Source organism: Collinsella aerofaciens (assembly GCF_040915545.1).
In the GTDB taxonomy this organism is placed as follows: Bacteria; Actinomycetota; Coriobacteriia; order Coriobacteriales; family Coriobacteriaceae; genus Collinsella; species Collinsella aerofaciens_BE.
The window spans coordinates 1-57,671 of sequence record NZ_JBCPDH010000009.1 but is presented as its reverse complement, the minus strand read 5'-3'; the positions used below and the strand labels follow the sequence as shown (position 1 = coordinate 57,671).

Below are 57,671 nucleotides of genomic sequence, written 5' to 3'. Positions count from 1 at the left end.
TCACGGCACGGGCGCACGAAAGCACAAACGGCAGGACTTCGCGCCAGGTATGGGCGCAAAACAGTCGCCAGCCCCGCACGCCATGCAGGCGAAACATCTGCTCCAGTGGCTTATCCGCTTGCGCCAAACCCTCGACCAGCGAGAAACACACGCCCGGCAGCGCCATCAAAAAGACCGCCGCAATGCTCACGCGCGCCGACCCCAGCCAAATGAGCAGCAGGACCACCACGCAGGCGACCGGCGTCGCCTTTACAAACGACAGCGCCGGAGCCACCAAGTGCGCGAACGCCCGCGACCGTGATGAAATCCCGGCAAGCACGCCACCACACACCGCGGCAAGCGCCAGCCCGCCCAGTATCCGCGCGCCCGAGCCCGCCAAAATCGCCCAGGTACCGCCATCGCACACCAGGCGCAGCAGCGCCAGGGCAACAGCACCCGGCCCCGGCAAGATCAGCGGCTGCGCCACCAGCGCCGCCACCAGCATCCACGCGGCAAGCCAAAAGGCGGCGACGGCACCTGCTGCCGCCACCGCCTTCATACGCTCTGTCATGTGTCGAGCAAACGCACGCACGGGCTACTCCATGTAGTAGAAATCGTCAGCCGGAAGTTTACCACCCACGGCGCTCGCGTCCGCGTCGGACAGCACCTGCAGATACCCGCTAAGCGCCGCCTTCATATCCTTGCCCGTCTGGCACACAAGCATGCACCCGGGAATCGCCTTCTCGGCGATCTTGGCGTTGTCCACGATGCCGGCATCGACTACGGCCTGCGCCCAATCTGCCGGCGCCGCATTGACAGCCTTAACGCTCGCCGCATGGCAGCTCAAGAACTCCGCCACGGCCTCGGGATGTTCCTCGGCAAACGCGCGGCGCACCACGGTCACGCCCGTCAGCAAGCGCGAGCCTGTGTCACCTGCCAGCTCGTCCCACACATCGGTCAGGCTTACCGGAGCCGACAGCTTGCCTTCGCTCTTTGCGATGGCAGCGGTCTTGAACGGCTCCGGCAGCACGCCCACGGCGGACGGGTCGGCAAGCAGGGCCGACAGCACCTCGGTGGGCTCGCTCTTAAACTCAAGCGTCACCTGACCGGTCAGGCCCGCGCGCTCCAGCAGGTAGTTCATGACGTACTCCGGCGTGGCGCCCTTGCCCGTCATATAGACGGTATGGCCCGCCAGATCGCCAAACGAGGTCACACTCGCGTCGCCCGCCACCACGTTCAGCACGCCCAGCGTGTTGATGTCGATGACCTGCACCGCGCCCTCGGTCTTGTTGTAGAGCACACTCGCCACGTTGGCCGGCACCAGGGTAATGTCGATATCGCCCTGAATGACCTTGGGCACAATCTCGTCGGCGGCGGTGTTGATCGCAAAGTCGAACTCATTGTCCGTCTCGCCATCGCCCGCCCGGTCCATAAACTGCACCAGGCCAATCGAGGTCGGCCCCTTGAGCGAGGCGACGTGCACCTCGACCGGCTCTGCAGCAGCACCGGCGCCGTCCGTGGCAGCCGAGCCCGCGGCGGACCCGGCACCGGCAGCCCCGCCGCCACAGCCCGCGAGCGCAAGTGACAGGGCGCCCGCGGCGAGCGCCGAGGCAAACCCCCGGCGCGACATCTCAACATTAAACGCGCGCATCGCTAGCACGTCCCCTCGTTAGGCATCGTCCATGCGTGATGGTCGGTATGCAGCAGCTCCTCGGCCAGCGGCGAGAGCGGCTCGCCCAAGAACTCGCGATAGCACGCCTGGACATCGGGATTCTCATGCGAGAAGCGAATGTCCGCAGCGGCATCCAGGCCCCACAGCACCTGACCGCGCTCGGCTGCCAGCTCGCAGCCGTCGTGGATGGGCTGACCGCCGCCACCGACGCAGCCGCCCGGGCATGCCATGACCTCAACGAAGTCATAGCTCACACGGCCGTCGCGAATTGCATCGAGCAGGCGGGCGGCGTTGCCCAGCCCGTGTGCCACGGCGACGCGCACCTTGGTGCCATCGATATCGGCCACGGCCTCCTTCCAGCCGTCAAGTCCGCGCACATCGGTAAAGAAGTCGGCGTCGGGGTTCTTGCCCGTCACCAGGTAATAGGCCGAACGCACGGCGGCCTCCATCACGCCGCCCGTGGCGCCAAAGATCACACCCGCGCCCGTGCCAAAGCCCAGCGGTGTGTCGAGCGGCTCCTCGGTAAGCGTGTCTACGCTCACGTGGTTCGCGCGGATCATGCGCACCATCTCGCGCACCGTCAGCGCAACGTCCACATCGGGCGTGCCGTCCTCGCCCACCATGCTCGGCAGCGCGCACTCGGCCTTCTTGGCCGTGCACGGCATCACGGACACCACAAACAGACGCTCGGGCTCCACGCCCAGCACCTTGGCGTAGTAGGTCTTGGCGATGGCGCCAAACATCTGCTGCGGCGACTTTGACGTAGACAGGCTGTCGACAAACTCGGGGTAACGCGCCTTCACAAAGCGCACCCAGCCCGGGCAGCAGCTCGTGAACATGGGCCAGCCACGGCTGTCGCCCTCGCCCTTGGCGGCCTTACCCAGGCGCTCGAGCAGCTCGGAGCCCTCCTCCATAATGGTAAGGTCGGCCGAGAAATCGGTGTCGAACACGTACTCAAAGCCCACGCGGCGCAGCGCACAGGCCAGGCGCTCGACAGTAGCCTCCTCGCGCGGAATGCCGAGCTCCTCGCCCCAGGCGCTACGCACGGCCGGCGCAATCTGCACCAGCACGATCTTGTCGGGATCGGCGATGGCATCGAACACGGTCTCGGTATCGTCACGCTCGCGCAGGGCGCCCGTCGGGCAATGCGTGATGCACTGGCCGCACGCGACGCAATCGGTCTTGCCGATCGGCGCACGCCCGCGGGTGCCCACGGCGGTATGCGTGGCGCGGTTGGTCAGATCCCAAATCCCTAAGCCCTGCACGCTCTCGCACACCTTGATGCAGCGCATGCATTTGATGCACTTGTCGTTATCGCGGATGATGGGGAAATCGAAATCCCAGCCCTCGCGCGCCAGGTGCTGCTCGTACGGCAGATAGAAGATGCCCAGGTCGTTGGCGATGGTCTGCAGGTTGCAGTTGCCGCTGCGCACGCAGCTCGTGCACTGCGAATCGTGCTGGGACAGCAGCAGCTGCACGTTGGTGCGACGGGCCTCGCGGGCCTTGGGGCTGTTGGTGTGGACCACCATGCCGTCGAGCACGTAGTTGTTGCAGGCGGCAACCAGCTGGTCGCAGCCCTCAACCTCGACCACGCACACGCGGCAGCCGCCGATCTCGTTTAGATCGCGCAGATAGCACAGGGTGGGAATCTGAATGCCGACGGACTTGGCCGCATCCAGGATCGTGGTGTGCTCGGGCACCACGACTTCGCAGTTATCGATAATGAGCCTGACCATGTTGTGCGCTCCGTTTTCGCTGTTGTCGCCGACGGTGGTTTTGTTGAGCTCTACCATTCCAGGTTCCTCCCTCCGCGGAACGCACCAAAGCCAAAGTGGTCGCAACGCAGGCAGCGACTCGCCTCTTGGCGTGCCTCTTCCTCGGTAAGGCCCTGTTCGACCAGATTCCAATCGTGAATGCGCTCGCCGGCCTCGCGCTCGCCCAGCTCGCGGCGGCCGCACTCGTGCTTGCCCTTAAACTGAACGGTCGGCAGCTCCACGTCGAGCTTAATCTTGTGGTCGAAGCCCAGGTAGCGGTCGATATTTGCCGAAGCCACGCGGCCGGCGTTGATGGCACGGATGACGGTGGCGGGACCGGTCTGACAGTCGCCGCCGCTAAAGAGACCGTCGAAGTTAGGCACGGCGCCATCCGAATCGGTGACCACGCAGCCCCACTTACAGGCGACGCCCATGTCCTCAAACGGCTTGGAATCGATGTCCTGGCCAATGGCCACAAACACGCGCTCGCAGGGAATGACGCGCTCGGGCGTGGCGGCGGCACGCGGGGCCGGACGCCCACGACGGGGCTCGCCGATAATCTGCGGCTGCACGCGCAGGCCGCTCACGCGACCGTCCTCGCCCGTCTCGATAGCGAGCGGTGCGGTGAGTTCCAGGACCTCGCAGCCCTCGGCCTGGGCGCCGGCAATCTCGGCATCCTGGGCCGTCATATCGCAGATGCGACGGCGATAGACGATGCTCACCTTTTCGGCACCGCAGCGTACGGCAGAGCGTGCCACGTCCATGGCCACATTACCGCCGCCGATGACGCACACGCGCTGGCCGCTCAGGTCGGGCAGCTCGTCGTCGCCGATGGCACGCAGCATCTTGACGGCCGACTCCACGCCGGGCGCCTCTTCGCCCGGAAGGCCGAGCTTCTTATCGCTGTGGGCACCGATGGCCAGGTAGACGGCATCGAACTCGTCGCGCAGGCGGGCAAGCTCCTCGCCGTTCACGGAGTGATCGAGCTCAACGTCGATGCCGGCGCTCAAGATCCAGTCGATCTCGGCCTGTAGGCGCTCGCGCGGCAGACGGTAGCTGGGAATGCCATAGCGCAGCATGCCGCCCAGGTGGTGGCGCTGCTCATAGATGGTCACCTTATGGCCCATCACGGCCAGGTAGTAGGCGCAGGAAAGGCCGGCCGGGCCGCCGCCGATCACGGCAACGCGCTTACCGGCGTTGTCGGCCACGCTGGGCTTGTAATCGTTAAGGTCGCTGTGCTCAACGGCAAAACGCTTGAGGGCGAGGATGTTCATGGGATCATCGACCATGCCGCGACGGCAGTGCATCTCGCAGGGATGCTCGCACACCAGGCCGCAAACGAGCGGCAGCGGGTTGTTCTTGCGGATGACCTTGACGGCATCGGCATAGCGGCCGGCCTCGACGAGCGAAATGTACCCGGGAATGTCGACGTGCGCCGGGCAACCCGAGACGCACGGGACGCGGGCCTCGCGATCAAAGCCGCAGGAGTGCTCGCGGATGTGGTGCTCAAAATCGTCGCGGAAGCCGCGAATGGCCGTGAGTGCCATGGCGCCAGCTTCGTAGCCGATGGCGCAGTCGCTCGAAAGATAGATGGTGCGGGCCGTGCGCTCGATCAAATTGAGCGTGGACTCGTCGGCGCGGCCCTCGAGCACATCGGAGAGCAGATCGCTCAGCGCGCTCAGGCCCACGCGGCAGGGCGTGCACTTGCCGCAGCTCTGGGTGGAGCACAGGTTGACGAGCGCTGCCGTAAACTCAACGGGACACGGGGCGAGCGAACTCACCGCCAGACGGCGCCCAAGCGCATCATGTAGGTCGTCCATGACGGCCTGAGCGTGGCTGCGTTCCATTACGTGCAGTCGTGCCATAAGATCCCCTCTCATGCGGCAGCCCGGAGGCGAGGCCGGGCGAAGTTGCTACACGCACAACACTGACCTAAAAAGTTGTTAGGTCTCCACGCAGTTCGGCAGGCGGTATGAAATGTCACCCTCGGCGGTGAAATAGAACATTACCGCAGATAAATGCCATATTTGATAAAACGCGTTACCAAATGACAATGCCCCGCCCACGCAATCACGTGGACGGGGCATTGCTCCAGGTATGCGGTCAGCGACCCTGTTGTTTTTACTTAAGCTCGGGCCAGTAACCCTTGTTGGCCTCGATCATGTCGTCGAGAACCTCCTTGGCGACCTTCATCGACGGCACGGTCTTGTTGAGTGTAAAGGCCTTGAGCGCCTTCTCGTACGAACCCTCGATCGTAGCCTCGACCACGAGCTTCTCGGAGTTCAGCTGCTGCATCATGAGGCCCTGCTGGAACAGAGGAATGTTGTCGCGGCTGATGACCTCGGGGCCGTTCTTGCCAATGTAGGCAGGCAGCTCGACCATGGCGTCGTAGGGCATGTTGGGGATAGCGCCCTTGTTCTCGCAAATGACCAGGAAACGCTGCTTGGTGTCGTTCTTCAGAGCGATGGCCAGGTCGGCAATCCAGTCGCCGTGGCTGCCCGCATAGAACGTGCTCTCGTCGATCTCGCCCGTCTTCTCGTAATGGTCGATGCCGTCGAAGAGGTTCTTCTCGCGCGTCTCCTCAACCTCGTTAGCACGGGTACGCTCGGGGTTGGAGTGCTCGACGAACTCCTTCTGCTGCAGGTAGTAGTTCAGATACGTGTTGGGCAGGTACTCCGGGAAGCACTCCATGATCTCGTACTCGCCCTTCCAGACGTAGTACCAGCTGCCCTTGGTGTGGCGGTTCTGCTCGGGGTGCTCGTCGGTGGCCTCCTCGGGCTTCTTTGCCATGAGCGAGCCCATGCCCTTGAGGTAGGAGTCGGGCAGCAGAATCTCATGCTCCTTGATGTACTCGCGCAGCTGCGGCAGAACCTCCTCGCCCTTGTGGCGGATCGAGGTGAACCAACCAAAGTGGTTGAGACCAAAGTAATCGTACTCGACATCCTTCTTGTCGATATCGAGAGCGGCGCAAACCACGTCGATGATCGCGATCGGCATGTCGCAGATGTTGATGATGCGAGCGTTGGGACGCAGCACACGGCAGCCCTCGGAGACGATGGCGGCAGGGTTGGAGTAGTTGAGAATCCAGTAGTCCTTCTTGGCGTACTTCTCAACGTCATCGATCAGCTCGACCATGGGGAAGATGGTGCGCATGCCGTAGGCAAGGCCGCCGCAACCGCAAGTCTCCTGACCCACGCAGCCGTGACGCAGCGGAATCTTCTCGTCCTGCTCGCGCATGGCGTAGCCGCCCACGCGCATCTGGGCAAACACGAAGCTCGCGTCGGTAAAAGCCGTCTTTTTGTCGGTAGTCACCGTGAGCTTGATGTCCAGGCCGAGGTCCTCGTGCAAAATCCAGTCCACGAGCACGCCGATCTTGCGCTGGCGCTCCTCGTTGATGTCGTACAGACGAATCTCGTCAACGTCGAGCTCGTCCTTGCGCAGAGCGATGGACTTGACGATGCCGGGGGTAAAGGTGGATCCGCCACCACACAGAGTAATGATCATTGTTTACTGCTCCTTCTCAATTGCGTTTTCGACCTTGTCGCGCATCTCGGCGACCTTCATGCCAAAGATGATCTGGATATTATTGCCGTTGCGGTTGATGCCGCTGTTGGGCACGTGGTTGATGAGGTCCTCATTGATGAGGTCCGGGTTCTTAACGTTCACGCGGAGACGCGTAAAGCAGTTCTCGAGCTCCTCGATGTTGTCCTTGCCACCAAGACCTGCGACCAGGTCGGCAATACCTGCATCGACGCCCTCTGCGGGAGCTGCGGCAACAGCGCCCTGCTTCACCGCGACAGACGCGGCGGCCTCGCCCTCGGCAACGGACTCGGCGAGCTCGGAGTCCTCCTCGCGACCGGGGGTGTGAAGGTTGAGCTTCTTGATAAGGAAGGTGAAGAGGAAGAAGTACAGCGCGGCGTTGACGACTCCAAGCACGAGCATCATCGGCCAGTTGGTCTTATCGACACCCAGGACCAGGTTGGAGACCACAATGTTGATGATGCCGCCTGCAGTCGAAGCGGGCACGGAGAGGACCTTGAGCAGGACCAGGAAGATGCCGGAAAGAACCGAGTGAACGACAAAGAGCACGGGAGCGGCAAAGACAAAGAGGAAGTCCATGGGCTCGGTCACGCAGGAGAGCACGGCGGTGATGATCAGCGGGATGATAACGGCTTTGGTCTTATCCTTGTTCCCCTTGTAAGCGGTGACGATAAAGGCGAGACCGATACCGATGTAGGGCCACAGGTTGTTGAAGGTGTAGCTGTTGAAGTAGGTGCTATCGGAGAAGGGCTGGCCCGTCATTGCCATCTCGGCGACACGGATGGGGTAGGCACCGGCGATAACCTGATCACCCAGCGTAAGGGTGCCGCCCACATCGGAGAACTGGAACGGAGTGTAGATGAGGTGGTGCAGACCGGTGGGAACGAGCAGCTTGTTGAGCATGCCGTAGATAAACAGACCGATGTTGCCCGACTCCTTAATGATGCCGGCAACGGAGGAGATGGCACCCTGAACCGGAGGCCAAATGATGCAGAAGCCAGCGCCCATGATCCAGGAGATGATGATCATGATCAGGAACGGAAAGCGAACGCCCGAGAACATCGAAAGGGCAATGGGGAACTGCTTGTTCGAGTACTTGTTAAACACGGCACCGGTGATGCAACCGAGAATAATGCCGCCGAACACGCCGGTATCGAGCACCTGAATGCCCATAACGGTGGCCTGGCCGGTTCCGGTAAGACCGAGCATGCCGCTCGCATCGGCAAGAGAGCCGGTGGCGTTGAGCACGATGTTGTTAGCCTGCAGGAACAGGAAGAACGACATCAGGGCAATCAGCGAAGCATGGCCCTTGTTCTTCTTTGCCATGGCGCCGGCGATGCCCACGCAGAACAGAATCGAGAGGTTGTTGATGATAAACATCAGCGACTGATAGACAACGGCGCCCACAAGCTGGAACGGACCGGAGCCCAGTACGGGGACCAAAGCGCAGATGGTCTTGTTGGTCAGAATGATGCCCACGATGAGCAGGATGCCGGCAACCGAGAGATACATCATCGGCTGAACGATCGACTTCGCGAACACCTCCAACGGCGCTTTGAAATTGAACTTCTTTTTTGCGGTCATAGCGGTACTCCCCTTCCTTTTCCGCAAATTAAGACAGATGTGCCCTGGACAAGACCGTGAGCCTTGCCTTATATCAATCGATGTGTGGGCACGTTATGCCTAGAGACCAGGTTCTCCAAGCAGGTTAACAATGTGATATGCGAGATAACTCTTCTCAGCATCGGTAACGACAACGTTATAGGTAGACGACAAGTGGGCGGCTATGGCGTCCGCGCACGAGAATGCGCAGGGATACGCCGTTTCATCGATTCGGAACAGCGCGTCTCCGTTGATTTGCCCTGCCGTAGGATCGAGCGCTCGCTGTGCGAAAAACTGCAGGTGACGAACGAAACGTTCGTAAGGCAGCGAGGTGTCATCGAGGGTCGTAGCATAGCGCTTGGAAACAATCGCGAGCACGTCGCGAACAAGCTGGACCGAAACAATCAAACGATCGGAGCGTTGCGGCATGGTGGCGTTGACGATATGCAGCGTAATGAAACCCTGCTCTTCTTCGCTCATCTGAATGCCCATATACTCCTTGATAATCTGCAGCGCACGGCCCGCAAGTGCATACTCCTTGCGATAGAACTGCTGGATCTCGAGCAGCAACGGATTCTCACAGGAGACGCCCTTGCGCTCGCGCTCCAAAGCAAGGCTGATATGGTCTGCGAGAGCAATGAGAATCTTGTCGTTGATATCAACATTGAGCTCTCGACGGAGCATCTGAACGATGTCCTCGGAAATCACGAGGTTGACGGTGGGGATGGACTCCAAAAGATGTGCCAAGCGGTCAATCGTACGCGAATCCTGAGAAGTTCCCTCCTGCAACGCGTAGGTCTTTTCGACCGACGTCTCATCGATGGCATCGCCGGCATGGCGACCAAAGCAGAGGCCTCGACCGATGACGATGAGCTCGGAGCCATCGTCCGAAGTGACCATTGCGACGTTGTTGTTAAAAACTCGCTTGATAACCACGGTACCCACCACAAGAATTTACTCGGAAAGCCAGACGACAGGCTCTTTAACAGCAACAGGGCCGGAAGCATGCTCGCGAAGAGTCGAGTTCTCCGAACGCTCGCACACGATAACGAAGACCGTGGGATCAAAGCCGGCAGCGCGAACCACGTCGAAATCGACCTCGACGAGGGGCTGGCCCGCGTCGACATGGTCACCCTGGGCAACAAGCGCATGGAAGCCCTTGCCCTCAAGTTTAACAGTGTCGATTCCGATATGCAGCATCACCTGAGCAGAGCTGTCGTCGGACATGATGCCCAGCGCGTGCTCAGTCGGAAACAGCGCCGCGACGGTGCCGGAAACAGGAGCGCACACCGTTCCCTCTTGGGGAACCACGGCAACGCCATCGCCCACCGCACGGCTGCTAAAAGCGGGGTCATTGGTATTTTCTAGATGAACAAGCTCGCCGGAAACGGGAGCGAGGATTTCGAACTCGGAAGCCGCAGTCGTCTGCTTATCCGAGCCACCCATTAGGCGAGAAAAGAAACCCATGGTGACATGTCCCTTCATAAATATAGCCCAACCAAAATCAATCGAATGCGCCCATTGAGACGCTCGCGATCAAAGACTTTGGTTAGGCCCACGTCCGAGGGGACTCGGAAACCTTCCGCATTTCTTTTACGGGGGTTATTGTAGACAAGCCCAAAGCCGGAACAATCATTATGACCGGCGAACGGTATTTTTTCTCCGATAAACGGTATTTATGCGGTACTTAGGGACGTTCCTTTTCTGCCGGCACTCGGGGACACTCCTCACTCTGGTGCATTGGGGACAGGTTTGTTTGCACCAGGTTGGTGCAGATTAACCTGGTCCCATTGCACCAATTTCGTATGCGCTAGATAAAGAGCTCGCATTCCTTCCGCACGACGCAAACCTTGCTCAGCATCTGGGAAACAGCGGATAGCTTGTTGGGATCAGCCTTACGAGCACCTCGCGGACATACGGCAATGCAGCGCATGCAGGAGATGCACGCCTCGCCAGCTGCTCGTTTGGGGTCACCCTTGTCGATAGCACAAACGGGGCACGCCGCGGCGCATGCACCGCAGGAAACGCAATCCTCTGTTGCCTCGGGTGCCATGCGGTGACCTCCAGCTTGTTTATAAGGACGATTGCCGGGGATAGAGGGCTCGGACGCATCCTCAGCCAACAGCTTTTGCTGAATTTGCTGAGCAAACTCAGCAAGCTGCGCCGCATCCTGCGCATCCGGACGACCGGCAGCAAACTGTCGCGCAATGGAATGTTCTGCAATGGCTGCAACTGCCGCGATCACCCGGAATCCCGCATGCTTCGCAACGTCCTCCAGCTCTACGAGCGTGTCCTCAAACGCGCGGTTTCCGTATACACAAACCAAAACAGCCCGAGCCCCGTTGCCGCGCACCATGCCCAACCGGTCAGCCACCACAGCCGGGATTCTACCGGCATACGCCGGCACAGAGATTACGGCCACGTCGTCCTCGGTCATCGAGACAGCGCTGAAATCTAGCCCGCTATCGGTCAGATCGACGGTAACGGTATTCTTGTCCAGTGCCCCGGCCACAAGGCCAGACACCTTCTGCGTTCCACCCGTCGGACTAAACACAATTTCGAATACGCTCATCGAGGCACCCTCCCCTACGCCTGGCAACGCGTCAAGCCGCTTTCACATCCAGCCAGAGTATACGGCACGTGGGGTCCCCGTTTTGATGCACCAAGCACCCCAATGCACCCACCCTACGCTGTCTGCCTCTTCGTTTTGTATAAATTACGGTACAAATTGTATATATTTACGGGATACCGCTGTGTTCTCCTGAGGTACCCCATCCTAGCCCGTGCAAAAAACGGAGTATTCTGCAACGTAACCACGCCAGCACCGCCGCGGGTGGGCAAAACTGTAGGGCGCCGTATCATTCTAAGTCCCGATATGGCGAGAATGACGCGCCCCTGCTCCGGAAAACGGCGAAATCTGACTCAGAACGCTCGCCAGGGATATCCGAAGGCCACCGTTGGCGACGTCGGATCATATGCAGACAACTCGAACTGCAGAATACTCCAAAAAATGCACGGCGCACCCCATGGGACCCATTGCCGCATGGCAGAAAACAGGTCCACGGCATCCTCTAGATGCATTCCCGAGGAAATCACATTTGAACTAGCGATCGGATACGACAAACAAAAAGGGCCCCGAGCGTAGTTGCTCGGGACCCTTGGTTCACCTCGCTCTAGCGGGCGATGCGTATGTTACTTGCGCTTGCCGCCGCCGTCACCGGGACGACGGGAGCTGCTACCACGCTTGCCGCCACGGCTGTTGCCATAGCTGCCGCGGTTATCGCGACCGCCGGCGCGGCCGCCACGGGAACCGGCCTGGTTGCCGCCGCGACCACCACGGTAGCCGCCGCGACGCTCTTCGCGGGTATCGTCGTAGTTGCGCCAGTCATCGCGACGATCGCGGCTGGCACGCGGATCACGACGGTCGCGCAACTCGTTAGAACGACCAGCGCCGCCGCGGCCGCCATTGCCGCGAGCACCCTCGCGACGCTCGCCGCCGCGGCTACCGCGCTCTTCAAAGCGCTTGCCGCCACGGGACTCACCGCCACGGGCAGCACGCTCACCACGACCCTCGCCGCCGCGACGCTCGTCACGGCCGCCGCGCTCGTCATCACGACCGGAACGACGGCGGTCGCCCGAACCGCGCTTGCCACCGCGCGAACCGCGGCCCTCGTCCTCGCGCTCGACACGACGACGGCCACCGCGATCCTCGTCCTCGCGGCGGCGGCGATGTGCCTCGCCCTGGAACTGCTTGGCACGACGCTCGGCACGGTTGCCACGCGGGGCCTGCTCGACAGCACCGCCGCGCTCCTCGGCAGCCACCTCGCGGGCCACGCTCTCCACAGCCTCGTCCACGCGAGCCTGAACGCCCTCGCGCACGCGGGTCTTGCCGCCGCGCTTGGGACGGCTCGGACGCTCACCGTCGCCGCGACGCTCGTCGCGACCGCGGTTGGAACGACCGGCCACATCGCCGTAGTCATCGCCGTTGCGCTTGCCGTCGCGACGTGCCTGCTCAAGCTTCTTCTTGCTCTTGGACTTGCCGCGCTTGGTCTTCTTCTTCACCTTAAAGGCGGCAGGATCGCGCTCGGGGTCAACGGCGGGCGGGTTGGGACCCACGTGCAGGTCGCCGGCTTCGTAAATATCGGCCGTCTTGTCCATGAGCTTCTCGATCTCGTAGAACTCGTCGACGTCCTGCTCGGTCACAAACGTGATGGCCCAGCCCAGCTCACCGGCACGGCCCGTACGGCCAATACGGTGGATGTAGTCGGTCGGCTCGGCCGGCACGTCAAAGTTCACGACGTAGCGCACGTCGCTAATGTCGATGCCGCGGGCGAGAACATCGGTTGCCACCAGCACGTCGACGGTGCCGTCGCGGAAGGCAGAAAGCGCGCGCTCGCGCTGGGCCTGGCTGCGGTTGCCGTGAATCGCGGCGGCCTTGATGCCCTTACGCTCCAGACGACGGCAGCAGCTGTCGGCGCGATGCTTGGTGCGCATAAAGACAATGGTGCGCTCCGGGCCCTCCTTCTTGAGAAACTCGGGCAACAGGTTATTCTTGGCCTCGATGGACACCGGGAACACAAACTGGTCGACGGTGTCGGCGGTCGACGTGGCGGGCGCGATCTCCACGCGGGCCGGGTCGCTCACCAGGTCGGTGATCTCGCCCACGGCCTCCTCGTCGAGCGTCGCCGAGAACAGCAGCGTCTGGCGCTCGGCCGGCGTCTCGCGCACAATACGGCGGACGGCGGGCAAAAAGCCCATGTCGAGCATGCGATCGGCCTCGTCGAGCACCAGCACCTTGACCTCGTTCAGGTGGCAGGCGCCCTGCTCGATCAGGTCGACCAGACGGCCCGGCGTGGCGACCAGGATATCGCAGCCGTACTTGAGTGCCGCGGTCTGCGGCTTGTAGCTCACGCCACCCACGACGGTCACGGCGACATGGCCGGTGACGTCGGCGATCTTGCTCGCGACCTCGTCGATCTGCTGGGCGAGCTCGCGCGTGGGGGTGATGACGAGCATCACGGGGCCACGGCCGTTGCCCTCGGGCTTTTTAGCACCGCGACGACGGTTGCGGCCGCCGCGCTCACGCACGGGCTTGGGCGGAGCGATGTGCTCCAGATTGTTCATGGTCGGCAGCAAAAAGGCGGCCGTCTTGCCGGTGCCGGTCTGGGCGGCGGCAAGCAGGTCGCGGCCCTCGAGCACCACGGGGATCGAGCCGGCCTGCACGGGCGTCGGCGCCGTGTAGCCCAGGCTCTCGATAGCACGAAGCATCTCGTCGGAAAGCCCCAGCTCGTCAAAGGCGGGCAGGCTCTCGGTAGCGGACTCGACGGCCTGGGCAGCATTTGCCTCGTCGGCGGCATCGAAGGCAGCCTGGGTCATGGCCTCGCGGGTCTCGTCCAGAATCTCGGCGTCGGTGACGTCGGATACAGAATTACGCATATGTTGTTGTTCCTTATCTGCACGCGCTATGGGCACGGCATGCGGCCGCGCTGGCGTGCTTGGTAGTGCGCTAATACATACAAAAACGGGTGCGCACAGAGAGGACGTTGCTCAGCACGCTGGCGATCGCTTTGGCAGCCCTATCACGCGCCGTCCAGACGCAGCAGCTCTAAGCGATGGAGCAGATTCGCCGCCGGTTAGTATACCCGCACTCCGTATGCCCCCACGTAAACCACAGATGACGAGGCGGACGGGGCGGGTCTGGCTGATTGTCTCAATCTGTAACATCTACAGGGCAAATCTTCCTCTACGTGTTACGGATCGAGACAAACGGTCGACACAGTTCACAAACGTCTCAATCTGTAACAGTTAACGAGTAAAATCGGCCCTAATTGTTATAGATCAAGACAGAGGGGGATTTCCGTTCAATCCAAACCAAATCTCTCGGTCTTCCTGCAATTTCGAACATGTGGCCTATAATGTTGCTTTGGTTACGCTATATATTGCGCAACCATTTAATACGTCGCCCACCGGGGGCCATTAATTCCTATCGCCATATTGGCTAGGAAGCAATCAAAGGAGGTATCCGTGGCAGCAGAGACGCCTTGCTCGGTCCTCTATAACGATATTCGCTCGTTCGGCGGTCTTAAACATCTCGAGATCGCCCGAATGCTCATCAATGGAAACTCCTATCTCGGCAGTACCCTGCTCGAGAAATGCTCTTCCAACCGCTCGTATCTCACCCGTTACATCGTCCATCGCAAGCCTGACCAGTGCGCGCCCGCCATCTACAGCGACTTTACCGTCACCACGCTCAACCTTTCCGCGGCAATCTGCAGCAAGCTCGGCGGCGGCGAGTCCGCCTATCAGGCAATCGCCGAGCACTATCGCGGTCCGGCCGCCAACGAAATGATGTCGGCTCTCGCCAGCTACAAGCTGGACAGCCGCCTATATGCAAATGCCCTCAATCGCATCGACAACTTTGACGGCAATGCCGTGCGCGAGAAAAGCACGCTTTACCTTATGCTCTTTGTGGCAACGGGGGCGCTCGCCGATCCCGTTCAGGGCGTGGCCACCGTCGAGCGCTTTTGCGACAGCAAGACGGGCGGGCACTTTGGCACCACCGAAACTACCGTCGGACGTGGCTTTATGAGCAGCCTGGAGCAGCCGCACACCGTCGCTCCCAACCTCGGTCTGCTCAGAACCCATGCCGACAACTGCGCCGACATGCAAATCCATCCCCTCACACGCGATCCGCGCGGCACCGTGATTGGTTCTTTGCCCAAAACCTCGCCCAGCATCACCGATGTAGGCGCCGACGCCTCGCGCGAGCATCTTCGTATTTGGCTCGAGGGTGAGCACTGGTACGCCCAGGGCCTTGGATCGACCAACGGCACAGTGCTCGAATCGGGCGCGGGCGACGGCGATATTGTGATTGAGCCGCCGCGCGACCAACGCGAACCCGGCAAAGTCTATCCCCCCGTGGAAATCGCCAACAGCGACAGGCTCCATCTGGGTCTCTACACGACATTCCTTGTCATTGTGGACTAGCACGGACAGCGATCGGAAGACGGTCGCCGTCCGTCTTTCGTCTTCTACCTTCTGCGTCGTAAACGACAATACTCAGCGGTACACGTGAGCAGTGCGGCTATCATGGTACTTTACCGATATCCGCACTGCTCACGTGTACGCGCGGCAACCCATGCCAGACAAAGGAACGCCATGGATACTACCGATAGCGCCTATGGCGACAAACTCATCCGTCTCGATACGTTCGACACCGCCGTGGCGGTCGACCCCAGTGCCGAGGACGACGCCAAGCGTCGGTTTATGACGCTTATTCTCCAGACGGCCCACCGCAACAACGGCAACATCGGGCACGTGCTTCGCGCGACCAACACAAGCGGCGAGGTCTTTGCCGTCAAGCTACTCAAGGACAACGCCTTTCTCTCTGGCCAAGCCCCCGACCGCTCCGCCGAGCAATCGGCAGCGCACCTGGCCAACACCGCTGCGCTGTTCGAGGAGTACCGTCATCTGTGTACCGTCTCGCACCTGCGCGGATTTCCGCGCGTCTATGGCTACGGATCGTGCGAGGACGACCCGCTCATCCTCATGGAGTGGGTCGAGGGCACCTCACTCAAGCAGGCGCTGCCCCTGCTTCCTCACGACGCCTCGGGCGGGCTGACCACCCAGATGGTCGCCGCCGTCGGAAACGCCGTGCTTCGTGCGCTCTTGATGACCCAAGGCCTCGTGAATCCGGTCATCCATCGCGACCTTTCGCCTGCCAATATCATGTTCCGCACCACCAGCCGAACGCTCGAGCAGCAGATTGCCGATTGCTCCTTTGACCCCTGCCTCATCGACATGGGCTCCGCGACCATGGCTCTCGGCGACGACACGATCACCCGGCGCGCCGACATCTGGCGCTTTGCCACGCCCGCATACGCCGCGCCCGAGATGCTCACGCAGGATATCGAAGGCATCGCGGCCCTTCGCCGTTCGCCGGCAATCGACGTCTATGCGCTTTCGAGCATTCTGTACCAGCTCTACAGCGGTCGCAAACCGTTTGACTTTGAGTCGACGGACGCCGCTGCAACCGGCTCGTTCTATCTCGTAAAGACCAAGACCAAGCCGGCACCGCTCGAGCCGCGCTGCGAGGGCGATGAAGCGCTCGTCAAAATCATCATGAAGGGTCTCTCAGTCGAGCAGTGCGATCGTCCCACCGAGCAGCAGATGCTCGAGGTGCTCTCGGCATACCTCACCGATGCCGAATCCGAGGGCCGCGAAGGCGCGGGCAGTGACGCCGCAATCGACATCGACTCCGGTACACACCTTAAGGTCGACGTCGCCGGCGAGCGCGCGCGAGAGATCCTGGAGCAGGCCCGGCACGATGCCATGACCCGCCGCCGCTTTATTATCGGTGGCGTTGTCGCAGCCGTTGCGGGGCTCGGCGTTATCGGGGCGGCAACCCATGGCTTTGGCATCCCCGACTACCTGGACGGCATCCGCAGCTCACTTGACGACTACACTTGGGATCAGCTGCAGGAGATTTCGCTCAAGATTAAGGCCACCGAGACCCGTAGCGAGGCACGCGAGATTGCCAGGCGCTATCATCTGCTCGATGCCGATGGGCATATCCCCTATCCGTGTACCAAGCGCGTCACGCTCACCAACGGGCTGCAGGTTGGCGCGCAGCTTGTGGGCATTCGCCACGATGAGCTTCTGGACGGGACGGGCAAGGCCGGACTGACGTTTATGTTCGACGCGGGTATTGCCGAGCGCAACGCTGCGGCTGAACCGCCGAGCGCCGGCTGGGCAGATTGCGAGCTGCGGGAATGGCTCAACGGCGACGGCCTTAAGCTGCTGCCCAACGAGTTGCGCGCACTCATTAAAGGGGTCAAGAAGGTCTCGAACAATGTGGGCGCCGCCAACAGCGCATCGTGCCTGAGCGAGTTGCCCGCAACCCTTTGGCTGCCCGCCATGGTCGAGCTGTGCGGTACGCAACCGCCCGATTCGTTTGCCGAGGACTATCACTACCTGGCAGACATCTACAACGGCGAGGGCAAGGAGTATCAGCTCTTCCGCGAGCTCAAGGTGAGCCCGTATTCCACGAACGAGACGATGGTCCGCCAGTGGAAGGGCAAGGACACCTGCTGGTGGGAGCGCACGGTGAGCCCCGACTCATCGAAGACCGAAAGCACGCTCTACATAAACCGTGTGGGCCACGACGGCGACGTCTTTATGTACGCCACCCCTGCGGAAAAGCCAAACAAGCGAACCTGCGTGATTCCCGGGTTCTGTATCTAGGCGGCGGGCGTCTTGCCATGACGGGACCCCTCCCCGGCAATTGTCTCGATCTGTAACTGTTAGAGGTCATTTTCCCTGCTAGTTGTTACAGATTGAGATGATTGGTTGGGACGGTCCATCGGCCAACCAACCACCCTCATCTGTAACGAAATGTCATACATTTCTTTCTGTACTGGACACCCCCAGGGGGTATGGGTGTATAGTATCGGATGGTTAACATTTCCGACACTACGTCACAGAAAGGAGAAGCCATGGCTCAAGATAAGTTCGACGTGGGCGGCATGACATGCGCCGCTTGCCAGGCGCATGTGGATCGCGCCGTGAGCAAACTCGACGGCGTCCAAAGCGTCGCGGTCAATCTGCTCGCCGGTTCCATGATGGTGGACTATGACCCCGTGCAGGTCACCCCCGACGATATCTGCACCGCCGTCGACCGCGCGGGCTACTCGGCCTCGCCCATCAGCACGGGCGCCGACGCTGTCCAAAGCGGAAGTGCGCAAGCCAGGTCCGGCGCCGCCCATATGGAGTCGCCGACCAAAAAGTTGGAGGCCGCCGCCTCTGCCATGCGCACCCGCCTCATCGTCTCAATCGTATTCCTCATCCCGCTGTTCTACATAGGCATGGGGCACATGCTCGGCTGGCCGCTGCCCGGCATCTTCACCGACCACACCCACAGCATGACGCTCGCGCTCACCGAGCTCGTCCTGCTCATCCCCATCGTCTATGTCAACGACGCGTACTTTATCAACGGGTTTAAATCGCTCGCGCACGGCGCGCCCACCATGGACGCCCTTATTGCCGTGGGCGCCACCGCGTCCATTGCCTGGTCGCTCTACGCCATGTTTATCATGGCCGACCAGCTGGCCGCGGGCCAGGTCCACGAGGCCATGATGACGGGCATGGACAATCTGTATTATGAGAGCGCCGGCACCATCCTGTCGCTCGTCACCGTGGGCAAATACCTCGAGACGCGCAGCAAGTCCAAGACCGGCGGCGCTATCGAGGCGCTCATCGACTTGGCACCCAAGACCGCGACCGTCGTTGCCGACGACGGCACCGAAACCACCGTCGACGTCGACAGCATCCTTCCCGGCCAGGTACTGCGTGTGCGCCCCGGCGAGTCCATCCCTGTCGACGGCGTCGTACTCGAGGGCGCTTCGGCCGTGGACGAAAGTGCGCTGACCGGCGAATCCATCCCCGTGGAGAAGACCGCCGGCGACACCGTCAACGCCGCCACCGTCAACCGCACCGGATCGTTTACCTTCCGCGCTACGCGTGTGGGCGCCGACACGTCGCTTGCCAAGATTATCCAGCTCGTCGAGGACGCCAACGCCACCAAGGCGCCCATCGCCCGCATGGCCGATAAGGTCGCCGGCGTGTTTGTGCCCGTGGTGTTTGCGATCTCGGCCGTGACCTTTGTTGCGTGGATGGCGCTGACCGGCAGCGTGAACGAGGCGCTCACCTCCGCCGTAGCCGTGTTGGTGATCAGCTGCCCGTGCGCGCTGGGTCTGGCCACGCCCGTCGCCATTATGGTTGGCACCGGCAAGGGCGCCGAGATGGGCATTCTGTTTAAGAGCGCCGAGGCGCTGGAGAATCTGCGCAACGTGGGCACCGTGGTGCTCGATAAGACCGGCACCGTCACCCGCGGCAAACCGGCTGTGACCGATATCGTGGTGGCCACGCGCGCCGACGGCTCGCCTGTTATGGGCGAAAAGGCGCTGCTCAAGCTTGCCGCCGCACTAGAGCGCCAGAGCGAGCACCCACTGGCCGAGGCGATTATGGCCGAGTGCGAGACGCGCGGAATCGTCGCACGCATGGTCGAGGACTTTGCCGCCGTGCCCGGTCGCGGCGTCACGGCACGCGAGGGGCAAAACGCCATCGCCGCCGGCAACGTTCGTCTGATGAGCGAGTTGGGTATCACCGTGCCCGCAGGACTTGCGGAGCGATTTGCCGCCGAGGGCAAGACGCCGCTGTTCTTTGCCAAAAACGGTGAGCTTGCCGGTATCGTCGCCGTGGCCGACGAGGTTAAGGAGACGAGTGCCGAGGCCGTTACCGCGCTGCGCTCGCTCGGCGTCGATGTGCGCATGCTCACCGGCGACAACCGCGTGACGGCCGAGGCCATCGCCCGCCGCGTGGGACTCACCAGCGAGCAGGTTATCGCCGACGTTCTTCCCGCCGACAAGGAACGCCACGTGCGCGAACTGCAGGATGCGGGCCTCGAGGTCGCCATGGTGGGCGACGGCATCAATGACTCCCCCGCCCTGGCGCGCGCCGATGTGGGCCTTGCCATCGGCACCGGCGCCGATATCGCCAAGGAGGGTGCCGACGTGGTGCTCATGCGCAGCGACCTCATGGACGTCTCCCGCGCCATCGAGCTATCGCGCGCCACGATCCGTAACATCAAGCAGGATCTGTTCTGGGCGCTGTTCTACAACGGGATCGGCATTCCGCTCGCCGCGGGTGTGTTCTTCCCCCTCACCGGCTGGCAGCTCTCGCCGATGTTCGGCGCCGCGGCCATGAGCCTGTCGAGCGTGTGCGTTGTTTCCAATGCTCTGCGCCTGAAATCCTTTAAGCCTAAAGTGGCAAAATAGGCTCACCATTACGTCCATTTAGAACGGGTTTTCCAGGTGCCCGAGATTGACCTGAAAGAGGAGCGACGCGTACTTTGGTACGCGAGCGACGGCTTGAAGGTCAAGGTCGGGTGCCTGGGAAAGCCGACATAACAGAGAGGAATACCCATGCGTTACACAATTAAGACTTCCGGCCTTATGTGCGGCCACTGCGACGCTACTGTCGAGACCGCGCTGCTCAGCGTAGCAGGCGTGACCGATGCCGACGCCGATCACGAGACCCAAACCGTCCAGGTAGAGTGCGCCGACACCGTGACCGCCGAGCAGCTCGCCGACGCCGTCGAGGGCGCGGGCGAGAAGTTCCACGCCCTGTCTGTGACCGCTGCGTAGCAGCCACCAGAGGCATTCGACCCCATCGACCAGAAACGAGGACCCGCCATGATGGCAGACCACAAATCGGTGACTCGCATGCTCAAGACGGCGCGCGGGCAAATCGACGGCATCCTGCGAATGGTGGAGGAGGACCGTTACTGCGTCGACATCTCCACGCAGCTCATGGCCACGCAGGCACTCATCGCCCGCATCAACGCCGATGTGCTCAAGGCTCACATCGAGGGATGCGTCGCGTCGGCCATCGAATCGGGTGACGAGGAGCTCAAAGCCGCCAAGCTCGCCGAGATCGAACGCGTCGTCGACAAGCTCGCCAAGTAATTGGTGCATTGGGAACAAACTTCTTTGCACCGTCTTGGTGTTCCGGGGACAGGTACGTTTGCACCACCTTGGTGCAGATTAACCCGTCCCCAATGCACCAAAAGGGGTATAAAGGCGTGCAGCATATCGAACGAAAGGCAATTCGCATGAATGACTTTATGAAGGGTCGCAACGGCGCCGATGAACTCACCATCGTGCTGGGCTTCAAAGGAATTATTTTCGCGATGGTCGGATCGATGGCCCGTATCCAGTGGCTCAGCTGGATCGCCATCGCCGTAATCGCACTCGGCGTGCTGCGCGGCCTGTCCAAAAACATCGACGCGCGCCGCAAGGAAAATGATGCCTTCGTTGCCGCGACTGCCAACGTCCCCTGCCTGGGCAAGTTCGTGGCCAGCCTGGGCGGCGGAACTGCAGCGGCCAGCGCCTCGCGCGCAGCTGGAACGAGCAAGGAAGACTTTGAGCGTGCCAAGCGCACGGCAAAGAAGATGTGGAAGGGCCGCAAGACCACGGCCTACCTCAAGTGCCCCAACTGCGGCCAGATGCTGTCCGTCCCCAAGGGCAAGGGCAAAATCCGCGTCACCTGCCCCAAGTGCCACGCTAAGATGGAAACGCGCTCATAGCATCTACACCATAGGAATACTAAAAGCCGAGGCCTCGTGTTGAGACCCCGGCTTTTTGCATGGGGCGACATCATTCGATAAAGCTGTTGCCCCGTCACACCAGCGCCTACGCTACGCCATCGCGAGCGAGCTCCTCTGCCAGGGCTTCTGCCGGCATGGCCATAATCGTGTCGAGCTCGGCGTCAACCTCGGGAATGCGCTTCACCTTGAGCTTGCGCACCAGATCGCCACGGCACATCACGTGCATCGGCTCACGCAGAGCGCGCAGGTCATCGAGCGGGTTCTCGCGCGTCACCAAAATGTCGGCCGTCTTGCCGCACTCGATCGTACCGGTCTCGCCGCCCAGCCCCAGTAGCTCAGCATTGACCTGCGTAGCCGTGTGCAGTGCAAAGGCATTGCTCACGCCCACGTACTTGGCAAAATAGACCACCTCGCGCCACATGTCGTACTGCGTCACGAACGGGCAGCTCGAATCCGTGCCCAGGCCCACCTTAACGCCTGCATCCAGGGCGGCACGAGCACTCTCGATAATGCCCGAGCACACGATGTCGCCGTTCTTCTTTTGCGTGTCGGTCGAACGGGTCTTTTCCGGATCGAGCAGCACAAACGGCAGCGCCGGACTAATCGTGCAGGTCACGCTCGGCGCGCGTCCCTCGAGCTGTGTTCCCGCGGCGCCGCGGTACAGCTCCAGAATCTCAGGCGTCATCGGAGCGCCGTGCTCGATTGTGTCGACGCCGGCCTGAAGCGCGGCCTTCACACCTTCGGTACTCTCGACATGGGCCATGACCGGAAGGCCAACCTCGTGCGCCGCCTTGCACGCCGCCGCGGCGACATCGACCGGCATGCGCAGCACGCCCGGCTCGCCCACTTCGGTCGCGTCGAACACGCCGCCCGTCACGAACAGCTTGATGACGTCAGCGCCGCGCGCATACAGATCGCGCACCTGTTCGGCCGCCTCGCCGGGGGTATTGGCGACCTGCGCGAACAGCCCCGCACCGTGACCACCCGGCACCGTGACGCCCGTTCCCGGCGCCACCAGGCGCGGACCCTGATACTTGCCGGCGTCGATGGCGTTGCGCACGGCGATGTCGGCGAACAGCGGGTCGCCCGCGCCGCGCACCGTGGTCACGCCGCTTACCAGCTGCTGCTGAGCGCTGCCCTTGAGGATATGGCGCACGATGGCGCGCCCCACGGGATTATCGAGCTTCTTCATCAGCGCGCCCGCATCGCCCGCCGAAACCGGCCTGCCCGAACCGCACAGATGCACGTGCATATTGATGAGACCCGGCATGAGATACGCACCGCCCAGGTCGATGACCTCGGCCCCCGCTGGAGCTTGGGCCACAGCGCTCGGTCCCATCCAGGTGATGATGCCACGCTCGACGGCCACGGCCATATCGGGCTGCGGCTCCATATGCTCCGAGCCATCCAGAACGGTCGCATTGATAAACAACGTGGGACGATCGGTAGTCGCCATATCGAGCTCCTCCCTCACGATTAACTTGAACATTTGTCCATTATCGCCTAATGCAGCGACTAAAGTCGAACATATCGGTTAACGGAGAAAGGGAGGATGTGAGGATAGAGAGGCCAGCACGGCGATGCTCCAGCCGTGTGGGCCAAACGTCTCGTTCTGTAACAGTTGGGTCGAATTTTGGCCGTTAGATGTTACGGATCGAGATCTTTTAGCGGCAGCCAACCTTCTGTCTCGATCTGTAACAGTTGCGAGGCCAAACGGCCCCTTGTTGTTACAGATCGAGATAAACTCGGCAGGAACAACCACATCCGCGTCAGGCGCACGCCTCAGCACCCATGCCACTGGCGTCTCCACTCCTCAGCCAGATCGACCCGCTGCGGAATGCCCGCCAGTCTCATCTTTTCAGCCAGCTTCCCCGGATTCTTGAGCTCATCAAACGTAAACCGAAGCACCTTGTGGCCGAGCATCGTCAGATGGGACTCCCGCTGACGTTCTGCCACGAATGGGTCGACCGATTCCCGATCCCCACCATCCTGCAGGGTATACTTTCCCTTTCCATCGAGCTCGCCAATCACGCACGTCCCGTCCTCGAGCCGCCAAAAATAGTCGACGCGAAACACACTGGTCGGATCGAGCGGGTCGCGAAACTCCACCTGCAGCTCCGGAACCGGAAAGCCGTACGCAATAAAGAACACTCGGAACCGAGACTCGCCGCCGTTTTCGGACAACCCGTCCGCATACGACGCAATCACCTGTGCCCTGCGATACCCTCGCCTGCCCTCGCAATCGGCACGGAGGCGCTCGCACAAATCCCCACGTGATACGCCTTTCGCCCGCAGCGCAGAATCGGCAATCGCCAACCCGTAGGAGAACGGCGCACGCAGCAAGCAATCCTCCGCCGTGCGCCAAAACGACGTCACCCGCACGCCATCAACACGCTCGAGCGCACCCGCCATCTGCGGGCGCAACAACCTGCACCCGCCGCTCAACGTCACCGAACAACCCGTCTTAACAAGAAAACGCGGCCCGAGCAGATCATTCGGCACCTCCAGACCCCACAAAAGCGCCGCGTCATAGCCCCAAAACGCCCAATCGGGATGAAACTCTGCAAGGCCCTTAATAGTCCGCAGCGCTCGCTCCGCCGGCGTCAACGCATCCCAATCATGCTGAAAGCAGAACAAATACGGCTCGGGCTCCGCGATATCGTCGGTTCCAACATGGCGTCGCAGCCACATGAGCTCGGTATTGTCATGCGTTGCGAGCAGCGCACCTTGCTCGGTCGCCTCTGTGAGCCGCGCGAGCATCCTGTTCCGCGCCAACGTGTTGCGAGTCGTATGCTTGTGTTTTAAAACGGTATTAGACACTTCCATCACCACCACATCGGAGAAATGGGACGTCGTCACCGTTGCCTCCGCTGACAAATGTCTTGATCTGTAACAAGAAGACCGATTTTTGGCCGCTAGATGTTACAGATCAAGATCTTTCGGCACCGCGTCCAACCTTTGTCTCAATCTGTAACAGGTAGACCGGTTTTTTGTCCCTAAACGTTACAGATCAAGACAGAAAGGCAGAAGGCAAGGCAGGTGACAACTGCCCACCCCCTACTCCCACTCCTGCTCGTAAATAATGAGCGACTTCACGTACCGCCCCTGGGCGCCCATGATGTCGCGGACCAGGCGCAAAAAGAAGCTGATGCACGAGGTGTCGAAACCGTCCTGTAGGTCCTCGGGATGCATCGCACCCGGCCCGTCGACCGCCGTATCGCTCAGGCGCGCGATGTCATACAGGTAGAGCTGCCCCGCTGTCAGCCAGACATCGTCAGCGCAGACGAGGCGTACCGCAATCGCGCCGTCGCTCCAATGTTCCTTTTGCACGATATGTGGGTCGTAGACGTCAAAGCGACGGTCGGTGCGCGTGTCCTTCAGCACGACCATGCCAGTCGCGGAATCCTTGTCCAAAATGCCAAAGCGCGAGAAAAACTGTGTGTCACGCACCTGCTTAAGTCGCCCGAGCGAAGCAGGAGAAATTGACGCTGGCGGCTCGTCCACATACAGCTCCAACAGCGTCTTGCCGTGGTAATAGGGGCGCTCAAACAGCAGCCAATCGGTAAACACCATGTTGTAGGCCATGATTTCGTTTTGAGAAGGTTCCTCACAATAGCTGAGCCACGGATCGACGATAATCTCGAACTGCTCGCGTGCCGGCTCCAGGAATTGAAACTTCCGCAGCATCCAAAAGTGAGCCATGTCGGCAATATCGTTGCCGACGGCTTCGGCCAGCTCTGCTCGGTCAAAAACTTGGTCAGTCATGGCATCCTCCTCAAACTGATGGACCTCAATTTGAGCTTACGAGGAGGGTGGGCAACCGAGGCAAGCGCGGGCAAAATAGGCCTTCGACCGCAAACCAGATGCTAACAAAACACTTGACGGGGCACTTGACCGAATGAGCGCACCGCAAAGAAACTGCAGGTAGACATAGACAGCCAACCCGCTCATTTGAGCCAGATGCCCGCAGCCACCACAGAAACAACAGGTGATCACAGCCCAAGAAGTCGACAAATGAACACCCGTACGTCGATAAACGAGCAAATCGCTCGCAAAGAGTGGCCCCAACGACTAGACAAAAAAGAACGTCCCCAATGACTAGTCGTTGGGGACGTTCTTGAATGACTACTTTACAGCTCCAGCGCCTCGGCGACTTCGGCTGCGCAGGCCAGGGCATCGGCCATGGCACTCACAACGAGCGAGCTGCCGTTGCGGGCGTCACCGGCCACATACACCGGCGCGGCATCCGCGGCGACACCCTCCGTGCGAGCCGCGAGGTGCGAGCCCTCGGCAGCCATCACCGGCAGCGGACGACCAGCGGTGGCAACAGGCACGCCCACCGCATCGAACACGCCATGCTCGGGACCCGTAAAGCCGCAGGCGATGAGCACCAGCTGCGCCGGCACCTCGTGCTCGGAGCCCGCGATGCGCTCGGGCTTTCCCGCCGACCAGTCCAGATCGACCACGCGCAGACCCGCAGCCGCACCCTTCTTGTCCAGCAGCACCTCGAGCGTATCCACGCCCCAGGCACGCATCTCGCCACCCATCGCAGCGATAGCCTCCTGCTGGCCGTAGTCGGTCTTCTTAACGTTTGGCCACTGCGGCCAGGGGTTGCTCGCCGTGCGCATATCGGGCGCAGCCGGCAAGAACTCAAACTGGCGCACGCTGCGCGCGCCCTGACGCACGGCGGTACCCACGCAGTCGTTGCCGGTATCGCCGCCGCCAATGACCACGACGTCCAGACCGTGCGCGTTCACCGCGGGCTCGCCGCCATCGAGCACCGAGACGGTCGAAGCCGTCAGGTAGTCCACCGCGTACACCACACCCGGAGCATCCACGTTCGCAGCCGAAAGACCGCGGGGCGCACGAGCACCGGCAGCCACCACGACGGCGTCAAAGTCATCGAGCTTGGCGGCAACCTTGGGATCGTTCACGTCGGCACCCAGCTCAAACACAATGCCCAGCTCGCGCATGAGCGCCACGCGACGCTCGACCACGGACTTCTCGAGCTTCATGTTGGGAATGCCGTACATGAGCAGACCGCCCGGGCGGTCGTCGCGCTCAAACACCGTCACGCGGGCGCCTCGACGCGCAAGCTCCCATGCTGCCACCAGACCAGCAGGACCGGAGCCCACCACGGCAACCGTGGGCGCGCCCTCCCCTGCCGGCTCAAAGCGACGCGGGCCGCCATTTACCCACTCATGGTCGCTGATCGCACGCTCGTTGTCATGGATCGTCGTGGGCTGGCCATCGACCGAACCCAAGTTGCACGCGGCCTCGCACAGCGCCGGGCACACGCGACTCGTGAACTCGGGCATGGGCGAGGTGAGCGACAGACGCTCGGCAGCCTCGTCCCAGCGGCCGCGGTACACCAGCTCATTCCACTCGGGAATCAGGTTATGCAGCGGGCAGCCGCTCGGGCGTGCCTTGCCAAAGCTCGCGCCCATCTGGCAAAACGCCACGCCGCACATCATGCAGCGGCTCGCCTGGGCGCGACGCGCATCGTCATCGAGCTCCACGTACAGCGGATCAAAATCATGGCTGCGCTCCTCCACGGGGCGCAGCTCGTGGGTCACGCGATCGATATCAAGAAAAGCACCGGGCTTACCCATGGCACTTACGCCTCCTTCTTGGTCGAAGCAACAGAGCTGGCAGCCACGGACGCAACGCCCGCAGCACCGCCCGCAACATCAAAGCGCGCGACATCCGCGGCACTCGCGCGACCGGTCACAATGTCAAACGCCAGCTCCTCGGCCTGCGCATGCGTCTTGCCGACAGCCTCGCCCGCGGCGACAATCGCCAGCACGCGCTCGTACTCGGTCGGAATGACCTTCACAAAGTGCTTGCTCATCGTCTCGAAGCTGTAGAGCAACTTAATGCCGCGAGGGCTCTGCGTCGCGTCCACGTGCTCCTGGATGAGCGCACGAATCTGCGCCAGTTCGTCGGCCGTCGGGGCCTTGAGCTCCACGCTCTCGTGGTTCACGCGAGCGTCGAGCGTGCCGTATTGGTCAAAGACATAGGCCACGCCGCCCGTCATGCCGGCGGCAAAGTTCTGCCCGACCTCGCCCAGGATGAGCGCCAGACCACCCGTCATGTACTCGCAGCCATGGTTGCCGCAGCCCTCGACCACCACGGTGGCACCAGAGTTGCGTACGGCAAAGCGCTGGCCTGCCAGACCGTTAATGAAGCCGCGGCCGCTCGTGGCGCCAAAGAACGCCACGTTGCCCACGATGATGTTCTCGTCGAACTTGTAGGTCGCATGCGGGTTGGGGCGCACCGATACCTCTCCGCCCGAAAGGCCCTTGCCAAAGTAATCGTTAGCGTCGCCGCACACGTTGAGCGTAATGCCGCGCGGCAGGAAGGCGCCAAAGCTCTGACCGGCCGAACCATCGCAATCGATGGTGATGGAGCCGGCGGGCAGGCCCTCGGGATGCGCCTTGGTCACCGCGTTGCCCAAGATGGTGCCAACGCAGCGGTTGACGTTGGCGATATCAGCGCGGAAGCGAATCGGGCGCAGATGCGCGCGAGCGTCGGCCGTGTAGGGCACAAACAACGTGGAGTCGAGCGTCTTGTCGAGCTCACTGTCCGCGGACATCTGCGGCAGGAAGTGGCGACCGTCGGCGCCCGGAATATGAGCACCGAACTCGCAGGTCGCGCTCGCCAGCACGGGCGACAGATCGAGCAGGTTTGCTTTGCGGTTGCCCGGTACCTCGATCTGGCGCAGGCACTCGGGATGGCCGACCATCTCGTCGATGGTGCGGAAGCCCAGGCTCGCCATGACCTCGCGCAACTGCTCGGCAACAAAGAGCATAAAGTGCTCAACGTGCTCGGGCTTACCGCGGAAGCCGCGACGCAGACGGCAATTTTGCGTCGCGATGCCGGCCGGGCAGGTATCCTGCTGGCAGTCGCGCTGCATGAGGCAACCCATGGAGATGAGCGGCATGGTCGCAAAGCCAAACTCCTCGGCGCCCAGCAAGCAGGCGACGGCAACATCGGTGCCGTCCATGAGCTTGCCGTCGGCCTCGAGCACCACGCGGGAGCGAAGGCCGTTTTGCAGCAGCGTTTGCTGGGCCTCGGCAAGACCGAGCTCCAGCGGCAGGCCGGCGTGCCAAATGGAATCGCGCGCAGCGGCACCCGAGCCGCCGTTGTGGCCGCTGATCAAAATCTTGTCGGCGGCACCCTTTGCCACACCGGTAGCAATGGTGCCGACGCCGGCCTCGCTGACCAGCTTGACCGACACGCGCGCGCCAGGGTTGGCGTTCTTAAGGTCAAAGATCAACTCTGCCAGGTCCTCGATGGAGTAGATGTCGTGGTGCGGCGGAGGCGAGATCAGGCCGATGCCGGGCGTGGACTGACGGACCTCGGCGATCCAGGGGTAGACCTTCTTGCCGGGCAGGTGGCCACCCTCGCCGGGCTTGGCGCCCTGGGCCATCTTGATCTGAATCTCGAAGGCACTGCACAGGTAGCGGCTCGTCACGCCAAAGCGCGCGCTTGCTACCTGTTTAATAGCGGAGTTCTTGGAGTCACCGTTAGCCAGCGGGGTCTCGCGACGCGGATCCTCACCGCCCTCGCCGGAGTTGGAACGGCCGTGCAGGCGGTTCATGGCGATGGCCATGCACTCGTGTGCCTCTTTGCTAATAGAGCCATACGACATGGCGCCGGTGTTAAAGCGGCGGACGATGTTGAGCGCAGGCTCGACCTCGTCGAGCGCCACCGGAGTGCGGCCGCTGGCATCAAAGTCCAACAGGTCGCGCAGGCGCACGGCGCGGCCAGTGCGGTGCAGGCGGGCGCTGTACTCCTTAAAGATGTCGTAGCTGTCCTCACGGCAGGCGGTCTGCAGCAAGTAGACAGTCTGCGGATCGATGAGGTGATCCTCGCCGCCGAGCGGACGCCACTTGGTCAGGCCCAGCGTGGGCACCTGATCGGGGGCCGGGCTCTTAAGGATAGCGAGCGCGGCGTCGTAACGCTCATTCTGCTCGCGCTCAACGTCCTCGACACCCATACCGCCCACACGGCTCACCGTGCCGGCGAAGTACGCGTTGACGAACTCCGGCGTAAAGCCGACGGCCTCAAAGATTTGCGCGGAGTGGTAGCTCTGCACCGTGGAGATGCCCATCTTGGACATGATGGAGACGATGCCCGCCGTCGCGGCCTTGTTGTAGTTGGCGATGCCCTGCTCGGCTGTCACGTCCAGATCGCCGTGCGCCGCCAAGTCGCGGATGCACGCATGCGCGTTGTACGGATAGATACCGCTCGCGGAATAGCCCACCAGCGCCGCAAAGTCGTGCGGGGACACGGCGTCGCCACACTCCACCACGATGTCGGCAAAGGTACGCACGCCGGCGCGGATCAGGTGGTTGTGCACGCAGCCCACGGCGAGCAGCGACGGCACGGGCACCTCGCCCGCTCCGGCGCGATCGCTCAACACCACGATGTTCACGCCGTCGCGGACCGCGGCCTCAACGTCCTCTGCAAGCTGCTTGAGCGCAGCCTGCAGCGCACCCTCGCCGGCATCGCGGCGGTAGACGGCACGGAAACGGCGGGTCTTAAAGCCCACGCGGTCGATGGCGCAGATACGCTCGAACTCCTCCTCGCTCAGCAGCGGACGCTCCAGGCGCACCAGCTGACAGGCCGTACGGGAGTCCTCGAGCAGGTTGCCGTGGTTACCCAGGTAGAGCGTGGTCGAGGTGACCATATGCTCGCGAAGAGCGTCGATCGGCGGGTTCGTGACCTGAGCGAACAGCTGATAGAAGTAGTCGAAGAACGAACGCGTCTTCTTGGACAGGCAGGCCAGCGGCGCATCGATGCCCATCGAGGCGAGCGGGGCCTTGCCCTGCTGGGCCATGGGACGCACGACTTCGTCAACATCATCCCAGTGATACCCGAGCTTGGCCATACGCACGGCGGCGGGCACCTCGGTATCCTCGGCGGGCGCGGGCGCGACGAGCTTGTCGAGCGCGTCGACGGTCAGCGTCTCCTCGGCGATCCAGTCGCGATAGGGCTTTTCCTTGGCGTAACGGGCACGCAGCTCATCGTTGTAGATGACGCGCCCGCGGGCAAAGTCGACCTCGAGCATCTGGCCCGGTCCCAGGCAGCCGCTCGTCAGGATGTTCTCGGGGCTCACCTCGATGGTGCCCACCTCGCTCGCCAGCATAAAGCGACCGTCGCGCGTCACATAGTAGCGGGCGGGACGCAGGCCGTTACGGTCGAGGGCGGCACCCAGCGTGCGACCGTCGGTAAAGGCGATGGCCGCCGGGCCATCCCACGGCTCCATGAGCATGGACTGGTAAGCGTCGTAGGCGCGGCGCTCCTCACTCAGGCTGTCGTTGTGGTCCCACGGCTCGGGCAGCAGCATGGACGCGGCACGCGTGAGCGGGCGACCGTTCATGACCAAAAATTCGAGCACGTTATCCAGAATCGCGGAGTCGGAACCCTCGCGGTTGATGATGGGCATCACGCGCTCAAGATCGTGCTGCAGCACGGGGCTGTACAGGTTGGGCTCGCGGGCGCGGATCCAGTTGACGTTGCCCTTGAGGGTATTGATCTCGCCGTTATGGATGATATAACGGTTGGGGTGCGCGCGTTCCCAGCTGGGCGTGGTGTTGGTGGAGTAGCGCGAGTGGACGAGCGCCACGGCCGTCTTGACGGCGGCGTCGTTGAGATCGATGAAGAAGCGGCGCATCTGCGTGGCGACCAGCATACCCTTGTACACGATGGTGCGCGAGCTCATGGAGCACACATAGAAGATCTTGTCGCGCAGGGCAAACTCGACGTCGGCCTTCTTCTCGATGGTGCGGCGGCACACGTACAGACGACGCTCGAAGGCATCGCCGGCGGGCGTGTCGTCCGGACGGCCCAGGAAGGCCTGCAAGATGGTGGGCATGCAGGCGCGGGCCGTCTCGCCCAAATCGTGCGGGTCGACCGGCACCTCGCGCCAAAAAAGCAGCGGCACGCCGGCCTCGGCGCAGCCCTCCTCAAACACGCGGCGGGCATCCTCTACGCCCTTGTCGTCCTGCGGGAAGAACAGCATGGCCACGCCATAGTCGCCCTCTGCCGGCAGAATCTGGCCGCACTTTTGAGCCTCTTTGCGGAAAAAATGATGCGGAACCTGGAACAGGATTCCGGCGCCGTCGCCGGTGTTCTTCTCGAGTCCGGTGCCGCCGCGGTGCTCCAAGTTGACCAGAATGGACAGCGCATCGTCCAGAATCTGGTGATGACGCTCACCGTTGATATCGGCAAGCGCGCCGATGCCACATGCATCGTGGTCGAATTCGGGGCGATAAAGGCCCTGCTGCTGAGCGGAATCTGCCTGCATCGCGATCCTCCCCTAGATATTTAGACAGTCAGTTGAATAGGGATACTAGGAGCATCGCCGGCCCGTTGTGTTTCCCACCCGTTTCGAAACAATCGCGTAACGCGCGCCCTGCGAGTGGGTGCCGCCGAGCTCAAGGACGACAACAAGGGCCCCAGGTTCGGCCCGTCAGCCCACCGCTTCAAACATCTCAATCTGTAACAGGAGGAGCCGATTTTGGCGCTTAGATGTTACAGATTGAGATTTTCTGCAGGACGGTTTTGGTTTGTCTCGATCTGTAACATGAAGGGCCGATTTTTGCAGCTAACTGTTACAAATCGAGATGTTCCATAGGACCATTTCTTCCTGTCTTGATCTGTAACACCTAGGCCCAATTTCCATCCCTAGTCGTTACAGATCAAGACATTTCGGCAGCTCCCTTTCACCATCCTATTCAAATACAACAATTTTGTTAGTCTTGGTTAACTTTTTAGCCTAAAACGGGTATCCTTTGCGGCGTCAAGCAAACGGCACGCACACCGTGCCAGATCAAGGAGGCCCCTATGGCGCACCAAGCAGACCAGCAGACGATGCAACTCGTCCTTATCCGTCACGGAGAATCCGAGTGGAACAAGCTCAACCTGTTCACCGGCTGGACCGACGTAGAACTCACCGACACGGGCCGCGAAGAAGCGGCGGCAGGCGGCCGCGCCCTCAAGGAAGCCGGTTTCGACTTTGACGTCTGCTACACCTCGCGTCTCAAGCGCGCAATTCACACCCTCAACATCGTGCTCGGCCAGATGGATCGCGAGTGGCTGCCCGTCATCAAATCCTGGAAGCTCAACGAGCGCCACTACGGCGCGCTGCAGGGTCTCAACAAGGCCGATGCCGCGGCGGAGCATGGCGACGAGCAGGTACTCATCTGGCGCCGTTCCTTCGATGTCTGCCCGCCGGCACTCGAGCCGGGCGACAGTCGCGACCCCCACACCCAGGAGCAATACCGCGACGTCGCGCCCGATCAGCTGCCCTATACCGAGTGTCTCAAGGACACGATAGCCCGCGCCTGGCCTTATTTCGAAGACGAGATTCGCCCCCAGATGCTCGCCGGCAAGCGCGTACTCATCGCCGCACACGGCAACTCCCTGCGCTCGCTCGTCATGAAGTTCGAGCACCTCACGCCCGAGGAAATCCTCAAGGTCAACATCCCCACCGGCGTGCCGCTCGTCTACACCTTCGATGCCGATTTCAACGTCCTCGACAAGCGCTACATCGGCGACCCAGCAACCATCGCCGCCAAGATTGACGCCGTGGCCAACCAGGGCAAGGCGCGTAAGTAACCCCAACCTAAACCGAGCGCGCGGCGCCGCATGACCCAAGCGCGCCGCGCTGCCCCCTATGCAGGAACCGACCATGATCAACCATCTCAAACAACACTTTGGCTCCCGGCGCACCGGTGGCCACGGAGGCCTAGACATTGCGCGGCATATCGGCCCCGGGCTGCTCGTGACCGTCGGCTTTATCGATCCGGGCAACTGGGCCTCCAATATGGCCGCGGGCTCGCAGTTTGGCTACGCGCTGCTGTGGATCGTCACGCTGTCCACGATTATGCTCATTGTGCTGCAGCACAACGCTGCACACCTGGGCATCGCCACGGGCGCCTGCCTTGCCGAGGCCACGACCCGCTTTCTCCCCCGCATCGTGGGACGCGCGGTGCTCGGCAGTGCCTATCTCGCGACCATCGCCACCGCCATGGCTGAGGTCCTGGGCGGCGCGATTGCCCTTCAAATGCTCTTTGGGCTGCCCGTGCGTGCGGGCTGCGTCATCGTGGCGTCAGTATCGATGGCGATGCTCATGACGAACTCCTACAAGCGTGCCGAGCGCTGGATCATCGCCTTCGTAGGCGTGGTAGGACTCTCGTTTTTGGCCGAGCTTGCACTAGTCAAGGTCGACTGGACGCAAGCCGCCGCAAGCTGGATCACGCCTAGTATGCCCACTGGCTCTGCCGCGATTATCGTGAGTGTCCTGGGGGCGGTCGTCATGCCGCACAATCTCTTTCTGCACTCCGAGGTCATCCAATCCATGCACTTCGAAGGCCAAGGCGAGCAAGTTATCGAGGAGCGTCTGCGCTACGAGCTCTTTGACACGCTCTTTTCGATGGGCGTGGGCTGGGCAATCAACTCGGCCATGGTCATCCTGGCCGCAACGACCTTCTTTGCGCACGGCATAGTCGTAGACGACCTCGCCGTCGCAGCGGCCACGCTCTCCCCCATCTTGGGCCCGGCGAGCTCGACCATCTTTGCCGTGGCGCTGCTGTTCGCGGGCCTCTCGAGCAGTGTGACAGCGGGCATGGCGGCGGGAACCATCACCGCGGGCATGTTCGACGAGGAATACGACATCCACGACCGACATTCCTCGATCGGAGTAGCGGCCTGTTTCGCCGGCGCAGTGGCGGCGTGTCTGGTCGTCCCAAATCCTTTTGAAGGTCTCATCTGGAGCCAGGCACTGCTGTCGCTTCAGCTGCCGATTACGGTCTTTGTGCTCATACGGCTCACCAGCTCACGCCGCGTCATGGGCAAATACGCCAACTCGCGCCCGCTCAACGCGCTGCTCGTAGGGATCGGCGTCATCGTGACGATTCTCGACATCGTGCTGCTAACGGGAATGTAATTGAGATGGCGTGACTGTCCAGATATAACGTCTCAATCTGTAAAACGTGAGACCGTTTTAAACCGTCAGATAAATCAAAAGGGTCCCGGCCGGAATATCCAGCCGGGACCCTTGGACAGAGCTCTGTATGGCTAATCACCGTGTGTCTACGAGTTACTCCTCGACGAGCTCAAACTCATCGGGGCCGACGCCGCAGACCGGGCATACGTAGTCCTCGGGCAGCTCGGGCGTGTCGACCTCAACCTCGTAGCCGCAAACGGTGCACACAAACTTATACGTCTTCTTCTCCTCAGCCATGATGTTCTCCTCTCGAACGTGACTGCTGGTGTACTTGCTTATTAGTATATATTCTCAATAATATAATGCAAGTATTTTTAGAACATTTCTAGCCTTGATACGACGAGGCTTTGGGCGGCGTCTTGCCCTTCAAGACCTTGTGATAGTAGTCATAGGTCAGCGGGGTCTCGCCGCTCAAGCGCTCGGCATCCTCCACCTCGCCGATAAAGAGCAGGTGCGTGCCCACGTCCACGGTATCAATCAAACGACAGCTAAACAAGGCCGCCGCGTGCTCGGACACATAGGGCATGCCCAGCGCGGTCTCGTGGGTCTCGTACTTGACAAACTTGTCATAATCGCTGCTGGTGCGGAACCCAAAGTTACCGATGTAGAGCATATCGGCCGTCTGGTCGATTACGGTCAGTGCGAACGCCTTGGCCGCGGTAATGACACCCGAGGTGACGTTGTCCTTATTCACGGCAACCGAGACGCGCGGCGGGGCGGACGTCACCTGCACCGCCGTGTTGATGACGCAGCCGGAGCGCAGTCCGTCGGCCGCGGCGCTCACCACATACAGGCCGCTCGGCATCGTAAAGAACGCAGTTTTGTCCATAACGCTCACTCCCCTAGCTCAGGTTGGAACCTCATGGATGTATGTACCCACAAAAAAGGCGGCACCCATAACGGACGCCGCCTTTAAGACATATGTGTAAAAACAGTAAGCAAGATGAGACGCCCGCAGTTGCGGTGAAATAGGGACTGAATAGCCCCTCAAACAGGCAAAACAGTCCGTATTCCACCGCAACTTATGAAGGGTGGTCAGCGGTTGCGCTCCTTGAGGGCGCGGTCGATCTCGCGTTGGACATCACGCTTGGCCATGTCCTCGCGCTTGTCGTAGAGTTTCTTGCCGCGACCCAGACCCAGCAGCAGCTTTACGCGGCCGTCGGTATTAAAGTAGAGCTCCAACGGAACCAGCGCATAACCACGGTTTCGAAGTTTGCCGTCAAGAAAGTCGATCTCCTTGCGGTGCAGCAGCAGACGACGCCGACGGTCGGGGTCGCGGTTCCACACGCCACCATGGCTATAAGGGTGGATATGCAGTCCGACGAGCCAGCACTCGCCGCCACGAATCAGCGCAAAAGTGTCAGTGATCTGACAGGCACGCTCGCGAATCGACTTGACCTCGGTGCCGCTCAGCTCAATACCGCACTCAAACGTCTCATCGATAAAGTACTCGTGATGCGCCGAACGATTCTTGGAAATGAGCTTGCGTTCACGCTTACTGGGCATCGCCGACCTCCTCGGCACCATCGGCGTTCTTGTTCGCGACATCGCGCTTTGCCTTGTGCTCAGCGTTAAGCTCGGCGTCGCTCTCGCGCACCAGCTTAATGATCGCCGCGCATGCCTCCTCGCCCACCAGGTCGCGGGCACGGACCGTCAGACGCGTAGCCTCCTGCTTGTCGCCGTCGCTCGCAGCATCGGTCGCACACATGATCAGGCAAATGGCAATCTCAGCCGAAGGCGAGGTCGGCACGCCTTGCAGGGCCAGCTCGCCCATCACGTGCTCGTCGCTCTCATCGGCGGCATCCGGATAGGTGGTATGGATCTTGTTGAGCAGGCGCGTCGTATGCGCATCGTTGGGCGCCAGGCGCAGCGCCAGACGCGCGCAGCCCACGGCAGCCGAAACGTTCTCGGTCTCGGGCTCCAAGAAGTACTGACCTAGATTGGCGTAAGCACGGGCGGCGCACTTGCCATCACTTGCACGCTCCAGCACCGAGAACGAGAGCGATGCCCATTCCTGCTTGTCCTCGAGTGCGCGGAACAGCTCGGCCAAATCCAAGCGATAGTTGCAGTTCATGGGGTCCCAACGCACAGCCTGCATCAGGGCATTACGAGCGCTCACATAATCCTGCTGGCGAATGTAGGCAAACGCCATGTCAGAGTACAGGCGGTCAAACGGCACCTCGACCTGCACGAGCTCGCGTGGATCCTTCTCCACGCGGCGATAGGCCAAGCGCTCAAACTTGCTATCGAAGCTAAAGTATTGACGCTTCTCCTCCGTCTTGCACTCAGCGTCGATATACTCCTCGGCGAGCTCCACCAGACGCTCCAGCAGCGGCGTCGCCGTAGCCAGGTCGCCCTGCGCCAGATAGTTCTCGGCATACGTGATGTCTTGCAAGCTGATGGGCAGATCCATGGCTACTCCTCGATCCGGGCGGCAGACTCAACGCGCGCCTTAAGCATCGGTCAATACACAAAACCCGGGTCTCTTACGAGGCCCGGGCATTCAATTTTGGTAGCCCGTACCAGATTCGAACTGGTGATCTCCGCCTTGAGAGGGCGGCGTCCTAAACCGCTAGACGAACGGGCCATATGTAGCAAATGCAATGGCTGGGATGGAGGGAGTCGAACCCCCATTGACGGAACCAGAATCCGCTGTCCTGCCATTAGACGACATCCCAATGACTGCATCGCTGCGCTCGGCTGTGCCTTTGCGCAAGAAAGAAATATACGGGAAGTCTCGCCGTGACGCAAGCCCCAATTTTGACTTTTTTGAAATTCAGTCAAATTGGCCTAATTTAGTCCAACCCGTGAAGGACCTGTGAAGCCGACCGCTGTACACGAAGGGCAAAACACCGCGAGCGGTAGCCGTCAACCGTTGGCAGATTCTACCGCGAAAACGATAGCACCAGGCAACACAATCGAAGTATCAATGATCGCGTAGATATCGAGGTACCATGGACGAAGAGCTTGATTACCTATGGGAGACCCTGGGCCTCGAGATCACTGCCGACCTTTGGCCCGAACGGGACAAAATTCACCCCACGTTACGCCCCGCCATTACTGTGGTGCAGGCAAAATACCGCCGTGCATCCTTTTTGATCATGCGGATGTCATGGCACGCGGGACTCCCCGACCTTAAGCGAATCCAGGCAAGCCTCGTCGAGTTGTCCGGTATGCCGACCGTCATATCCGAGGCGCACCTGGAGCAGCGCCAGCGCGAGCGACTGCAACAGCAGCGGATTCCCTTTATCTGCCCCGGCGTTCAGGCATATCTGCCCTTTATGGACGAGGAGTACTGGAGCGGCAAGCCCAACAAACACGTAAAGGTCTACGATCCGCACGAATGGGCACAGCTGGCGGACTGACTGGGGCAGGCCCGCCGGCGGAAAGTGCGTCCCAGATTTCAAGCTCAAACTGGTCCCCACTTTCCCGTCGAGCCCTCAACCGGAAACCGTGTCCCACAATCGAAGCTCAGAATGGGACGTGCTTTCCGCAACCGGCCACTTTGGGAAAGCGCATCCCATTCTGGAAGCGAATTCCGGGTCGCACTTTCCGCAGCCGCTACAGCAACGCCTCGGCCCAAGCCGCTTCCCTAAAGCCGGGAATCGCAAAGTCGTCGCCCACCAGCAGCGGACGCTTGACCAGCATGCCGTCGGTCGCCAGCAGCTCGTAGCACTCCCGATCCGTCATGCCCGCATCCAGACGCGCCTTCAGGCCCAGCTCTCGATATTTCATGCCCGACGAATTAAAGAAACGCCGCACCGGCAGCCCCGAACGAGCAATCCAGGTCGCAAGCTCATCAGCCGTGGGATTGTCCAAAACGATATCGCGGTCGATGTACTCTACCCCATGTTCGTCCAGCCATGCCTTGGCCTTCTTACAGGTCGAGCACTTGGAATATTCAACAAACAGTACGGTCATGGGATTTCCTTTCTTAGAGAAAACAGGTGTCTGGAAAACTGCACATCGACGACCACTCGCGATTGCAGCCGTTATTGTAGTCAATGTCGAAGCATAGGCAGTCGCGATGTCTCGTCTTAAGGCTAGCGTCTCGCATGGGCGCCGATCGGCCGAGTCGCATGGCGCACCAACGCCGCTGCCAGCAATACCAACAGCATGGCGGTGACATAGCCCGCAGCATCGAATCCTAAATCGATAACGTCGAAATGCCTGCCGGGAACAAAGATCTTATGTACCTGATCGCCAACGGAGCAGGCGGTGCAAAAGAGCAATACGGGCACGCAACGGGAGCATACGCTCCACGGACGCCTGGAAAAGCAAACCACGACCACCGAGGCGAACAATCCGACGAAGAAAAACTCTACGGTATGGGCAACGCGACGGACGTTTGTGCCCACCCACATGCGAATGGAAGCAAGTCGGCCAGACCGGACATTCGAGGCAGCCGAATCGGTGCCCCCGGTCATTCCGTTCTCCGCCTGAGCTTCACCCGTGGCATCGACAGCCTGAACGCCCGTAGCCTGGCCCTCCACCACACGCGCGGTGGACTCGCTCAGCAACGACGTCTCCACCGCATTTTGCTCCGTCAGCACCCAGATGCCCGCCAGCGTTGCAGCGAACAGAACGATCGCGGTCCATCCGATTATTTGTTTTACGCGCGCCAAGGGCCAACCTCCTTTTTTGAATATCAGCGAGTGTAGCCCCAGATGGCATCGTCACCGTATCAAAATTTGAATCGCAACAGGAAGCGACAAAGCGACGCAAACCCCTACCCCGCCTCGCGCATCCAGCGATCGAACGTCCCCACGCACACGCCCAGGCACTTTGCCGCCTGGCTGCGGGTAATATCGCCCGCCTCATAGCTATCGCGCACCAGCTCAAACTGAGGAGGGCACGGCTTGCGAGGTCGACCGAAACGGACCCCTCGCGCCCGCGCCGCTGCAATTCCCTCCGCTTGGCGCCGATGGATATTCTCGCGCTCCACCTGCGCCACGTAGCTCAGCAGTTGCAGCACAATATCGGCAATCAGGACGTTGGTCACATCCGGCGCGCCGCTGGCCCTAGCGCGCGTGTCAAGCAATGGCATGTCCAACACCACAATGGCAACCCCGAGCTCCTTGGTAATGCGTCGCCATTCCTCAAGAATCTCGGAGTAATTACGGCCAAGTCGGTCGATAGAAAGCACCACCAGCACGTCCCCGTCTCCCAGGACGTGCAGCAGCTCGCGATAACGCGGTCGATCGAAGTCCTTGCCGCTCGCATGGTCGGCATAAATATTCGCCGAGCCCACGCCATAGGCGCCCAGCGCATCCAGCTGCCGATTAAGGTTCTGATCGCGCGAACTCACCCGCGCATAACCGTACACCGTCGCCATCTCATCCCCGCTTTCTTGTAAACCTGCCAAAAAGGGACAGGTTTATTTTGGTAGGTTTTACCTCTCAAATAGCAGGTAAGCGGGCGGCCGAGCAGACGGCAAGGTAGCCACGATTCAAATGCGGAGGGCGGTCCCGAAAGGCCGCCCTCCGCTCCCCCACCATGAGTCGGGATTTGGCTAATGGATAAGCTTAAAGTCCAAGTGCCCACGCGTGGTATTGACGCGCGAGACCTCGATAATCACGCGCTGCCCCAGCTCGTAACGGGTGCCCGTGTCGGCACCTGTGGGCGTGAGCGCGTCCTCGTCGAACTCGAACCACTCGTTGCCCAGACTCTTGATCGAAACCAAGCCTTCGACCTGCGTTAGGTCCAAGCGCACAAAAAGGCCCATGCTGCTAACCCACGAGACGGTTCCGGCATAGCGCTCGCCCAGACGGTCCTCATAGTACTGGGCAATCTTGATCTTTTGCGTCGCATGGCTGGCGGCATCTGCCGCGCGCTCGGCATCGCTGCATGCGCGGCAGATCTGCGGCAGAATGCGCGGCAGTGACTCGCGCCCCTTGCCGATCAGGCGCGGCGTACGGACCAGGGCGTCCTTGCCGCCCAGCTGCTCATAGGCCAACTGCAGCTTGAGTACGCGGTGCACCACCAGATCGGGGTAGCGACGGATGGGACTCGTAAAGTGACAGTAGCACGGCGCGGCGAGCGCAAAGTGGCCCTCGTTGCGCGGCTTGTACAGCGCGCGCTGCATGCTGCGCAGAAGCAGCGTGTTAACGAGCGGTGCGTTGGCCGTACCGGCGGCAGCATCAACTGCAGCCTGCAGCTCATCGGGGCTCCCCAGGGCAATACCGGCAGCACGGCGATCGTCGATGATGCCTAGCTGCGCCAGCGCAACGGCGGCACCGTGCAGGCTATCGGGGCTCGGATCTTCATGCACGCGATAGCAGGCCTCGATATCACGGTCTGCCAGCCACTCAGCAACGCACTCGTTGGCGAGCAGCATGGCTTCCTCGATAAGCGACGTGGCACACGAACGCTCACGCGCCACAATCTGCACGGGCACTCCGTCCTCATCCAATAGAGCGCGAATCTCGGCTGTGTCAAAATCGACTGAGCCGCGGGCGCGACGAATACGACGGCGAAGTTCGGCGAGTTCGTTAGCGGAGACAAGGAAATCGCCGAGGTCGATGTTGTAGCCGCGGGCGGCCTCCTCGCACGCAAGACCGCGCTCAAGCGCTTCCTCGCGCGAGGTCTCGGCAGCCGCAACATCCTCGGCTGCACCCTCCAGCACCGAATACTCAACCGCGCCGGCACGCACCAGCAGCGCCTCGGCGCCGTCATAGTCCATACGCACACGCGAGCGAATCACGCTGGGATACGGATCGTAATGCCGCACGCGACCCTGCGCATCGAGCTCGATATCGACGGTAAACGCAAGACGGTCCTCGTCAGGGCGAAGCGAGCACAGGTCACAGGACAGGCGTTCGGGCAGCATGGGAAGCACGCGATCGGCCAGATACACCGATGTCGTACGATGGCGAGCCTCAAGATCGATATGCCCGCCCCAAGCCACATAGTGTGAAACGTCGGCGATATGCACACCCAGCTTGTAGCCACCCTCGGGCGTGCGCTCCAACGAAATGGCATCGTCAAAGTCGCGCGCGTCGACCGGGTCGATCGTGATGACAAAGCGGTCGCGCAGATCGCGGCGGAGCGGGTCCTTAAGCGCCGCGGACACATCGAGCGAAAGCCCCTCGGCCTCGTCCAGCGCGGCCTCGGGATAGCTATCGGTATAGCCGTAACGCGCCATCACATATTGAACGCCCAAATCGGGCGCGTCATCTCCGCCAATGCGGCGCTCGATCGTCACGGTACCCGATTCCAGGCGCGTCGGGTAGGTCAAAATGCGCGCGACAACAGCATCACCCGGGTGGACACCCAGACGATCCGCCGAGGTATCCTCGGGCAGAATGAAGAAGTCGGCCTTCAGACGCGAATCGAGCGGCTCGATCACACCGAGCGGACCGGCGGTCTGGTACGTGCCCACCACGCTTATGGCTGCACGCTCAACCACGCTTTCGATCACGGCGCGCCGCTCACCGTGCGGGCTGTTCTTAATGCTCACGGCAACGGTATCGCCATCCATGATCTCGCGCTTACCGCGGCCCATGACCTTGTAGTCGTCGTTTTCGGTTACAACGTAGGCGCTATGCTCATGGAGCTGCACGCGCCCGGTCAGGCTCGGACGGCGTTCGCTGCGCACCGGCCCGCGCTGATTGCGAGCTCCACGCTTATGCTTGTTATTGCGCCCCATGGCGCCTCCTAACTATCGATTGCGAACTCCAAAGAGTCTACCCAAATGATTCGCTTTCCTGCCGTCCCCTAGGGATCAAAAAACGGGCCGCCCCATAAGAGACGACCCGTTGGAAGGGATGAATTCCAAGCATGCCTACACGCGCAGGTAGCGGCGCATGGCGATGGCAGAACCAAAGAGACCGATAATCACACCGACCAGAATCAGCGCAGCATAGGTCACCAGGTAGTACTGCATCGGCAGGGCAAACGACATCCAGCCGATGCTCTCCTGCAGACGCGGAATCATCAGATTGCGCAGCAGCTCCAGAACGCCGATGGAAAGCAGCGAGCCCAAAATGGCCTGCAGCACGCCCTCGGTGATAAACGGGCCACGAATGAAGCCGTTGCTGGCGCCGACCAGACGCATAATCGCAATCTCACGACGACGCGCCGTGATGGACAGGCGAATCGTGTTGTTGATGAAGATGAATGCGATAAAGGTCAGAAGACCAACGAGCACCACGGCGGCGATGCGGATGTAGTTGGTCACCTGGAACAGGCGGCTCACTTCCTCCTGGCCGTACAGCACGCTCGCGTTGACGTCGCCGTCATCCGCGATCTTCTGGAAATCGGCATCCTTCTTGAGCTTCTTTGCCGTGCTCTCGACCTTGGACGGATCGTCCATCTCAATAGCGAAGGAAGCCGGCAGCGGGTTCTGGCCATCGAGCGCGCTCATGGTGGCGTCGGCGTTGCCCGACATCTTGCTCGTATACTCGGCCAGCGCGTCGTCCTTGTCCTTATAGGTCACGGACTTGACGTTATTCCACGTCTTAAGCTCGGCCTCAAAAGCCTGAACATCGGCCTGATCGGCGTCATCACTAATGAACGCGTTGATGACAACCTGATCCTCGACGGTGCCGATCACGGAGTTCAGCATCGCAGAGCCCATGATGAACAGGCCGATGATAAACAGCGAAAGGAAGATCGTGATGACGGCGCCGAGCGAGGTAGTCCAGTTACGGAAGAAGTGGCTGATTGCCTCTTTGAAGGAGTAGCCCACGTTAGTTGGTGCCATAGTTGCCGTAACCTCCCCTCTCCTGGTCGCGGATGACGTGGCCGCCCTCGAGGGCGATCACGCGACGGTGCATGCTATCGACCATCTCGCGGTCGTGCGTGGCGACGATCACGGTGGTGCCGGTGCGGTTAATACGCTCAAGCAGCTTCATGATGCCCAGCGAGATCGCCGGGTCGAGGTTGCCCGTGGGCTCGTCGCAGATCAGCAGCGGCGGACGGTTGACCATAGCACGGGCGACGGCAACGCGCTGCTGCTCGCCACCGGAAAGCTGGTCGGGCAGCGAGTCCATCTGATCGGCCAGACCGACCAGGCGCAGCACCTCGGGCACCTGGCTGCGAATGACGCCCTTGGGCTTGCCGATGCACTGCAGGGCAAACGCCACGTTTTCGTAGGCGGTCTTTTGCGGCAGAAGCTTAAAGTCCTGGAACACGGCGCCAATCTGGCGGCGCAGGAACGGAACCTTGCGGTTCTTGATCTTCATGAGGTCCTGACCGGCAACCAGGATGCGGCCGCTCGTCGGCTTGACGTCGCGGTTGAGCGTCGACAGCAGCGTGGTCTTACCCGAGCCGGAGTGACCGACCAGGAAGACGAACTCGCCCGGATAGATCTCGATGTTGATGTCGTCGAGTGCAGGCTTGTTGGGCTGTGCCGGATAGATCTTGGTGACATGCTCCATAAGGATGACGGGCTCGACACCGGCCTGCTTGGCCATCTTCTTGCGGCTGGCCTGCGGATCGATGGGCGCAAACACCGACGTAAAATCGGGGTTGTTGAGCGCGTTATCGAGGCTTGCGACCTCGGCTGCCTGATCGCTCTCGACCACCGGGGCAGCAGGCTGCGTGGGGTCGGGAATAGCGGCAAAGAGACCGGACTGCGCAGGCTGAGGAGCCGGCGTCGCAGGGGCCAAGGGGTCGGGAATGCCGGCCATGGTAGGCTGCGGCGTGGCGGCACCAGCCTGAGGCTGCTCCACGCGAGCGGTCACGGCCTGAACGGGCTCAAAACCCGCCGTGCCGGAAAGCGCGACATCGCTGGTTGGATTGTAGGCAAAGGGATCGGATGCCGGCTGTGCCTGATCTGCCGGCTGAGCGGGGGCCTGAGCAACAGGCTGGCCCTCTGAATCCGGAGTGGCGAAACGACTGCCCTGGACGCCTGCCTGCGTCTTGGGGGCATCATCGCCCGCACCGGAGGTACGGAAGTGGTTACCCACTGGTGCTCCTTATCGTCGTGCGTTTAAACTACATGAGCGCTTTGTATTTTAGCAGCATTAGCTTTGCTGCACATAAGAAGCATGGCCGTGTTTGGGTCCCTCCGGCCGGCCTTGATTATCAACTTCATCCGAACACCTCCCACATTCATCCGCACATGTGCGGATGAATGTGGGAACCCGATACCCTGAGGGCCGGACCGGCCGGCACCGGGAGATCGGAGGACGGCCGGTCCGGAAAGAGGAAGAAGGGTTCCGCGGAGGCGGCCCCGAGGGCCTACGGCAGGCTCACCAGGCACGAGCGGGACACGGTCCAGAGGATGCTGGAGCGCAGGGCCTCGTGCAGGGAGATCGCCAGGGAGCTGTGCAGGTCGCCCTCGGCGGTGAGCGCCGAGGTGGCGTCGCACAGGTTCGTGACGGCGCCGAAGTCCAGGCGCGGCGAGCGCGTCGACGGCTCGGCCGACCTGTCGGCGGCCTGCCCGCGCCTGGCGGCGTGGCCGCGCTGCTGCAACGGGTGCGGCCGGTACCGTGCGATCGGCTGCAAGCGCCGCCCGCACGTATTCTGTGTTTCGTCAAGAGGATTTGAGCAAAAAGAGCATCGGAAATTGAGCAGTCGCAGCATCGGAAGCGCGCACGCTTTTTGAGCGGCTAGCCCTCCTGCATGAGGGCATGGCGGACGCGGTAGGACTCGCCGCGGAACTGGACGAGCCTCCCGTGGTGGACGATGCGGTCGATCAGGGCGGCGGCCATCTGGTCGTCCCCGAACACCGCCCACACCTGCTGAACTCCAGGTTCGTGGTGAATACCACCGACTGCCTCTCGTATGCGTCGGCGAGGACCTGGAAGAGCAGCCTCGCCCCGTCCGCGTCGAGCGGGAGAAACCCGAGCTCGTCGATGACGAGCAGGCGGGCCTTGCCGATGATTGCGGCCTCCCGGTCGAGCCTCCCGTCGTCGCGGGCGCGCCTCAGGCGCATCACGAGCGAGGACGCCGTGAAGAAGCGCGCCTCGAGCCTCCTCTCGCACGCCAGCGCGCAGAGGGCCGACGCCATGTGCGTCTTGCCGGTGCCGACGTCGCCCATGAGCACGAGGTCCTCCCTGCGCTCGACGAAGTCGAGCGCGAGCAGCGACTCGCGCCCCATGCCCTCCGGCCACGACACGGCCGACCAGTCGTAGCCGTCGAAGGTCTTGGGCGCCGGCAGCGCGCAGCGCCTGAGCAGCGTCGCGCGCTTCGAGGCCTCGCGGCTGGACCTCTCCGCCTCGAGGTAGCCCGCCAGGTACTCCACCTGCTTCGGGGTGCCGAGCCTCGACCACTCCTCCAGGACGGCGGTGGTGAGCGAGCACGACCGCCCGGCCTCCACGACCCTGCGGGCCAGCTCCTCGCTAGCTGCCATCGGCGACCGCCCCCTTCAGGAACCCGTCGTAGACCGACAGGTCGGCCCCGCCGGCCCCGCCGAGAGGGCGCGCGCAGAGAGGGGCGATGCCCCGCTGGCCTAGCCTAAGGGCGAAAACGGAATAGACGGACCGACCGTCCGGCTGAGTCTGGGAAGAGGTGCCGGGCGGCGGGCGGAGCATGGCCACCGGACCCATCGAAACACATCTCCACCGTTCCTTCAACTGGGAAAACGACGCCCCGTGGCCTGAATGGGGCCTCGGGGGCGTTCGGCTAACTGCGGGAACGGCCTATCCGCTCAATGTGTTCGGCTGAGATCGGAAATCAACCTCCCTCCGGCCGGACACAGGGTTACTCTCCAAATCGTCCTCGGACATGTCGGAGCCTCCGCTGCGCACTACGTGCGGCGGGGGCTCCTCCGTCCTGCGGAAAGATTTGGAGAGTAACCCTGTGCCCGGCCTGCGATAACTAAGGGGTCGCTGCGTTTATCTTGGGGTGCTGCATATACAAAGCTGGAAGGGTCTGAATTGCGCTTTGTCGATATATGTCCTTTTCCCTGATGGGACCGTGCTTGAGGGGCGTCTTCATAAGTTGCGGTGAAATAGGGACTGTTGAGCCTTTAGGCTGGCAAAATAGTCCTTATTTCACCGCAACTGAAACAGGGGCGCCCTCCAAGAGAGCGCCCCTGCCGGGTTTCCATAGTACTGGCGAAGCAGTTTTATAGTTCTGGCGAAGCAGTCCTTGAGATCCACCTTGCCTTATGCCAAGAACTCCTTGGTGGTCGCCACGATGTTGGCGGCGTCCAGGCCATACTTGTGCAAGAGCTCGGCACCCGGGCCGGACTCGCCAAAGGTGTCGTTGACGCCGATCTTCTTGAGGGGCGTCGGGCACTGCTCACACAGGACGTCGGCAACGGCGCTGCCCAGGCCACCGATTACAGAATGCTCCTCGACGGTCACGACGTGGCCGGTCTTGGTGGCGCTCTTGACGATCAGGTCGGCATCGATGGGCTTGATGGTGTGCATGTTGATGACCTCGGCGTCGATGCCCTCGGCAGCGAGCTGCTCGGCGGCCTCGAGAGCCTCGCCGACCATCAGGCCGCAGGCGATGATGGTCACATCGGCGCCCTCGCGCATGACAATGCCCTTACCCAACTCGAACTTGTAGGTCTCGGGGTCGTTGATAACCGGCGAGGCCAAACGGGCGAAGCGCATGTACACCGGACCGTCGCACTCGTAGGCGGCGCGCGTCACGGCGCGGGCCTCCACGTCGTCGGCGGGAACAATCACGGTCATGCCGGGGATGACGCGCATCAGGGCGATATCCTCGCAGCACTGGTGCGTGGCGCCATCCTCGCCCACCGAGATACCGGCGTGCGTGGCACCGATCTTAACGTTAAGGTGCGGGTAGCCGATGGAGTTACGGACCTGCTCAAAGGCGCGACCGGCAGCGAACATGGCAAAGGTGCTCGCGAAGGCAACGCGGCCGGTGGTCGCGATACCGGCGGCGACGCCCATCAGGTTGCTCTCGGCAATGCCCACATCGAAGAAACGATCGGGGCAGGCGGCCTTAAACTTACCGGTCTGCGTAGCGGCGGCCAGGTCGGCGTCGAGGACCACAAAGTCATCGTGCTCGTTGGCGAGCTCGACGAGGGCCTCGCCGTAGCTTACACGCGTGGCGATTTTCTTGACGTCTGCCATCCTAGAGCTCCTCTCCGGCGGCCGTGAGCTCTGCCATGGCCTGCTCAAACTGTTCATCGTTGGGGGCCTTGCCGTGCCAACCCACCTGGTTTTCCATAAAGGAAACGCCCTTGCCCTTCATGGTCTCGGCGATAATGGCGGTCGGCTGCCCCTTGGTGGCGCGAGCCTCGGCAAAGGCGGCGCGGATCTGGTCGAAGTCGTTGCCGTCGGCGAGCTCCACCACGTGGAACTTGAACGCGCGGAACTTGTCGGCGAGCGGCATGGGGTCGTTGACCTCCTCGACGGGGCCGTCGATCTGCAGGCCGTTGTGGTCGACGATCACGCAGAGGTTATCGAGCTGCTGGTTGCCGGCAAACATGGCGGCCTCCCAGACCTGGCCCTCCTCGCTCTCGCCATCGCCCAGCAGGGCGTACGTGCGGTAAGTATCGCCCCAGTGCTTGGCGGCAACCGCCATGCCCACGGCGGCGGAGATGCCCTGGCCGAGCGAGCCGGTGGACATGTCGACGCCCGGGGTGTCATTCATGTTGGGGTGGCCCTGCAGGTGGCTGCCGATATGGCGCAGCGTCTCGAGATCCTCCTTGGGGAAGAATCCGCGCTCGGCGAGCACGGCGTACAGGCCCGGAGCGCAATGGCCCTTGGAGAGCACAAAACGATCGCGGTCGGCCTTGCGGGGATCGGCCGGGTCGACGTTCATTTCCTCAAAGTACAGATAGGTCATGATGTCGGCAGCGCCGAGCGAACCGCCCGGATGGCCGGACTTGGCAGCGTGCACGCCGGTGACGATGCCCTTCCTTACCTCGTTGGCAACCTTTTTGAGCTCTTCGTCGCTCATTGTGCCTTCCTTTCATCCTCTTTAGACAAGATGCGCACGGCACAGAAGGTCGTCCCAACCCAGCCGCGATGCACGTACGTCATTCATTATGCTGGAAACTGATGGCTTTACCAGACTTTTTATCATAATTTGAGCAATTGAGCAGGCAGAACCGCTGATGAAACGGTTTACCAATGTGAACGTCTTTTGGAAGGAACGCAGTCGACCCTACGCGTTAATGTCCTTGAAACCCTCGCCGAACGTTTCCGTAACGTCGGCCACGGTCACGATGGCGCGCGGGTCGCGCTCGCGCACAATGGTCTTGAGCGTATTGAGCTCGCGACGGCTCACGATTACCATGATCACCGGCTTTTCGGCACCCGAGTACATGCCGGTCGCCTTAAACTTGGTGCAGCCGCGACCCAGGCCATACATGATGTCGGCCGCAATATCGGGAAACTTGTCCGAGATGATGAGCACCATACGGCGCCTGTTGCCGCCGTCGACCACGGCATCGATCACGTAGCCGCTAATGACCATCGAAAGGCCCGCATACAGCGCGTTTTCGACCGAGAAGACCGGGGCCGACAGCGCGCACACGGCAACGTCGATCGCCATGACGGTGGAGCCCACCGGTAGTGACGTATTGCGCGAGATGATCTGGCCGATCGTGTCGGAGCCGCCAGTGTTGGCACCGGCGCGCAGCACCATGCCATAGCCGATGCCCGTGATAATGCCGCCCCACATAGCGGGCAGCATCAGATCGGCATGTGCCAGCGGCGCCACAAACGGAGCAAACAGGTCGGTGAAGAAGCCCAGCAGCACAAAGCCCGTCGCCGTCTGGACCACGTAGAACATGCCGCCCTCGCGCATAACGACCAGCAGCAGCAAGGCATTCATCACGATGGTCTGGATACCAACGGGAAGCGATATGCCATGCGAGGCGCCGACCGCCTGGATAATCGTGGCGAGACCCGTAACGCCGCCGGCAGCAAGACCGTTGGGGATCAAAAACAGGTCCGTCGCGATAGCGGCCAGAGCGCAGCCCAGCATAATCTTGGGCAGATCGTGAAAGAAGTTCAGCGAAAGAATGCGCTTGATGTCCAGACGATATGCCATGCTGCCTCCCTCAAAAAAGCGCACCCAAACGAGTGCGCTTTGAACTTCTTGCTGTATTCGATTCTACCGATTCATCGAGCAAATACCACCCCTGCGAAGTGTTTGCATCGACCCGGAGCCAACCATGTGCCTAGGCGTCCGAGCCTTCCGCATCGGCGTTGCCGGTTGCCCAGCGATGGTAGCCGATCACAAACGGATCCAGATCGCCATCGTCGAGAACGGCCTCGACGTTGCTGGTCTCCACGCCCGTACGCAGGTCCTTGACCATCTGATACGGGTAGAGCACGTAGCTGCGAATCTGGTTGCCAAAACCGATCGTGGTCTTTGGCCCGCGAATCTCGTCGAGTGCCTCGGCGCGCTTCTCGAGCTCGATCTCGTACAGACGGGCCTTGAGAATCTGCATGCACGCGGCCTTGTTCTGAATCTGGCTGCGCTCGTTTTGGCAAGTGACAACGATGCCGCTGGGAAAATGCGTCACGCGTACGGCGGAGTCGGTGGTGTTGACGCCCTGGCCGCCCGGGCCGCTCGCGTGATACACGTCCACGCGGATATCGTCGGGACTGATCTCGATGTCGATATCGTCAGGCAGCACGGGGATGACCTCGACGCCGGCAAACGTAGTCTGGCGGCGCTTCTTGTCGTCGGTGGGGCTAATGCGCACCAGACGGTGGACGCCGGCCTCGGCGCGCAGCATGCCAAACGCATCCTTGCCCTCGACGGTAAAGGTTGCACGGTCAATGCCGATGACCTCAGCCGCGGGGCAGTCGTTAATGGTGACCTTCCAGCCGCGACGCTGGCAGTACTTCATGTACATCTTAAAGAGCATGAAGGTCCAGTCCTGCGCCTCCAGGCCACCCTGTCCGGGCTTGATGGTCACAATCGCGTCGCCGTGATCGAACTCACCGGTAAACCAGCTCGAAAGCTCGAGATCGTCGATAGCGCGAGCCAGGCGTTCTGCCGTAGCGGCAGCCTCCTCGCGCAATGCGGCGGCATCGGGGTCGTCGCCCATCTCCTCGGCAAGCTCCAGCGCCGCACGGGCGTCAGATAGCTCGCCGCGTGCGGTATCCACGGCAGCGATATCTTCCTTGGCGCGAGCGATCTCCTCCATGGTGGCGCGAGCGGCGTCGGCGTCATCCCAAAAGCCGGGGGCCACGCTTTTGGCCTCGAGCTCGGTCACACGCGTGCGCTTCTCGTCCAAATGAAGATACGACTCGACCTCGCCGAGCCGGTCCGCAAACGCGTCCAGCTCGGCGGGCGTTACCTCTAAAGCCTCGGCCATTAACGATTCCTGCCGTGGCAGTACTTGAACTTCTTGCCGCTGCCGCAGGGGCAAAGGTCGTTGCGGCCCACGTTGACATAAGGGTCATCGCTCTCGGACTTGCGGTAGGTGGTCACCTTGCCGCCGTTGTTGACAGCAGCCGGGCCTCCCTGGACGGCCGTACGAGCCTGCACCTGTGCCTGTTTGCGCAGCACCGAGTTGCCGTTGTCGCCATCGACATCGGCGGGGCCGGAGAAGCGCGCACCCTCGAGCGCGGGGTCCTCCTTGTGCTCCACGGCATGCGGGGCGGCCTTGATCTCGATGCGCAGGACGGTACGCAGGTAATCCTCGTACATGGTGTCAACGAGCATCTGGAAGGCACCATAAGCCTCGGTCTTGTACTCGACCAGCGGGTCGCGCTGACCAAAGCCGCGCAGTCCGATACCGGTCTTGAGGTAATCCATCTCCTGCAGGTAGTTCATCCAGCGGGTATCGATGACGCGCAACATGACCTGGGTGTTGAGCTCGCGCATGAGGTCCTCACCCAGGCGCTCGGCCTTCATGTTGTAGCACTTCTCAACGTAGGCCAGGACATCGGCAGCCAGGGCCTCGTAATCCTCGTCGGGGAACTTGGGCGTATCGATATGACCGGTCAGCTCTACGACCCACTTGCGCAGGCCCTCGAGATCGCGCTCGCCATCGTGGCTGTCCTTGGTGCAGAACTCCTGCACGCAGCGGTACACAGTGTCGTGCATGACCTCGGTGATGTGGTCGGTCAGGTCCTTGCCATCCAGAATCTTGTTACGCTCGGCGTAGATGACCTGGCGCTGCTTGTTCATGACGTCATCGTACTCGAGGACGCTCTTACGCATGGAGAAGTTGATGCTCTCGACCTTGTGCTGGGCGCTCTCGACGGCCTTGGAGATGATCTTGTGCTGGATGGGCATGTCGTCGCCCATGTCGGCCGTGACCATCATCTTGGAGACGCGGTCCATCTTGTCGCCACCGAACAGGCGCATGAGGTCGTCCTCGAGCGACAGGTAGAACTGGGTCTCGCCCGGATCGCCCTGACGGCCGGAACGGCCACGCAGCTGGTTGTCGATGCGGCGGGACTCATGGCGCTCGGTGCCGATGACGGTCAGGCCGCCGGCGGCAAGCACGCGCTCGCGCTCGGCCTTGCAGGTCTCCTTGGCTTCGGCGTTAAACTGCTCGAGCTGCTCGGGCGTCACGTCCTCCATGGTCAGGCCCTCGTACTCCAGGCGCTCGCGCACCAGCTCGTCGGGGTTGCCGCCCAGCAGGATGTCGGTACCACGACCGGCCATGTTGGTGGCGATGGTCACGGCGCCGTAGCGTCCGGCCTGGGCAACGATGTGGGCCTCGCGCTCGTGATGCTTAGCGTTGAGGACCTCGTGCGCGATGCCGCGCTTGGTAAGGGCGGCGGACAGCTTCTCGGAGCTCTCGATGGAGACGGTGCCCACCAGGACCGGCTGGCCCTTGGCGTGACGCTGCTCGACATCGTCGGCGACGGCATTGTACTTGGCCTGGATGGTGCGGTACACCAGGTCCTCGTGGTCCACGCGCTGCACAGGCTTGTTGGAGGGGATGACCTCGACGGGCAGCTTGTAGATCTCGCGGAACTCGGCATCCTCGGTAAGTGCCGTACCGGTCATGCCGGAGAGCTTGTCATACAGACGGAAGTAGTTCTGCAGGGTGATGGTGGCCAGGGTCTGGTTCTCCTCGCGTACGAGCACGCCCTCTTTGGCCTCGATGGCCTGGTGCAGGCCCTCGGAGTAACGGCGGCCTTCCATAATGCGGCCGGTGAACTCGTCGACGATCTTGACCTCGCCGTTGGTGACCACGTACTGCTTGTCGCGGTGGAACATGTACTGGGCCTTCAGCGCCTGCTGCAGGTGGTTGACAAGCTGGCCGGAGAGATCGGCATAGATGTCATCGATACCCAGGCGGCGCTCGATCTTCTTAAGGCCGCGCTCGGTGGCGGCAATGGTGTGCTTGGCCTCGTCCATGACATAGTCGCCCGTGGGCTCGACGTCCTCGGTGGCGGTGAGCATGTCGTGCGACACGTCCTCGCCGCGCTCAAGGCCACGCACGGCACGCGCGAAGTCCTTGTAGGTACTGGCGGACTTGGTGCCAGCGCCCGAGATGATCAGCGGGGTGCGGGCCTCATCGATCAGGATGGAGTCAACCTCGTCGACGATGGCGTAGTTGTGACCGCGCTGCACGCGCTGCTCGGGACGGGTAACCATGTTGTCGCGCAGGTAATCAAAGCCGAACTCGGAGTTGGTGCCGTAGGTGACGTCGGCCTGGTAGGCCGGGCGCTTGAGCTCGAGCGGCATGTTGTTCTGGAGCAGACCGACGGTCATGCCCAGGTACTTATAGATGCGGCCCATCCACTCGGAGTCGCGCTTGGCAAGGTAATCGTTGACAGTAACGACGTGCACGCCCTTGCCGGCAATAGCGTTGAGATAGCCGGCCAACGTGGAGACGAGGGTCTTACCTTCGCCGGTCTTCATCTCGGCGATGTGGCCCTCGTGCAGCGCCATGGCGCCAATGAGCTGCACGTCAAAGTGGCGCATACCCATGGTGCGCTTGGAAGCCTCACGCACGGTGGCAAAGGCCTCGGGGAGCATGTCGTCGAGCGACTCGCCGTTGGCGTAACGCTCGCGGAACTTATCGGTCTGGCCGCGGAGTTCCTCCTCGGTCATCTTCTCAAACTGGGGCTCAAGACCGTTGATCTGGTCGACGATCTTGTAGTAGCGCTTAAGGTCCTTATCGGATCCAAAGGACAGCAGCTTTGACATGAATCCCATGTGGTTTTCCTTTTTGGCCATCGCCCACGCCGTGCAGCTGCGGGCGAGTTAAACACAGATAATTGTACTTTAGCCAAACAAGGCGCGGCCTATACGGTCGACCACGACCGCCACGTAATAACTACGACCAACCTGCCACAATGGGACAGGTTAATTTTGGCAGGTTTTATCTGGGCAAACGCCGCCTCTCTGCCATTTGGTGCAATGGGGGCAGGTTGGTTTGCACCAATAAAAAGAAAAGGACCGCGCACCCAAACGGATGCACGGCCCTTATGCCATGAATGCGAGTGATTCCGCGGCGAGCTATTTACTCAGCAGCCTCGGTGGTCTCGGCCTCGGCAGCGGTCTCCTCGACGGGAGCCTCTGCGGGAGCCTCGGCGGCCTGCTTGGCAGCCTCCTCGGCAAACTTAGCGGCACGCTTAGCCTTCTCGGCAGCCTTAGCCTCAGCGGCGGCCTTGCGAGCGGCCTCGGCCTCAGCAGCCTTGGCGGCCTTGGCAGCCTTGGCCTCCTCAGCCTTCTTGAGCTGGGCGGCAGCGGCGCCACCGAACTTGTCGGCGAAGCGCTGGACGCGTCCACCGGTGTCGACGAACTTCTGCTGGCCGGTGTAGAACGGATGGCACTCGTTGCAAAGCTCGACCTTCATCTCGGACACGGTAGCGTGCGTCTTGAAGGTGTTGCCGCAGGAGCACGTCACCGTGCACTCGACATACTGGGGATGGATACCCTGCTTCATGGTAGGACTCCTTATTGGTCAGGCGCTGGTTACCGATCAGCGCATAAGGCGTCTTGGTTTCCGACCAAGACAACAAACTCGGCTATGGTATCACGGCGCCGCGTGTCCCACAAAAGGTTCACGGTCTTTGTGCAACGCGGCGTGGCCAACCGCAGCGGACACGCACCCTGCCGCCCCTTCTCCCATGTTGCAGACGTGTAACGCCGCAGTAAGCACACCCCTTTTGGCGCCAGACAGGTACAATGATGAACACTGTACCGTAGCGGAGCGCCCCGCGCGCACCGCAACCACGCGAAAGGGTTTCCCATGGCCGAGATCTCGTCCTCCCGCATCGTCATCACCGTCCTTGGCAAGAACCGCCCCGGCATCGTCGCCGGCGTCACCCGCGTTTTGGGCGAGGCCAACGTCGACATCCGCGACATCACGCAGTCCATTATCGAGGACATCTTCACCATGACCATGCTGGCCGACACCGCCGAGTCCAAGCTCGACTTCGCCGAGCTGCAGAAGGCGCTGGCCGAGGCCGGTGAGCTTTCGGGCGTCAACGTGTCCATCCAGCGCGAGGACGTCTTTAACTTTATGTACCGCCTGTAGCGAACAAGCCGCTCGGGGCAGCTTGACGTCATATCGTCCAAGCGCGCGGCCCCAAAGCGGACCGGAGAGGAGCGCGCATGGCCTACGACGCCAAGAAAATCTACTACCGCTTCGACGATCACCTGAGCCGCCTGGTTCTGGATTACGAGGCGAGCCGTCAGATTTCGCCCGAAAGCGAAAACCTCTACCACGGCCTGCCGACCGCCCCGTACGACGAGGACCTGTTCGTAGAGCACAACGTCAAACGCGGCCTGCGCAATGCCGACGGCTCGGGCGTGGTCGCGGGCCTTACCCGTATCTCGGACGTGCACGGCTACAACAAGGTCGACGGCAAAGTCGTGCCCGATCAGGGCAAGCTCACGCTTCGTGGCTACAGCATCGAGGATCTGGTCAACAACGCCCAGGCCGAGAACCGCTACGGCTACGAAGAGGTCGCCTATCTGCTCATCACGGGCTCGCTGCCCACCAAAGAGGAACTCGACGGTTTTTGCGGACGCCTGGGTGCTTTTAGGCACCTGAGCGACGAATACGTCCGTGAGTTCCCCATGACCACGGTGTCGTCGAGCATCATGAATGTGCTTCAGCGCGCCGTGCTGCTGCTCTACGCCTTCGACGCCGAGCCCGACGCCATTACACCCGAACACGAAATCGACGTCGCCATCTCCATGCTCGCCCGTCTCCCCCGCATCGCCGCCTTCGCGCATATGGCCTCGGTCGCCAAGCGCCGCGGCTCCGAGGTTCATGTGCCGCACCCCACACCCGGCCTCTCCACCGCTGAGACCATCCTGCAGGTCCTACGCGGCGGCATGGCATTCACCCGCGACGAGGCCATGCTGCTCGACGTGATGCTCATGCTGCATGCCGAGCACGGCGGCGGCAACAACTCCACGTTCGCCTGCCGCGTGCTGTCCTCCTCGGCCACCGACCCGTATTCCGCCTACGCCGCGGCTATCGGCTCGCTCAAGGGCCCGCGCCACGGCGGTGCCAATGCCAAGGTCGTGTCTATGCACGAGGATATCCGTGCGCACGTCTCCAATTGGGAAGACGAGGACGAGGTCGCAGCCTACCTGGGCAAGATCCTCGACAAGCAGGCCTTCGACGGCACGGGCCTCATCTACGGCATGGGCCACGCCGTCTATACGCTCAGCGACCCGCGCGCCGAGGTCTGCCGCCGTTACGCGCGCACGCTTGCCGCCAAGAAGGACTTGGGCGAGGAGTTCGCGCTCATCGAGCGCATCGAGCGCCTGGCACCGCAGGTGATGCGCGACCACGGCATGACCAAGCCCATCTGTGCCAACATCGACCTGTACACGGGCTTTATCTACAAGATGCTCGGCGTACCCGAGACGCTTTTTACGCCGCTATTCGCCGTCGCCCGCATGGCCGGCTGGTCGGCACACCGCATGGAAGAGCTCTTCTGCGCGCACCGCATTATTCGCCCCGCGTATCGCCCGGTTATCGAGCCGCTGGAGTACAAGCCGCTCGCCGATCGCTAGGACGCGGACCGTTATAGAACCCGAGCGTGGCCAGGGCATCATCGCCCTCGGCCACGCTTTTTATGCCAGTAGAAAGGGCTGCATCAAATGATTGTGTTTTCCGATATGGATGGAACGCTGTTGACGAGCGATAAGCAGATGAGCGATGCCACCTGGGCGATGCTCGACGAGCTCGCTCGACGCGGGATTGAATTTGTGCCCTGCACGGGACGTCCGCTGTCGGGCATCTTTGAGCCCATCCTCGCCCATACCGCCGTGCACTATGCCGTTTGCGCCAATGGCGCCAGCGTCTGGCAGCTCGACGACGATGTGCCCACCGACGCCTCGCGCGCCACGTGCATCTTGAGCCGTCCGCTCGATTGCGGCATTGCCCATCGCATCCATCGCATCGCCGCCGGCCACGATGTGACCTTCGATATCTTCGCGGATGGGCAGTGCTTCCTCCCCCGCTCGCTCTACACGCGCCTGGACGAATTCTGCGGCGGCGACCCCCACATCGCGGCTTCGCTCAAGCGCACACGAACACCGATCGACATGGATATCGACAGCAAGATCGACGAGGTCGAGACGCTCGAGCGCATCGCCATGTACTGGCACAACCCGGCTGATCGCGACGCCATCGCGGCGGAACTCGACACGCTCGGAGGCATTGAAGTCACGCGTTCGTACGCCATGAATATCGAGGTCATGGGCGAGGGCGCCACCAAGGGAACGGCCCTCACGTGGCTCTGCGAGCACCTGGGCGAGCGTCTCGCCGACGCTTGGGCGTTCGGCGACAACATCAACGACATCCCCATGCTGCAGGCAGCGGGCCACGGCATGGCCATGATCAACGCCGAGCCCGAGGACCGCGAGGCCGCCGACGCCATCACCGAATACGACAACGACCACGACGGCGTCGCCCGCACCATCATGGCCGCTCTCGCCTAGCAGCAGCAACCCGGCAGGGTAGCTAAAACAGTCATTGGGGACGTTCTTGAATGACTAGTCGTTGGGGACAGTCTTCGCGAAAAAGCTGCAAGGACTGCCCATTACAGTCTGAAATAGGCCATCGATAAATTTCGATGGCGAGCATTCGGCGCATTGCCTACGATACGGGCAAGC

Annotated in this window: 46 protein-coding genes and 2 tRNA genes (1 of these 48 running past the window's edge); 13 read left to right on the top strand and 35 right to left on the bottom strand. The window is 61.7% G+C overall.

Annotated elements, in window-relative coordinates:
• The 10 genes from AB5202_RS04715 to AB5202_RS04670 form a co-directional block, all read right to left on the bottom strand.
• Positions 1-571 carry the 5' portion of an ATP-binding cassette domain-containing protein gene (locus AB5202_RS04715; RefSeq protein WP_368143776.1) on the bottom strand. It extends 806 nt beyond the left edge of the window, so the window shows 571 of its 1,377 coding nt (coding positions 1-571); the start codon lies at positions 569-571; its stop codon lies beyond the left edge, outside the window.
• Between the two features lie 3 nt (positions 572-574).
• On the bottom strand, positions 575-1,630 hold the full coding sequence (locus AB5202_RS04710; RefSeq protein WP_368143775.1) for an ABC transporter substrate-binding protein: 1,056 nt from the start codon (positions 1,628-1,630) through the stop codon (positions 575-577).
• Positions 1,631-1,632: 2 nt separating this feature from the next.
• The gene (locus AB5202_RS04705; RefSeq protein ID WP_438265662.1) at positions 1,633-3,444 is read right to left on the bottom strand and encodes an NADH-dependent [FeFe] hydrogenase, group A6; all 1,812 of its coding nucleotides are present in this window, start codon (positions 3,442-3,444) and stop codon (positions 1,633-1,635) included.
• A complete protein-coding gene (locus tag AB5202_RS04700; RefSeq protein ID WP_368143774.1) occupies positions 3,438-5,270 on the bottom strand; it encodes an NAD(P)-binding protein in 1,833 nt (610 codons plus the stop codon). The genes AB5202_RS04705 and AB5202_RS04700 overlap by 7 nt, the downstream gene beginning before the upstream one ends.
• Before the next feature lie 256 nt (positions 5,271-5,526).
• The gene (locus AB5202_RS04695; protein ID WP_117655571.1) at positions 5,527-6,909 is read right to left on the bottom strand and encodes a 6-phospho-alpha-glucosidase; all 1,383 of its coding nucleotides are present in this window, start codon (positions 6,907-6,909) and stop codon (positions 5,527-5,529) included.
• A 3-nt stretch (positions 6,910-6,912) separates the two neighbouring features.
• Positions 6,913-8,529, bottom strand: a complete 1,617-nt coding sequence (locus tag AB5202_RS04690) for a PTS transporter subunit EIIC (protein ID WP_368143773.1) — start codon at positions 8,527-8,529, stop codon at positions 6,913-6,915.
• A 99-nt stretch (positions 8,530-8,628) separates the two neighbouring features.
• Positions 8,629-9,483: a PRD domain-containing protein gene (locus tag AB5202_RS04685; protein WP_338404351.1), complete on the bottom strand. Its 855-nt coding sequence runs from the start codon at positions 9,481-9,483 to the stop codon at positions 8,629-8,631.
• An 18-nt stretch (positions 9,484-9,501) separates the two neighbouring features.
• Positions 9,502-10,014 (bottom strand): PTS sugar transporter subunit IIA, encoded by a 513-nt coding sequence (locus AB5202_RS04680; RefSeq protein WP_215694763.1) that lies wholly within the window; start codon positions 10,012-10,014, stop codon positions 9,502-9,504.
• Between the two features lie 343 nt (positions 10,015-10,357).
• Entirely contained in the window at positions 10,358-11,119 is a 762-nt protein-coding gene (locus AB5202_RS04675) for a 4Fe-4S dicluster domain-containing protein (RefSeq protein ID WP_368131326.1), read from the bottom strand.
• A gap of 620 nt (positions 11,120-11,739) precedes the next feature.
• A complete protein-coding gene (locus AB5202_RS04670; RefSeq protein WP_368143772.1) occupies positions 11,740-13,983 on the bottom strand; it encodes a DEAD/DEAH box helicase in 2,244 nt (747 codons plus the stop codon).
• 588 nt (positions 13,984-14,571) lie between these two features.
• Between AB5202_RS04670 and AB5202_RS04665 the strand changes: the two genes are divergently transcribed.
• The 6 genes from AB5202_RS04665 (at position 14,572) to AB5202_RS04640 (ending at position 21,691) form a co-directional block, all read left to right on the top strand.
• A complete protein-coding gene (locus AB5202_RS04665; RefSeq protein ID WP_055310328.1) occupies positions 14,572-15,534 on the top strand; it encodes an FHA domain-containing protein in 963 nt (320 codons plus the stop codon).
• 171 nt (positions 15,535-15,705) lie between these two features.
• Positions 15,706-17,790 (top strand): protein kinase domain-containing protein, encoded by a 2,085-nt coding sequence (locus AB5202_RS04660; RefSeq protein ID WP_368143771.1) that lies wholly within the window; start codon positions 15,706-15,708, stop codon positions 17,788-17,790.
• Between the two features lie 251 nt (positions 17,791-18,041).
• Positions 18,042-20,381: a heavy metal translocating P-type ATPase gene (locus AB5202_RS04655; protein WP_368143770.1), complete on the top strand. Its 2,340-nt coding sequence runs from the start codon at positions 18,042-18,044 to the stop codon at positions 20,379-20,381.
• A 147-nt stretch (positions 20,382-20,528) separates the two neighbouring features.
• Positions 20,529-20,750, top strand: coding sequence for a heavy-metal-associated domain-containing protein (locus AB5202_RS04650; RefSeq protein WP_117786548.1), 222 nt, complete (start codon positions 20,529-20,531; stop codon positions 20,748-20,750).
• A 51-nt stretch (positions 20,751-20,801) separates the two neighbouring features.
• Entirely contained in the window at positions 20,802-21,071 is a 270-nt protein-coding gene (locus AB5202_RS04645) for a metal-sensing transcriptional repressor (protein ID WP_229071458.1), read from the top strand.
• A gap of 116 nt (positions 21,072-21,187) precedes the next feature.
• A complete protein-coding gene (locus tag AB5202_RS04640) occupies positions 21,188-21,691 on the top strand; it encodes a hypothetical protein (protein ID WP_368143769.1) in 504 nt (167 codons plus the stop codon).
• Between the two features lie 106 nt (positions 21,692-21,797).
• On the opposite strand, the gene AB5202_RS04635 is transcribed toward AB5202_RS04640, so the two are convergent.
• The 5 genes from AB5202_RS04635 to gltB all read right to left on the bottom strand — a co-directional run bounded on the left by AB5202_RS04635 (position 21,798) and on the right by gltB (position 32,027).
• Positions 21,798-23,168, bottom strand: a complete 1,371-nt coding sequence (locus tag AB5202_RS04635; RefSeq protein ID WP_368143768.1) for an amidohydrolase family protein — start codon at positions 23,166-23,168, stop codon at positions 21,798-21,800.
• Positions 23,169-23,494: 326 nt separating this feature from the next.
• Positions 23,495-24,571 carry a hypothetical protein gene (locus AB5202_RS04630; protein ID WP_368143767.1) on the bottom strand — a complete coding sequence of 359 codons (1,077 nt, stop codon included), beginning with the start codon at positions 24,569-24,571 and terminating at the stop codon, positions 23,495-23,497.
• A gap of 198 nt (positions 24,572-24,769) precedes the next feature.
• On the bottom strand, positions 24,770-25,477 hold the full coding sequence (locus AB5202_RS04625; RefSeq protein ID WP_368143766.1) for a hypothetical protein: 708 nt from the start codon (positions 25,475-25,477) through the stop codon (positions 24,770-24,772).
• Positions 25,478-25,842: 365 nt separating this feature from the next.
• Positions 25,843-27,324: a glutamate synthase subunit beta gene (locus AB5202_RS04620; protein ID WP_368143765.1), complete on the bottom strand. Its 1,482-nt coding sequence runs from the start codon at positions 27,322-27,324 to the stop codon at positions 25,843-25,845.
• A 5-nt stretch (positions 27,325-27,329) separates the two neighbouring features.
• Complete coding sequence (gene gltB / locus AB5202_RS04615) at positions 27,330-32,027, bottom strand: glutamate synthase large subunit (protein WP_368143764.1); 4,698 nt, start codon at positions 32,025-32,027, stop codon at positions 27,330-27,332.
• A gap of 539 nt (positions 32,028-32,566) precedes the next feature.
• Between gltB and gpmA the strand changes: the two genes are divergently transcribed.
• The gene (gene gpmA / locus AB5202_RS04610) at positions 32,567-33,340 is read left to right on the top strand and encodes a 2,3-diphosphoglycerate-dependent phosphoglycerate mutase (RefSeq protein WP_368143763.1); all 774 of its coding nucleotides are present in this window, start codon (positions 32,567-32,569) and stop codon (positions 33,338-33,340) included.
• A gap of 73 nt (positions 33,341-33,413) precedes the next feature.
• Positions 33,414-34,670 carry an Nramp family divalent metal transporter gene (locus AB5202_RS04605; RefSeq protein WP_368143762.1) on the top strand — a complete coding sequence of 419 codons (1,257 nt, stop codon included), beginning with the start codon at positions 33,414-33,416 and terminating at the stop codon, positions 34,668-34,670.
• 153 nt (positions 34,671-34,823) lie between these two features.
• Here AB5202_RS04605 and AB5202_RS04600 read toward each other — a convergent pair whose 3' ends face one another.
• The 6 genes from AB5202_RS04600 to AB5202_RS04575 all read right to left on the bottom strand — a co-directional run bounded on the left by AB5202_RS04600 (position 34,824) and on the right by AB5202_RS04575 (position 37,408).
• Positions 34,824-34,967 carry a rubredoxin-like domain-containing protein gene (locus tag AB5202_RS04600; protein ID WP_006235327.1) on the bottom strand — a complete coding sequence of 48 codons (144 nt, stop codon included), beginning with the start codon at positions 34,965-34,967 and terminating at the stop codon, positions 34,824-34,826.
• Positions 34,968-35,055: 88 nt separating this feature from the next.
• Positions 35,056-35,559, bottom strand: a complete 504-nt coding sequence (locus AB5202_RS04595; protein ID WP_368143761.1) for a flavin reductase family protein — start codon at positions 35,557-35,559, stop codon at positions 35,056-35,058.
• Between the two features lie 206 nt (positions 35,560-35,765).
• Entirely contained in the window at positions 35,766-36,236 is a 471-nt protein-coding gene (gene smpB, locus AB5202_RS04590) for an SsrA-binding protein SmpB (protein WP_006235325.1), read from the bottom strand.
• Positions 36,226-37,143 carry a tetratricopeptide repeat protein gene (locus tag AB5202_RS04585; RefSeq protein WP_368143760.1) on the bottom strand — a complete coding sequence of 306 codons (918 nt, stop codon included), beginning with the start codon at positions 37,141-37,143 and terminating at the stop codon, positions 36,226-36,228. The genes smpB and AB5202_RS04585 overlap by 11 nt, the downstream gene beginning before the upstream one ends.
• 97 nt (positions 37,144-37,240) lie before the next feature.
• Positions 37,241-37,317, bottom strand: a tRNA-Glu gene (locus AB5202_RS04580).
• A gap of 17 nt (positions 37,318-37,334) precedes the next feature.
• Positions 37,335-37,408: transfer RNA gene (locus AB5202_RS04575), tRNA-Gln, on the bottom strand.
• 276 nt (positions 37,409-37,684) lie between these two features.
• On the opposite strand from AB5202_RS04575, the gene AB5202_RS04570 reads away from it, so the two are divergent.
• Positions 37,685-38,095, top strand: coding sequence for a hypothetical protein (locus AB5202_RS04570; RefSeq protein WP_006235322.1), 411 nt, complete (start codon positions 37,685-37,687; stop codon positions 38,093-38,095).
• Between the two features lie 196 nt (positions 38,096-38,291).
• On the opposite strand, the gene AB5202_RS04565 is transcribed toward AB5202_RS04570, so the two are convergent.
• From AB5202_RS04565 to ftsE, 6 genes are all read right to left on the bottom strand, one after another.
• Positions 38,292-38,651, bottom strand: a complete 360-nt coding sequence (locus tag AB5202_RS04565) for an arsenate reductase family protein (protein WP_368143759.1) — start codon at positions 38,649-38,651, stop codon at positions 38,292-38,294.
• Positions 38,652-38,773: 122 nt separating this feature from the next.
• The gene (locus AB5202_RS04560; protein ID WP_368143758.1) at positions 38,774-39,355 is read right to left on the bottom strand and encodes a VanZ family protein; all 582 of its coding nucleotides are present in this window, start codon (positions 39,353-39,355) and stop codon (positions 38,774-38,776) included.
• A 104-nt stretch (positions 39,356-39,459) separates the two neighbouring features.
• Positions 39,460-40,065, bottom strand: a complete 606-nt coding sequence (locus AB5202_RS04555) for a recombinase family protein (RefSeq protein WP_055285671.1) — start codon at positions 40,063-40,065, stop codon at positions 39,460-39,462.
• A gap of 177 nt (positions 40,066-40,242) precedes the next feature.
• Positions 40,243-42,378: a ribonuclease R family protein gene (locus AB5202_RS04550; RefSeq protein ID WP_368143756.1), complete on the bottom strand. Its 2,136-nt coding sequence runs from the start codon at positions 42,376-42,378 to the stop codon at positions 40,243-40,245.
• 135 nt (positions 42,379-42,513) lie between these two features.
• A complete protein-coding gene (gene ftsX / locus AB5202_RS04545) occupies positions 42,514-43,434 on the bottom strand; it encodes a permease-like cell division protein FtsX (protein WP_117769462.1) in 921 nt (306 codons plus the stop codon).
• Positions 43,421-44,641: a cell division ATP-binding protein FtsE gene (gene ftsE / locus AB5202_RS04540; RefSeq protein ID WP_022094244.1), complete on the bottom strand. Its 1,221-nt coding sequence runs from the start codon at positions 44,639-44,641 to the stop codon at positions 43,421-43,423. The genes ftsX and ftsE overlap by 14 nt, the downstream gene beginning before the upstream one ends.
• A gap of 167 nt (positions 44,642-44,808) precedes the next feature.
• Between ftsE and AB5202_RS04535 the strand changes: the two genes are divergently transcribed.
• On the top strand, positions 44,809-45,282 hold the full coding sequence (locus tag AB5202_RS04535; protein WP_346972806.1) for a helix-turn-helix domain-containing protein: 474 nt from the start codon (positions 44,809-44,811) through the stop codon (positions 45,280-45,282).
• A gap of 4 nt (positions 45,283-45,286) precedes the next feature.
• Here the strand turns inward: AB5202_RS04535 and AB5202_RS04530 are convergent, their stop codons facing one another.
• From AB5202_RS04530 to rpmE, 8 genes are all read right to left on the bottom strand, one after another.
• Positions 45,287-45,406: an ATP-binding protein gene (locus AB5202_RS04530; protein WP_271737480.1), complete on the bottom strand. Its 120-nt coding sequence runs from the start codon at positions 45,404-45,406 to the stop codon at positions 45,287-45,289.
• Positions 45,373-46,029: an ATP-binding protein gene (locus AB5202_RS04525; protein ID WP_271737481.1), complete on the bottom strand. Its 657-nt coding sequence runs from the start codon at positions 46,027-46,029 to the stop codon at positions 45,373-45,375. The genes AB5202_RS04530 and AB5202_RS04525 overlap by 34 nt, the downstream gene beginning before the upstream one ends.
• 757 nt (positions 46,030-46,786) lie before the next feature.
• On the bottom strand, positions 46,787-47,728 hold the full coding sequence (locus tag AB5202_RS04520; protein WP_006235309.1) for a transketolase family protein: 942 nt from the start codon (positions 47,726-47,728) through the stop codon (positions 46,787-46,789).
• Between the two features lies 1 nt (position 47,729).
• Positions 47,730-48,560 (bottom strand): transketolase, encoded by an 831-nt coding sequence (locus AB5202_RS04515; RefSeq protein ID WP_006235308.1) that lies wholly within the window; start codon positions 48,558-48,560, stop codon positions 47,730-47,732.
• 207 nt (positions 48,561-48,767) lie between these two features.
• Positions 48,768-49,658: a YitT family protein gene (locus AB5202_RS04510; protein WP_346981857.1), complete on the bottom strand. Its 891-nt coding sequence runs from the start codon at positions 49,656-49,658 to the stop codon at positions 48,768-48,770.
• A 130-nt stretch (positions 49,659-49,788) separates the two neighbouring features.
• Positions 49,789-50,937 carry a peptide chain release factor 2 gene (gene prfB / locus AB5202_RS04505; RefSeq protein WP_368144538.1) on the bottom strand — a complete coding sequence of 383 codons (1,149 nt, stop codon included), beginning with the start codon at positions 50,935-50,937 and terminating at the stop codon, positions 49,789-49,791.
• Positions 50,937-53,744: a preprotein translocase subunit SecA gene (secA, locus tag AB5202_RS04500; RefSeq protein ID WP_368144537.1), complete on the bottom strand. Its 2,808-nt coding sequence runs from the start codon at positions 53,742-53,744 to the stop codon at positions 50,937-50,939. The genes prfB and secA overlap by 1 nt, the downstream gene beginning before the upstream one ends.
• 307 nt (positions 53,745-54,051) lie before the next feature.
• Positions 54,052-54,477: a 50S ribosomal protein L31 gene (gene rpmE, locus AB5202_RS04495; RefSeq protein ID WP_055285657.1), complete on the bottom strand. Its 426-nt coding sequence runs from the start codon at positions 54,475-54,477 to the stop codon at positions 54,052-54,054.
• Between the two features lie 306 nt (positions 54,478-54,783).
• Here rpmE and AB5202_RS04490 point away from each other — a divergent pair, with 306 nt between their 5' ends.
• From AB5202_RS04490 to AB5202_RS04480, 3 genes are all read left to right on the top strand, one after another.
• A complete protein-coding gene (locus AB5202_RS04490) occupies positions 54,784-55,071 on the top strand; it encodes an ACT domain-containing protein (protein ID WP_006235289.1) in 288 nt (95 codons plus the stop codon).
• Between the two features lie 77 nt (positions 55,072-55,148).
• A complete protein-coding gene (locus tag AB5202_RS04485; protein ID WP_161159999.1) occupies positions 55,149-56,567 on the top strand; it encodes a citrate synthase in 1,419 nt (472 codons plus the stop codon).
• Between the two features lie 87 nt (positions 56,568-56,654).
• Complete coding sequence (locus AB5202_RS04480; protein WP_195920061.1) at positions 56,655-57,497, top strand: Cof-type HAD-IIB family hydrolase; 843 nt, start codon at positions 56,655-56,657, stop codon at positions 57,495-57,497.
• Positions 57,498-57,671: the final 174 nt, after the last annotated feature.

Coding starts and splice junctions, on each gene's coding strand:
- AB5202_RS04710 (WP_368143775.1), bottom strand. CDS start 1,630: ATGCGCGCGTTTAATGTTGAGATGTCGCGCCGGGGGTTTGCCTCGGCG.
- AB5202_RS04705 (WP_438265662.1), bottom strand. CDS start 3,444: ATGGTAGAGCTCAACAAAACCACCGTCGGCGACAACAGCGAAAACGGA.
- AB5202_RS04700 (WP_368143774.1), bottom strand. CDS start 5,270: ATGGCACGACTGCACGTAATGGAACGCAGCCACGCTCAGGCCGTCATG.
- AB5202_RS04695 (WP_117655571.1), bottom strand. CDS start 6,909: ATGATCATTACTCTGTGTGGTGGCGGATCCACCTTTACCCCCGGCATC.
- AB5202_RS04690 (WP_368143773.1), bottom strand. CDS start 8,529: ATGACCGCAAAAAAGAAGTTCAATTTCAAAGCGCCGTTGGAGGTGTTC.
- AB5202_RS04680 (WP_215694763.1), bottom strand. CDS start 10,014: ATGGGTTTCTTTTCTCGCCTAATGGGTGGCTCGGATAAGCAGACGACT.
- AB5202_RS04675 (WP_368131326.1), bottom strand. CDS start 11,119: ATGAGCGTATTCGAAATTGTGTTTAGTCCGACGGGTGGAACGCAGAAG.
- AB5202_RS04670 (WP_368143772.1), bottom strand. CDS start 13,983: ATGCGTAATTCTGTATCCGACGTCACCGACGCCGAGATTCTGGACGAG.
- AB5202_RS04660 (WP_368143771.1), top strand. CDS start 15,706: ATGGATACTACCGATAGCGCCTATGGCGACAAACTCATCCGTCTCGAT.
- AB5202_RS04655 (WP_368143770.1), top strand. CDS start 18,042: ATGGCTCAAGATAAGTTCGACGTGGGCGGCATGACATGCGCCGCTTGC.
- AB5202_RS04650 (WP_117786548.1), top strand. CDS start 20,529: ATGCGTTACACAATTAAGACTTCCGGCCTTATGTGCGGCCACTGCGAC.
- AB5202_RS04645 (WP_229071458.1), top strand. CDS start 20,802: ATGGCAGACCACAAATCGGTGACTCGCATGCTCAAGACGGCGCGCGGG.
- AB5202_RS04635 (WP_368143768.1), bottom strand. CDS start 23,168: ATGGCGACTACCGATCGTCCCACGTTGTTTATCAATGCGACCGTTCTG.
- AB5202_RS04625 (WP_368143766.1), bottom strand. CDS start 25,477: ATGACTGACCAAGTTTTTGACCGAGCAGAGCTGGCCGAAGCCGTCGGC.
- AB5202_RS04620 (WP_368143765.1), bottom strand. CDS start 27,324: ATGGGTAAGCCCGGTGCTTTTCTTGATATCGATCGCGTGACCCACGAG.
- gltB (WP_368143764.1), bottom strand. CDS start 32,027: ATGCAGGCAGATTCCGCTCAGCAGCAGGGCCTTTATCGCCCCGAATTC.
- gpmA (WP_368143763.1), top strand. CDS start 32,567: ATGGCGCACCAAGCAGACCAGCAGACGATGCAACTCGTCCTTATCCGT.
- AB5202_RS04605 (WP_368143762.1), top strand. CDS start 33,414: ATGATCAACCATCTCAAACAACACTTTGGCTCCCGGCGCACCGGTGGC.
- AB5202_RS04600 (WP_006235327.1), bottom strand. CDS start 34,967: ATGGCTGAGGAGAAGAAGACGTATAAGTTTGTGTGCACCGTTTGCGGC.
- AB5202_RS04595 (WP_368143761.1), bottom strand. CDS start 35,559: ATGGACAAAACTGCGTTCTTTACGATGCCGAGCGGCCTGTATGTGGTG.
- smpB (WP_006235325.1), bottom strand. CDS start 36,236: ATGCCCAGTAAGCGTGAACGCAAGCTCATTTCCAAGAATCGTTCGGCG.
- AB5202_RS04585 (WP_368143760.1), bottom strand. CDS start 37,143: ATGGATCTGCCCATCAGCTTGCAAGACATCACGTATGCCGAGAACTAT.
- AB5202_RS04570 (WP_006235322.1), top strand. CDS start 37,685: ATGGACGAAGAGCTTGATTACCTATGGGAGACCCTGGGCCTCGAGATC.
- AB5202_RS04565 (WP_368143759.1), bottom strand. CDS start 38,651: ATGACCGTACTGTTTGTTGAATATTCCAAGTGCTCGACCTGTAAGAAG.
- AB5202_RS04555 (WP_055285671.1), bottom strand. CDS start 40,065: ATGGCGACGGTGTACGGTTATGCGCGGGTGAGTTCGCGCGATCAGAAC.
- AB5202_RS04550 (WP_368143756.1), bottom strand. CDS start 42,378: ATGGGGCGCAATAACAAGCATAAGCGTGGAGCTCGCAATCAGCGCGGG.
- ftsX (WP_117769462.1), bottom strand. CDS start 43,434: ATGGCACCAACTAACGTGGGCTACTCCTTCAAAGAGGCAATCAGCCAC.
- AB5202_RS04535 (WP_346972806.1), top strand. CDS start 44,809: ATGTGGGAACCCGATACCCTGAGGGCCGGACCGGCCGGCACCGGGAGA.
- AB5202_RS04525 (WP_271737481.1), bottom strand. CDS start 46,029: ATGGCAGCTAGCGAGGAGCTGGCCCGCAGGGTCGTGGAGGCCGGGCGG.
- AB5202_RS04520 (WP_006235309.1), bottom strand. CDS start 47,728: ATGGCAGACGTCAAGAAAATCGCCACGCGTGTAAGCTACGGCGAGGCC.
- AB5202_RS04515 (WP_006235308.1), bottom strand. CDS start 48,560: ATGAGCGACGAAGAGCTCAAAAAGGTTGCCAACGAGGTAAGGAAGGGC.
- AB5202_RS04510 (WP_346981857.1), bottom strand. CDS start 49,658: ATGGCATATCGTCTGGACATCAAGCGCATTCTTTCGCTGAACTTCTTT.
- prfB (WP_368144538.1), bottom strand. CDS start 50,937: ATGGCCGAGGCTTTAGAGGTAACGCCCGCCGAGCTGGACGCGTTTGCG.
- secA (WP_368144537.1), bottom strand. CDS start 53,744: ATGGGATTCATGTCAAAGCTGCTGTCCTTTGGATCCGATAAGGACCTT.
- rpmE (WP_055285657.1), bottom strand. CDS start 54,477: ATGAAGCAGGGTATCCATCCCCAGTATGTCGAGTGCACGGTGACGTGC.
- AB5202_RS04490 (WP_006235289.1), top strand. CDS start 54,784: ATGGCCGAGATCTCGTCCTCCCGCATCGTCATCACCGTCCTTGGCAAG.
- AB5202_RS04485 (WP_161159999.1), top strand. CDS start 55,149: ATGGCCTACGACGCCAAGAAAATCTACTACCGCTTCGACGATCACCTG.
- AB5202_RS04480 (WP_195920061.1), top strand. CDS start 56,655: ATGATTGTGTTTTCCGATATGGATGGAACGCTGTTGACGAGCGATAAG.